General features: G+C 64.2%; 54 protein-coding genes and 1 other RNA gene (2 of these 55 running past the window's edge). 24 read left to right on the plus strand and 31 right to left on the minus strand.

The genetic code is table 11. The annotated features are described in order from the left end of the window. A protein-coding gene (locus METLI_RS01345) for an SLC13 family permease (protein ID WP_004037317.1) crosses the window boundary here: on the minus strand, window positions 1–1,675 show its 5' portion. Its footprint begins 116 nt before the window's first position; the window shows 1,675 of its 1,791 coding nt (coding positions 1–1,675); it begins with the start codon at window positions 1,673–1,675; the stop codon falls past the left edge of the window. Between the two features lie 390 nt (window positions 1,676–2,065). Between METLI_RS01345 and METLI_RS01350 the strand changes: the two genes are divergently transcribed. The 4 genes from METLI_RS01350 to METLI_RS01360 all read left to right on the plus strand — a co-directional run bounded on the left by METLI_RS01350 (window position 2,066) and on the right by METLI_RS01360 (window position 6,722). After that, window positions 2,066–4,342 carry a PKD domain-containing protein gene (locus METLI_RS01350; protein WP_004037319.1) on the plus strand — a complete coding sequence of 759 codons (2,277 nt, stop codon included), beginning with the start codon at window positions 2,066–2,068 and terminating at the stop codon, window positions 4,340–4,342. 67 nt (window positions 4,343–4,409) lie between these two features. Then, window positions 4,410–5,423 carry a hypothetical protein gene (locus METLI_RS01355; RefSeq protein ID WP_004037322.1) on the plus strand — a complete coding sequence of 338 codons (1,014 nt, stop codon included), beginning with the start codon at window positions 4,410–4,412 and terminating at the stop codon, window positions 5,421–5,423. A gap of 12 nt (window positions 5,424–5,435) precedes the next feature. Further along, an RNA gene (gene ffs, locus METLI_RS12625) (signal recognition particle sRNA) lies at window positions 5,436–5,747 on the plus strand. A 12-nt stretch (window positions 5,748–5,759) separates the two neighbouring features. After that, window positions 5,760–6,722 (plus strand): malate dehydrogenase, encoded by a 963-nt coding sequence (locus tag METLI_RS01360; protein WP_004037324.1) that lies wholly within the window; start codon window positions 5,760–5,762, stop codon window positions 6,720–6,722. Here METLI_RS01360 and METLI_RS01365 read toward each other — a convergent pair. Genes METLI_RS01365 through METLI_RS01370 form a run of 3 tightly spaced genes read right to left on the minus strand, consistent with a single transcriptional unit; the run spans window position 6,706 to window position 7,790 of the window. Continuing rightward, window positions 6,706–6,966 carry an elongation factor 1-beta gene (locus tag METLI_RS01365; protein ID WP_004037325.1) on the minus strand — a complete coding sequence of 87 codons (261 nt, stop codon included), beginning with the start codon at window positions 6,964–6,966 and terminating at the stop codon, window positions 6,706–6,708. The two genes, METLI_RS01360 and METLI_RS01365, sit on opposite strands and share 17 nt — an antisense overlap. Window positions 6,967–6,969: 3 nt before the next feature. Beyond that, entirely contained in the window at window positions 6,970–7,155 is a 186-nt protein-coding gene (locus METLI_RS12630; RefSeq protein ID WP_342632904.1) for a zinc finger domain-containing protein, read from the minus strand. 23 nt (window positions 7,156–7,178) lie between these two features. Continuing rightward, on the minus strand, window positions 7,179–7,790 hold the full coding sequence (locus METLI_RS01370; RefSeq protein WP_004037329.1) for an amino acid kinase family protein: 612 nt from the start codon (window positions 7,788–7,790) through the stop codon (window positions 7,179–7,181). 31 nt (window positions 7,791–7,821) lie between these two features. Between METLI_RS01370 and METLI_RS01375 the strand changes: the two genes are divergently transcribed. Further along, window positions 7,822–9,477 (plus strand): phospholipase D-like domain-containing protein, encoded by a 1,656-nt coding sequence (locus tag METLI_RS01375; protein WP_004037331.1) that lies wholly within the window; start codon window positions 7,822–7,824, stop codon window positions 9,475–9,477. Between the two features lie 41 nt (window positions 9,478–9,518). Here METLI_RS01375 and METLI_RS01380 read toward each other — a convergent pair whose 3' ends face one another. Next, window positions 9,519–9,752 carry a winged helix-turn-helix domain-containing protein gene (locus tag METLI_RS01380; RefSeq protein ID WP_004037333.1) on the minus strand — a complete coding sequence of 78 codons (234 nt, stop codon included), beginning with the start codon at window positions 9,750–9,752 and terminating at the stop codon, window positions 9,519–9,521. A gap of 90 nt (window positions 9,753–9,842) precedes the next feature. Here METLI_RS01380 and METLI_RS01385 point away from each other — a divergent pair, with 90 nt between their 5' ends. Next, window positions 9,843–10,181: a hypothetical protein gene (locus METLI_RS01385; protein WP_157203179.1), complete on the plus strand. Its 339-nt coding sequence runs from the start codon at window positions 9,843–9,845 to the stop codon at window positions 10,179–10,181. Here the strand turns inward: METLI_RS01385 and METLI_RS01390 are convergent. Then, on the minus strand, window positions 10,174–11,694 hold the full coding sequence (locus METLI_RS01390) for an SLC13 family permease (protein ID WP_004037337.1): 1,521 nt from the start codon (window positions 11,692–11,694) through the stop codon (window positions 10,174–10,176). The two genes, METLI_RS01385 and METLI_RS01390, sit on opposite strands and share 8 nt — an antisense overlap. A 357-nt stretch (window positions 11,695–12,051) precedes the next feature. On the opposite strand from METLI_RS01390, the gene METLI_RS01395 reads away from it, so the two are divergent. Together METLI_RS01395 and METLI_RS01400 are read left to right on the plus strand one after the other, a co-directional pair. Then, window positions 12,052–12,672: a DUF4118 domain-containing protein gene (locus METLI_RS01395; protein ID WP_004037339.1), complete on the plus strand. Its 621-nt coding sequence runs from the start codon at window positions 12,052–12,054 to the stop codon at window positions 12,670–12,672. A 4-nt stretch (window positions 12,673–12,676) separates the two neighbouring features. Beyond that, the gene (locus METLI_RS01400; RefSeq protein WP_004037341.1) at window positions 12,677–13,237 is read left to right on the plus strand and encodes a DUF7504 family protein; all 561 of its coding nucleotides are present in this window, start codon (window positions 12,677–12,679) and stop codon (window positions 13,235–13,237) included. Between the two features lie 9 nt (window positions 13,238–13,246). On the opposite strand, the gene budA is transcribed toward METLI_RS01400, so the two are convergent. Genes budA through METLI_RS12310 form a run of 3 tightly spaced genes read right to left on the minus strand, consistent with a single transcriptional unit; the run spans window position 13,247 to window position 17,545 of the window. Then, window positions 13,247–14,071, minus strand: coding sequence for an acetolactate decarboxylase (gene budA / locus METLI_RS01405; protein WP_157203180.1), 825 nt, complete (start codon window positions 14,069–14,071; stop codon window positions 13,247–13,249). Beyond that, complete coding sequence (locus METLI_RS01410) at window positions 14,068–15,387, minus strand: small ribosomal subunit Rsm22 family protein (protein ID WP_048103575.1); 1,320 nt, start codon at window positions 15,385–15,387, stop codon at window positions 14,068–14,070. Before METLI_RS01410 ends, budA begins: the two co-directional genes overlap by 4 nt. Before the next feature lie 22 nt (window positions 15,388–15,409). Further along, on the minus strand, window positions 15,410–17,545 hold the full coding sequence (locus METLI_RS12310; RefSeq protein ID WP_004037351.1) for a PAS domain S-box protein: 2,136 nt from the start codon (window positions 17,543–17,545) through the stop codon (window positions 15,410–15,412). A gap of 642 nt (window positions 17,546–18,187) precedes the next feature. Between METLI_RS12310 and METLI_RS01420 the strand changes: the two genes are divergently transcribed. Together METLI_RS01420 and METLI_RS01425 are read left to right on the plus strand one after the other, a co-directional pair. Next, window positions 18,188–20,218 carry a tetratricopeptide repeat protein gene (locus METLI_RS01420; RefSeq protein ID WP_004037353.1) on the plus strand — a complete coding sequence of 677 codons (2,031 nt, stop codon included), beginning with the start codon at window positions 18,188–18,190 and terminating at the stop codon, window positions 20,216–20,218. Further along, on the plus strand, window positions 20,130–20,468 hold the full coding sequence (locus METLI_RS01425; protein WP_157203181.1) for a hypothetical protein: 339 nt from the start codon (window positions 20,130–20,132) through the stop codon (window positions 20,466–20,468). Before METLI_RS01420 ends, METLI_RS01425 begins: the two co-directional genes overlap by 89 nt. On the opposite strand, the gene METLI_RS01430 is transcribed toward METLI_RS01425, so the two are convergent. After that, the gene (locus METLI_RS01430; RefSeq protein ID WP_004037356.1) at window positions 20,436–21,290 is read right to left on the minus strand and encodes a nucleoside 2-deoxyribosyltransferase; all 855 of its coding nucleotides are present in this window, start codon (window positions 21,288–21,290) and stop codon (window positions 20,436–20,438) included. The genes METLI_RS01425 and METLI_RS01430 overlap by 33 nt on opposite strands. Window positions 21,291–21,320: 30 nt before the next feature. Between METLI_RS01430 and METLI_RS01435 the strand changes: the two genes are divergently transcribed. Beyond that, window positions 21,321–21,818 carry a DUF367 family protein gene (locus METLI_RS01435; RefSeq protein WP_004037359.1) on the plus strand — a complete coding sequence of 166 codons (498 nt, stop codon included), beginning with the start codon at window positions 21,321–21,323 and terminating at the stop codon, window positions 21,816–21,818. Between the two features lie 7 nt (window positions 21,819–21,825). On the opposite strand, the gene glgP is transcribed toward METLI_RS01435, so the two are convergent. After that, complete coding sequence (glgP, locus tag METLI_RS01440) at window positions 21,826–24,006, minus strand: alpha-glucan family phosphorylase (RefSeq protein WP_004037361.1); 2,181 nt, start codon at window positions 24,004–24,006, stop codon at window positions 21,826–21,828. A 180-nt stretch (window positions 24,007–24,186) separates the two neighbouring features. Between glgP and METLI_RS13000 the strand changes: the two genes are divergently transcribed. After that, window positions 24,187–24,339: a hypothetical protein gene (locus METLI_RS13000; protein WP_004037363.1), complete on the plus strand. Its 153-nt coding sequence runs from the start codon at window positions 24,187–24,189 to the stop codon at window positions 24,337–24,339. Between the two features lie 61 nt (window positions 24,340–24,400). Here the strand turns inward: METLI_RS13000 and METLI_RS01445 are convergent, their stop codons facing one another. Beyond that, the gene (locus METLI_RS01445) at window positions 24,401–25,135 is read right to left on the minus strand and encodes a winged helix-turn-helix transcriptional regulator (protein ID WP_083838639.1); all 735 of its coding nucleotides are present in this window, start codon (window positions 25,133–25,135) and stop codon (window positions 24,401–24,403) included. Window positions 25,136–25,139: 4 nt separating this feature from the next. After that, window positions 25,140–25,907 carry a hypothetical protein gene (locus METLI_RS12315; RefSeq protein ID WP_004037367.1) on the minus strand — a complete coding sequence of 256 codons (768 nt, stop codon included), beginning with the start codon at window positions 25,905–25,907 and terminating at the stop codon, window positions 25,140–25,142. Between the two features lie 164 nt (window positions 25,908–26,071). On the opposite strand from METLI_RS12315, the gene METLI_RS01455 reads away from it, so the two are divergent. The 3 genes from METLI_RS01455 to METLI_RS01465 are packed head-to-tail and all read left to right on the plus strand — an operon-like array spanning window position 26,072 to window position 29,531. Then, complete coding sequence (locus METLI_RS01455) at window positions 26,072–26,980, plus strand: ABC transporter ATP-binding protein (protein ID WP_004037369.1); 909 nt, start codon at window positions 26,072–26,074, stop codon at window positions 26,978–26,980. Beyond that, entirely contained in the window at window positions 26,977–28,104 is a 1,128-nt protein-coding gene (locus METLI_RS01460; RefSeq protein ID WP_004037372.1) for an ABC transporter permease, read from the plus strand. Before METLI_RS01455 ends, METLI_RS01460 begins: the two co-directional genes overlap by 4 nt. Next, window positions 28,101–29,531 carry an NEW3 domain-containing protein gene (locus METLI_RS01465; RefSeq protein ID WP_004037374.1) on the plus strand — a complete coding sequence of 477 codons (1,431 nt, stop codon included), beginning with the start codon at window positions 28,101–28,103 and terminating at the stop codon, window positions 29,529–29,531. Before METLI_RS01460 ends, METLI_RS01465 begins: the two co-directional genes overlap by 4 nt. Here METLI_RS01465 and METLI_RS12320 read toward each other — a convergent pair. The 4 genes from METLI_RS12320 to METLI_RS01485 form a co-directional block, all read right to left on the minus strand. Beyond that, window positions 29,509–31,134 carry a PAS domain S-box protein gene (locus METLI_RS12320; RefSeq protein ID WP_004037375.1) on the minus strand — a complete coding sequence of 542 codons (1,626 nt, stop codon included), beginning with the start codon at window positions 31,132–31,134 and terminating at the stop codon, window positions 29,509–29,511. The genes METLI_RS01465 and METLI_RS12320 overlap by 23 nt on opposite strands. A 108-nt stretch (window positions 31,135–31,242) precedes the next feature. Further along, entirely contained in the window at window positions 31,243–32,463 is a 1,221-nt protein-coding gene (gene larC / locus METLI_RS01475) for a nickel pincer cofactor biosynthesis protein LarC (RefSeq protein ID WP_004037377.1), read from the minus strand. Further along, window positions 32,460–34,313 (minus strand): hypothetical protein, encoded by a 1,854-nt coding sequence (locus METLI_RS01480; protein ID WP_004037379.1) that lies wholly within the window; start codon window positions 34,311–34,313, stop codon window positions 32,460–32,462. Before METLI_RS01480 ends, larC begins: the two co-directional genes overlap by 4 nt. Window positions 34,314–34,409: 96 nt before the next feature. Next, on the minus strand, window positions 34,410–34,622 hold the full coding sequence (locus tag METLI_RS01485) for a DUF5683 domain-containing protein (RefSeq protein ID WP_004037381.1): 213 nt from the start codon (window positions 34,620–34,622) through the stop codon (window positions 34,410–34,412). 84 nt (window positions 34,623–34,706) lie between these two features. On the opposite strand from METLI_RS01485, the gene METLI_RS01490 reads away from it, so the two are divergent. The 3 genes from METLI_RS01490 to METLI_RS01500 all read left to right on the plus strand — a co-directional run bounded on the left by METLI_RS01490 (window position 34,707) and on the right by METLI_RS01500 (window position 37,112). Next, a complete protein-coding gene (locus METLI_RS01490) occupies window positions 34,707–35,636 on the plus strand; it encodes an ABC transporter ATP-binding protein (protein WP_245529381.1) in 930 nt (309 codons plus the stop codon). Continuing rightward, entirely contained in the window at window positions 35,633–36,406 is a 774-nt protein-coding gene (locus METLI_RS01495; protein ID WP_004037393.1) for an ABC transporter permease, read from the plus strand. Before METLI_RS01490 ends, METLI_RS01495 begins: the two co-directional genes overlap by 4 nt. 64 nt (window positions 36,407–36,470) lie before the next feature. After that, a complete protein-coding gene (locus tag METLI_RS01500) occupies window positions 36,471–37,112 on the plus strand; it encodes a TMEM175 family protein (RefSeq protein WP_004037395.1) in 642 nt (213 codons plus the stop codon). Window positions 37,113–37,127: 15 nt separating this feature from the next. On the opposite strand, the gene METLI_RS01505 is transcribed toward METLI_RS01500, so the two are convergent. Together METLI_RS01505 and METLI_RS01510 are read right to left on the minus strand one after the other, a co-directional pair. After that, a complete protein-coding gene (locus tag METLI_RS01505; RefSeq protein WP_004037404.1) occupies window positions 37,128–37,946 on the minus strand; it encodes a potassium channel family protein in 819 nt (272 codons plus the stop codon). A 12-nt stretch (window positions 37,947–37,958) separates the two neighbouring features. Beyond that, entirely contained in the window at window positions 37,959–38,357 is a 399-nt protein-coding gene (locus tag METLI_RS01510) for a cupin domain-containing protein (protein WP_245529382.1), read from the minus strand. A 168-nt stretch (window positions 38,358–38,525) separates the two neighbouring features. On the opposite strand from METLI_RS01510, the gene METLI_RS01515 reads away from it, so the two are divergent. Then, window positions 38,526–39,608, plus strand: a complete 1,083-nt coding sequence (locus METLI_RS01515; protein WP_004037409.1) for a DMT family transporter — start codon at window positions 38,526–38,528, stop codon at window positions 39,606–39,608. A gap of 55 nt (window positions 39,609–39,663) precedes the next feature. Further along, on the plus strand, window positions 39,664–40,056 hold the full coding sequence (gene eif1A / locus METLI_RS12635; protein WP_004037410.1) for a translation initiation factor eIF-1A: 393 nt from the start codon (window positions 39,664–39,666) through the stop codon (window positions 40,054–40,056). Between the two features lie 21 nt (window positions 40,057–40,077). On the opposite strand, the gene METLI_RS01525 is transcribed toward eif1A, so the two are convergent. Genes METLI_RS01525 through METLI_RS01550 form a run of 6 tightly spaced genes read right to left on the minus strand, consistent with a single transcriptional unit; the run spans window position 40,078 to window position 43,755 of the window. Beyond that, complete coding sequence (locus METLI_RS01525) at window positions 40,078–40,848, minus strand: DUF7289 family protein (protein ID WP_004037411.1); 771 nt, start codon at window positions 40,846–40,848, stop codon at window positions 40,078–40,080. Between the two features lies 1 nt (window position 40,849). Further along, on the minus strand, window positions 40,850–41,290 hold the full coding sequence (locus tag METLI_RS01530; RefSeq protein ID WP_048103576.1) for a hypothetical protein: 441 nt from the start codon (window positions 41,288–41,290) through the stop codon (window positions 40,850–40,852). Continuing rightward, window positions 41,268–41,654 carry a hypothetical protein gene (locus tag METLI_RS01535; RefSeq protein WP_004037413.1) on the minus strand — a complete coding sequence of 129 codons (387 nt, stop codon included), beginning with the start codon at window positions 41,652–41,654 and terminating at the stop codon, window positions 41,268–41,270. Before METLI_RS01535 ends, METLI_RS01530 begins: the two co-directional genes overlap by 23 nt. Further along, the gene (locus METLI_RS01540) at window positions 41,642–42,148 is read right to left on the minus strand and encodes a DUF7288 family protein (RefSeq protein ID WP_004037414.1); all 507 of its coding nucleotides are present in this window, start codon (window positions 42,146–42,148) and stop codon (window positions 41,642–41,644) included. Before METLI_RS01540 ends, METLI_RS01535 begins: the two co-directional genes overlap by 13 nt. Further along, window positions 42,142–43,206, minus strand: a complete 1,065-nt coding sequence (locus tag METLI_RS01545) for a hypothetical protein (protein ID WP_004037419.1) — start codon at window positions 43,204–43,206, stop codon at window positions 42,142–42,144. Before METLI_RS01545 ends, METLI_RS01540 begins: the two co-directional genes overlap by 7 nt. Beyond that, on the minus strand, window positions 43,207–43,755 hold the full coding sequence (locus METLI_RS01550) for a hypothetical protein (RefSeq protein WP_004037421.1): 549 nt from the start codon (window positions 43,753–43,755) through the stop codon (window positions 43,207–43,209). Window positions 43,756–43,969: 214 nt separating this feature from the next. On the opposite strand from METLI_RS01550, the gene METLI_RS01555 reads away from it, so the two are divergent. Beyond that, complete coding sequence (locus tag METLI_RS01555; protein ID WP_004037424.1) at window positions 43,970–44,578, plus strand: FmdE family protein; 609 nt, start codon at window positions 43,970–43,972, stop codon at window positions 44,576–44,578. A gap of 32 nt (window positions 44,579–44,610) precedes the next feature. Here METLI_RS01555 and METLI_RS01560 read toward each other — a convergent pair whose 3' ends face one another. Then, complete coding sequence (locus tag METLI_RS01560; protein WP_004037426.1) at window positions 44,611–45,882, minus strand: DUF1015 domain-containing protein; 1,272 nt, start codon at window positions 45,880–45,882, stop codon at window positions 44,611–44,613. 79 nt (window positions 45,883–45,961) lie between these two features. Here METLI_RS01560 and rimI point away from each other — a divergent pair, with 79 nt between their 5' ends. After that, on the plus strand, window positions 45,962–46,426 hold the full coding sequence (rimI, locus tag METLI_RS01565) for a ribosomal protein S18-alanine N-acetyltransferase (protein ID WP_004037429.1): 465 nt from the start codon (window positions 45,962–45,964) through the stop codon (window positions 46,424–46,426). Here the strand turns inward: rimI and hmgA are convergent. Further along, window positions 46,423–47,631 carry a hydroxymethylglutaryl-CoA reductase (NADPH) gene (gene hmgA / locus METLI_RS01570; RefSeq protein ID WP_004037430.1) on the minus strand — a complete coding sequence of 403 codons (1,209 nt, stop codon included), beginning with the start codon at window positions 47,629–47,631 and terminating at the stop codon, window positions 46,423–46,425. The two genes, rimI and hmgA, sit on opposite strands and share 4 nt — an antisense overlap. 30 nt (window positions 47,632–47,661) lie before the next feature. On the opposite strand from hmgA, the gene METLI_RS01575 reads away from it, so the two are divergent. Both METLI_RS01575 and METLI_RS12325 read left to right on the plus strand, forming a co-directional pair. Then, a complete protein-coding gene (locus METLI_RS01575) occupies window positions 47,662–48,585 on the plus strand; it encodes a class I SAM-dependent methyltransferase (protein WP_004037431.1) in 924 nt (307 codons plus the stop codon). A 9-nt stretch (window positions 48,586–48,594) separates the two neighbouring features. Continuing rightward, the gene (locus METLI_RS12325; protein ID WP_004037433.1) at window positions 48,595–49,500 is read left to right on the plus strand and encodes an alpha/beta hydrolase; all 906 of its coding nucleotides are present in this window, start codon (window positions 48,595–48,597) and stop codon (window positions 49,498–49,500) included. Here METLI_RS12325 and METLI_RS01585 read toward each other — a convergent pair. From METLI_RS01585 to METLI_RS01600, 4 genes are all read right to left on the minus strand, one after another. Further along, window positions 49,476–51,653, minus strand: a complete 2,178-nt coding sequence (locus METLI_RS01585; protein ID WP_004037434.1) for a BMP family ABC transporter substrate-binding protein — start codon at window positions 51,651–51,653, stop codon at window positions 49,476–49,478. The two genes, METLI_RS12325 and METLI_RS01585, sit on opposite strands and share 25 nt — an antisense overlap. 199 nt (window positions 51,654–51,852) lie before the next feature. Further along, on the minus strand, window positions 51,853–52,296 hold the full coding sequence (locus METLI_RS01590) for a hypothetical protein (protein ID WP_004037435.1): 444 nt from the start codon (window positions 52,294–52,296) through the stop codon (window positions 51,853–51,855). A 307-nt stretch (window positions 52,297–52,603) separates the two neighbouring features. Continuing rightward, a complete protein-coding gene (locus METLI_RS01595) occupies window positions 52,604–53,377 on the minus strand; it encodes a hypothetical protein (RefSeq protein ID WP_004037436.1) in 774 nt (257 codons plus the stop codon). 122 nt (window positions 53,378–53,499) lie between these two features. Then, window positions 53,500–54,243: the 3' portion of a deoxyguanosinetriphosphate triphosphohydrolase family protein gene (locus METLI_RS01600; RefSeq protein WP_004037438.1), read on the minus strand. The gene runs 456 nt beyond the window's last position; 744 of the gene's 1,200 nt are visible here — the last part of the coding sequence; its start codon lies off the right edge, out of view; the stop codon is at window positions 53,500–53,502.

A 54,243-nucleotide genomic window follows, 5' to 3' on the forward strand; every position in this document is an offset into this window, starting at 1 on the left:
CGTTCACCTGGTGCGTCGGCAGGAGGAATGAGTTGGAGGCGCAGAGCCCGACGAGCAGGGCGAGGCCGCGGGGGTCGATCCCGGTTTCGGCGCCGATGAGAAGGGCGATCGGGACCAGGATGACCACCGCGCCGAGGTTGGACATGAGCAGGGTGAACAGGGTCGTGAGTGCGCCGATGCCGATGAAGAGCAGAATGGGATGGGTGCCCTCGATGAGCGGGAGCACGGTGCCGGCGATCAGGGCCGCCGTCCCGGTGTTGATCATCGCCGTCCCGAGCGGGATGAGGCCTGCGAGCAGGAAGATCGTCTTCCAGTCGATCGAGCGGTAGGCCTCGTCGATGCTGAGCACGCCCGCGAGGATCATGACGAGCGCCCCGGTGAGAAGCCCCATGGATATCGGGATCCCGGTCAGGGTGAGGGCGATCCCCCCGACAAAACAGAGGAGGGCGACGGGCGCCTTCTCCCTGTGCACCGCGGGCTCCTCGACCCTGGTGGAGAGGACGAAGTTCGGGTCGGTGGCCAGGGCGTGGATGTTCTTCCACGGCCCGAAGACCACGATGACGTCGCCGGCCGAGAGCGGGGTGTCGACGAAGCCCATGCGCATCTCGGCGCCCCGCGAGGAGAACATGATGGGCTCGATGCCGTAGGTCTTCCTGAATGCGATCTCCCGCAGGGTTCTGCCGGCGAACGGGGCGTGCGGTCTGACCACGATCTCTGCGAAACCGGCGTACACGCCACCGACCTCGGCGGAGAGGCGCTCCTGGTAGAGGCTGCGCTGGAGCGAGTAGTCGGATGCGAACCGTTCTGCGTCCTCCTCTCTGCCCAGGAGGGTGAGGTATTGCCCGGCATGCAGGGTGGCGTGCCGCCACGGCGCATAGGAGACGTCATTTTTCTCGGTGATGGCGAGGAGGTGGAGGGAGTAGTCGGCCTTCAGGCGCACATCTTCACGCTCCCTGCCGTCAAGAGGGCTGGTGGCCGGGATGTAGTAGTGGTGCATCCCGGTGGGGAGGTGCCAGGTGTCCACGAGGTCCTCCTGACTTCCGGGCCGGTGAGCCTCAGGGTGGCCGACGGGGAGGACGTATGGCCCCAGAAAGAGGAAATACAGGATTGCCGTGCAGAGGAGGAGAAAGCCAACCGGCGTCACCGCAAAGAACCCGAACGCCTCTTCCCCGCTGGCGACCAGGAGATCGTTCAAGATGATCAGGGCCCCGGAGCCGATCATGGTGAGGGTGCCGCCGGTGATCGCCGCAAACCCCATCGGCATGACGAGACGGGAGGGCGGGATCCTGGTTGTTTTTGCGATCCTCATCAGCGAGGGATGGAAGAGGGCGACCGACCCGATGTTCTGGATAAAGGCGGAAAGGCCGCCGACGACGGCGGAGAATGTTACCAGAAGCCGCCTTTCGTTTTTCCCGGCAATCCCGACGATGAACCGGCTCAGGTGGCCGGTCACCCCGGTGCGTTCGATCCCGCCGCCCAGGATCATCACCGAGATGATGGCGATCACGGCGTTGCTGGCGAACCCGGAGATCGCCTCCTGCGGGGTCACCAGCCCGAACCAGAAGAGCATGAGGAGGACGATGAGGGCGACCAGGTCGACCCTGAGCCGTTCGGTGACGAAGAGGGCGACGGCTGTTGCGATGACGAGGAACATCAGGACGATCTCGGTCTCCACCTCCAGGCCCTCCCGGTTCTATGTGTTCTGGCCCTGACGTATAATTCTTCGGCACCAGGGCCGGGCCCTGCGATCGCATCCCCCTCTGGAAAAATTTGATTTTTTTAGCGCATGATGGTGGGATGAAAAACCTCTGGTGTCGGCATTTGTCATATGTGGCTCTTAATCTCAGCCAAACCTTCTCTAAAATTTGACTGTGCAAATATTATTATATTTTATCGTCATCGTTCTGCCGGGGATCACCGGGATTGCCGTGAAAACAGGGGGGACAATCTTCAACGAACCGCCTGAACGCCCCGTTCGAGGGTCGTTCGTGCTGAGATGACAACACAATCGAGGCCTGCACCGGCCTTCCCGTGATTTCAGCCAGAAATGGGAAGGTGATAAAAAATGTATCGAACAATCACAGCAGGAGCGGTTCTGCTCCTCCTGCTGCTCGTCGCCGCGCCTGCATGGGCGCAGCCCACCGATGAGATCGCGTATATGGGCGGTGCAGCGCCGCCGGACGACCCGGCCGCGGCAGCGATGGCGGCCGCAGCCGATGGGGTGACCGTCATATGGAGCGGCACCGTGGAGATCGATCCCGACGGGACGTTTGCCCTCGTCCCGCTCAACACCGGCATACCGCTCGAAGTCAGCCGCAACACCCCGATAGGGGCGCTCGACGCCGCTTCCGCCCTGGACACCTTCACCTATGGCGTCTGGGATGTGGGCTGGGGCGTCCTGGTCTCCCGCGTCAACGACATCCAGATAGGCCCGGCCGATGACGGCGAGATCCATATCTGGTGGTTCTACGATATCGGAGGACAGTCTATCACCAACAACGCCACCTTCAAATCCCTCTCCGACGGCGAGTGGATCCGGCTCATCTATGCGCCCATGGACGCGCCGGGCAACTGGACCGGGGATCCATTCGACTACATCGTCGGCAATAGCAAATATGTCATCGACATGACGGTCGAATTCGCCGGCGACGGGGTGGACTTCACCGCCGAACCCACACAGGGGCCTGCGCCGCTTACCGTCCTGTTCACCGACACGAGCGGGATCGAGAACATCACCGCCTGGTGGTGGGACTTCGGCGTCGACAACGCCACTTCTGAGGAGCAGAACCCGGTCTACACGTATGAGGAGCCCGGTACCTACACGGTCTCGCTCACGGTCACCGACGATGCCGGCGCGGACGAGACCCTGGTGCGGGAGGACTATATCACCGTCGAGGACAGCATGAGCATCTACGAGACCGCCGCAGCGGACGGCAACTTCACGATGCTCGTCGCCGCCCTTGACACCACCGGCCTCAACGCCACGCTCGACGCCCCCGGCACCTATACCGTCTTCGCACCGACGGACGAGGCGATCGCCACCCTTCCGCCTGAACTCCTCGATCCCATGTTCAACGACACCGCCGCCCTCACCGTGATCCTCCTCTACCATGTCGCCGGGGAGACCTACCGGGCGGCGGACCTGATCCCGCTGGACGAGGTCGAGACGCTGCTCGGGCCGACCGTGGCGATCACCTGGGACGAGGCGAACCAGACCCTCATGGTGAACGATGCAACGGTGATCGTGGCCGATATCGAGTGCTCGAACGGCGTCATCCACGCCATCGATCTGCCCTTGTTCCCGCCGGATGAGCCCGGGGCGGACTTTGAGGCGGACGTCCTCGCCGGCACCGCCCCGCTCACCGTCCAGTTCACCGATCTGAGCGCCGTCGAGAACATCACCGCCTGGTGGTGGGACTTCGGCAACGGCTTCCTGTCCACCCTTGAAGCCCCGCTCTTCACCTACCATACGCCCGGCGACTTCAACGTATCCCTCACCGTCACCGACGACGAGGGATACACCTGGACGGCCGTGAAAGAAGGATACATCACCGTGACGGCGCCGGTCGTGCCTGAGGCGAACTTCACCGCCGATTTCACCGAAGGCTATGTCCCGCTCACCGTCACGTTCACCGACACGAGCGCCGTCGAGAACATCACCGCGTGGGCGTGGGAGTTCGGCGATGGCGGCACCTCCGAGGAGCAGCACCCTGTCTACACCTACGGGACGCCCGGCCTCTACACGGTCAGCCTCACCGTCACCGACGAGACCAATGCCACCTACGCCGTGACCAGACCCGACTATATCGCCGTTCTTGAGGAAGAGGAGGAAGAAAGCGCCGACTTCGAGGCGGACGTCACCGGCGGGACCGCACCTCTCGCCGTCCAGTTCACCGATCTGAGCACCGTCGAGAACATCACCGCATGGGCGTGGGAGTTCGGCGACGGCGGCACCTCCGAAGATCAGCACCCCGCGTACGTCTATGAAACGCCAGGCCTCTACACGGTCGGCCTCACGGTCACCGACGGGACCAACACCACCTACGCCGTGACCAAACCCGATTATATCGCCGTTCTTGAGGAAGAGGAGGAGGAAAGCGCCGACTTCGAGGCGAACGTCACCAGCGGGGCCGCCCCGCTCGCCGTCGCCTTCACCGACAAAAGTACGGTGAAGAACATCACCGCCTGGTTCTGGCAGTTCGGCGACAACAGCACCTCACAGGAGCAGCACCCCATTCACGTCTACACCGAAAACGGCACCTATGACGTCGGGCTCACGGTCTATAAGGGGCTGAGCGCCTCGTACTGGGAGATCAGGTACGACTATATCCTGGTCGGGTGAAAGGGAGAGACCCCCTCCCTCCCGGCAGGCCGCATCTTTTATCCCCCCTCTCTTCTGATCTCTCTTCATGCACTGTCCGGTCTGCGGGAGAGACCATATCGGCGAGGCTGGCCCTCTCCTCGCCTCCCTCCCCGACGTCTTCGCCCCCTGCGACGCCTGTCGCGGGACAAACCTCGACAAGGCCGCCCCCCTGCCGCCGGGCTTTGAGCCCCGCGGGCCCTGCGCCTGCGGGCGGCAGTTCATCGACGACGTCTTCGCCGCCATATACCTGATCCTCCTGGACGAGGGCACCCTGGCCGGCACCGAACCCCTGCGGGCGGCCGGCGTCCCGGTCACGAACCCGGGCTTCGCGATGGCCGCCCCGCCGCATCTCCCCGAAGACTCCCTCGTCCTCCTCAGCCCCCACCCCGACAGGGCCGCCGCAGAGCGGATCGTCGAAGAAGTGCCGGCCGTGCAGGGCGTGGTGCGCACCGTGCCGGCCACCCCGGGCATCGGCCCGGACGGCGGCGCCGCCGCTCACGCCCTCCTTGCCGGATGCGACGTCCAGGCGAATGTCTTCTCAACGTCCTACGGCGATATCGTCGTCTACAAGGAACTCTCCCGGATGCACATCGAGTTCCCCAGGCCGTTCAACCCGAAGATCCGCTCGGTCGAGCGGGAGATCGATCGGCACGCGCCTCGCCTCTTCATCGACGCCTGCTGCGGCGCCGGCACCCTCGGGCTTGCGGCCGCCCTTGCCGGGACGCCGGTCGTCGTCTTCAACGACGCCTACGGCCCGGCGGCCTTCTGGACCGCCTTCAACATCGCCGTAAACCGCGACGCTCTCCTGGTCGCAAGCGTCTCCCTGCCGCCCCGCGACCTCCCGGTATCGCGATCCGACCCCGTCGTCGTCGCCGGGGCCGAAGGCGACCAGCGCCTCATCGTCTGCCAGGGCGACTTCACCCGCCTGCCCCCCCTGGTCCCCGGGATCGACCGGAGCCTTGCGGCACTCGACCTCTTCGGCAAAGAAGACCGGGCGGCCTGCGATGCGGCGCTTGCGCAGTGGCGGAAGAGCGGGGGAGGGAAGGCATTTATCCCGTGAGCCTCATCATATATGGGGACTAGCCCGGGTGGTTCGGCGTCACCTGTAACCCGAAATCGCCGGTATGCGGAGGGCGAAGTCTGAGGAAGGCTCTGGCGATCTGCAGGCGTCTTGTGCGTCCTGACTGAGAAGCCTTGTCCCATGAGGTCGACGTACAGGGATCGATGCCTCGTAGGGGGCGGAGACCTGGCACCGCGGAAACCGGTTCAGGCCCGGAAGGGAGCAGACTTACCGTGGACGTTTGGCGCCCATGGGGGTGCGGGGTGGAGAAGGGATGTCCTGGCAAATGCAGGCACGTGCTGTCGACCGAAGACCCGTCCCCAATGACTGATTTCTATGTCTAAAGTTACGATTATCGGAGCCACGGGAAGACTTGGCTCTTTTGCGTCCCATGCCATCTCCGGCATTCCGCATGTCGATGAAGTGATGCTTGCGGGGCGCCCTGGCCGGGAAAATTCTCTTATGGCTCTCTCCCACGACCTCACCGACTCCTGTGCGGCGCGGGGAACCGGCACGAAGATCACCTGGAGCACCTCGCCGGCCGATTATGCAGGTTCAGATGTGATCGTCGTCACCTCCGGCGTTCCGAGAAAGGAGGGGCAGGACAGAACCGACCTCGCCCTCGAAAATGCCCGGATCATCGCCCCGATCGCAGAACAGATCGGAAAATACGCTCCAGACGCGATCATCCTGATGATCACGAACCCGGTGGACGTCATGACCGCCGTCGCCCTGCGGTATTCCGGGATGGAGCCGCGGCAGGTCTTCGGCCTCGGCACGCACCTCGACTCGATGCGGCTGAAGGTGCTGATCGCCAGATATTTCCAGGTCCACGTGAGCGAAGTGCACACCCGCATCATCGGCGAGCACGGCGAGAGCATGGTCCCCCTCTGGTCTGCGACGACCATCGGCGGGATCAGGATCTCGAACCTCCCGGCGTTTTCAGACCTGCCGATGGACGAGATGGTGGACCGGGTCAAAAACAGCGGGAGCTTCATCATCAAAAACAGCGGGGCGACCGTTTACGGCCCGGGCGATGCGATCGCAACGCTTGTCCAGACGATCATCGGCAACGAGAACCGGATCCTCACGGTCTCCAGCTACGTCAGGAGCGAGGTCCACGATATCGGCGACACCTGTATCGGCGTCCCGGCCAGGATCAACAGGGAAGGCGTCGTTCCGGTGTCTATCAGGATAGAAGACGCAGAACTGGCGGCGTTCGGTGCGTCGGTCGAGAAGATCCGGGCGCTCACCCGGAACATCTTCGAAAAAATGGATGAACTCAGATCATCCGGTTGACGTCGACGATCTGTGCGGTTGCAATGCCGTCGACTGCCTCGAGTCTGGATTCGAGCGCATCGGTGGCGCCTTCCTCGTCCTCGATGACGGCGGCGACCTTCAGTGCCGAGAGCCCGAAACCGATCGGCTCGGCCCTGATCTCATCGATCCCGGAAACGGTTTCCTTTACCCTCTTTTCCAGTTCCTCGATCGGAACGTCTGCAGATTCGGGCATCAGTTTCAGGATGACTGCGACTTTACCCATCTCTTACGGCCCCTGGAACCCGCATTTTCCGCAGATGTACACATTGCTCTGTTCCCGGCACTGGACGCAGCGCTTGATCTCGGCACCGCAGGCCGGGCAGGAGAATTTAGTCGCGCCGCTTTCCGCGAGTGGCGCATTACAGGAAGTGCATTTTTCTATAGCCATGGATAAACCCCGGTTATGAGTCATTAATTATTGATCGTTATCGGCAATTAAGGTCGCGTACCGATACGGGTGCACGGCACATCCTCGCCGGCGAGGAGGGCTGACACCCTCCCGGGAATCCGGCCGTTCACCACGCATGCCCGGATTTTGCGGTCGAAGAGATAGGGCAGAAGGCAGGGATCGACTTCCTCGCAGGAAAAAGGCTCCCTGACGTCGTGCATCCTCTGCCCGTCCCGCCTCAGGGTGTCCACCGACTTGACCAGGACGAGGCGGGCGTCCAGGCGGTCTGCCACCCATGCGGCGATCGTGTCTGAGGTGACGTCCCAGGAGTGCGGGAGGGGATCGGCCGCCCTGAGGGCGGTATAGGGGAGGAGGACCGTCGGGCCTGCCGGGACGGCGACGTCTGCGGTCGCCGGAAGCCCGAAGGAGGAGAGGTACCACCCGTAGGCCTCCATCGCGCAGACGGCCATCCAGTGGGCGGCGGTCGCCGGGGGGTCGAGGGCCCGCACGCCGTCGGCAAACCCGCCGCCGCCCGGGACGATGAGCGCCCGGCGGCCGGAAGCGCGGACCTCCTCCACGACCGACCGGGCGCGGTCGGTCAGGCTCCCCCCGATCTTGATGACCACCGGTCCGTCCATGGTGAGGGTGGACGGGCTCATTATAAAAATCTGGAGGGCGCACCCCTCAGATATGCCCCGCGCCCTCCTCCTCGTCCTCGTCCTCCTCCTCGCCCTCCCCGCGGGGGCGTTCGAGATCGTGGCGTTCTGCCCCGACCCCTACCTCTCCGGCGATCCTGACGAGTATTTCGTGCTGGCGGGTGCCGGCCCCCTCGACGGCGTGACGGTCGCCGACGGCGAGGGAAGCGTGCGGTTCCCGGCCGGCGCCGTCTCGTCGGGCCGGGTGGTGGTGGCGCGGGACGCCGCCGCATATGCCCGTGTCCACGGCCTGCCGCCCGATTACGAGATCGCCGGCAGCGACCCGGCGGTCCCGGACATGACTGCCCTCGGCGACCTGCGGCTGGCAAACGACGGCGACAGCCTGATGCTGATGGCGGGCCGCACTGTCGTCCAGGAGGTGCGCTGGCCTGAGGACGTCCAGACGCGCCAGGGGCAGGTGCATTTCCTGCGGGCCGGCATATGGGACCCGCACCCCAGGATGATCGGGCAGTCGGACTTTGCCCCGGTCACCTATGAGGACGTCGCCGTCACCCTCTTCGTCTCCCCTGACTGTTCGTACGAGGTCTTCGCCGGGGCGATCGGGTCGGCGCGGCAGAGCATCGACGCAAACGTCTACGAGTTCACCCACCCGGGGATCGCCCGGATGCTCGTCGAGGCCGCCGGCCGCGGCGTTGCGGTGGATCTGCTCCTGGAGGGCGGGCCGGTCGGGGGGATCTCCGCGGAAGAAAAGGCGGTCGTCTCCTATCTCACCGAAAACGGGGTTCCTGTCAGGGTGATGACGACGCAGGGCGACGCCCACGCGAGGTACCGTTTCGACCACGCGAAGTACCTGGTGATCGACGGGGCGAGCGTCCTGGTCACCTCGGAGAACTTCAAGGAGAGCGGGGTCCCGGAGACCGGGCTGAAGGGCAACCGCGGCTGGGGCGCCTGGGTGCAGGACGCCGGCGTCGCCGGCTACTTCTTAGAGGTCTATGAAACGGACAGCACCGGCGGCGACATCGGGCCGGCGCCGTCAGGGGGTGCGCCCGCCGAAACCGGGAGGAGCGCATACGATCCGGTCTTCGCACCCCTCACCGTGGAAGGGGCGGCGGTGACGCCGGTGCTCTCCCCCGAGACGAGCGATCTCGTCCTCGCCCTCATCGCCGGTGCAGAGGAGCGCCTCCTCATCGAGCAGGCCTATATCACGAACAGCACCGGCGGGGGGCCGAACCGTTTCCTCGCGGAGGCGATCAACGCATCGCGCCGGGGGGTGGCGGTGCAGGTGGTCCTGGACTCCTCCTGGTTCAATGTCGAGGGAGAGAACGACAACGACGAGCAGGCGGCATGGATCAACGCCCTCGCCCGTTCAGAGTCCCTGCCCCTCGAGGCGCGGTGCATCGACCTCGCCGCCGCCAACCTGGAGAAGGTCCACACGAAAGGGGTGGTCGTGGACAACAGCAGCGTGCTCATCTCGAGCATCAACTGGAACGACAACTCCCCCGACTTCAACAGGGAGGCCGGCGTGATCGTCGTCCACCCGGATGCGGCTCGTTACTTTGCGGCGGCATTCGAAGCCGACTGGAGCGCCGGCGGCGAGGGTGGTAATGGGGCCGATGTGCGTCTCGTCTGCGCCGCTCTGATCGTGCTGGCGTTCGCCCTGCTCTATGCGGTGCGAAAGATCCGGCGGTGACGAAAGGGTTCTGGCCCCGAAAAAGAAAGGCTCCTTCTGGTTCAGGCTGCCTCGACGGCCTGCCCGGGCTTGCACAGATAGATGATCTGGCGTGCATCCTTGAAGTTGAACTTCTCGATGATGAGGTCGTTCTCCTTCAGTTTTTTCAGCGCATACCTGACCGTTCTGGGCGCAAGGCTGGAGGTCCGTACCAGATCCTTGTGCGTCATCGCACCCCCGTCCCCCAGGATCAGCAGGACCTTCCTGGAGGAAGGTGGGAGGGTCATGTGGTGCATGATATACACTTAACGGCGTTAACATATGAATGTATCGCCCATATATAAATGCGGGCTGAATATTATGATATGCTCGATCGCCGGGAAAACATGGCTTTGATCATCCTTATCGGCATTTTCCTTCTTCTCCTCGCTGCACACGGGGCGCTTGCCGCCGCCGGGAGTGCGACCTTCGCCGCCCCATGGGCCCCGGAGGCCGAGGACGGCACCTTCGTGGCCGTGCGCGGGACGGTGGACGACCTCCGCCACCTCACCGGCGGGCACCTCTCGGTGACGGTCGGGGGAGCGACCGTCTTTATCCCTGCACGAGTCTCTGATCGGCTGGACCTCAAGGAAGGGTTGAACGTGAGCGTTGCCGGGACCGTCCAGACCTACCTTGGAGAAAAAGAGATTGTGGTGCAGTTCCCCGGCGACGTCGCCGTCACTTGACCGGCATCGTCGCCCAGTCCGGGAGGGCCGGGGAGAACCCGAGCGCCCACATTACGATGGTGAAGAGGAAGAAGGTCCAGAGACCGACGCCGATGAAGTTCAGCACCCAGCCCGAGCGCATCAGGTCCTTCATGTCGATATACCCGGAGGCATAGGCGACGGCGTTCGGCGGCGTCGCCACCGGGAGCATGAAGGCCAGCGAGGTGCAGACCGCCGCCGTGAGCATGAGCATGTACGGGTTCATGTTCATCGAGACGGCGGTCACCGCCATGATCGGCATCATCAGGGATGCGATGGCGGTGTTCGAGGTCACCTCGGTCAGGAGGGAGATCCCGATCGCCACGAGCAGCACGAGAACGACGATCGGCAGGCCGCCGAACATGGCGATCTGGTCGACGATGAGTTTGGCAAGCCCGCTCTGGATGAAGGCGACCGAGAGGCAGAGACCGCCGCCGAAGAGGATCAGGATGCCCCAGGGTATCTTCACCGCCCATTCCCAGTCCATCGTATAGATCCCCTTTGCCCGGTCCACCGGGAGGAGGAAGAGGAGAAGGGCGCCGGCGATGGCGATCACCGAGTCGTCGATCCCCGGGAAGAACACGTCGAGGCCGGGGATGACGACCCCCTCGATGTTCTTCGTCTTCGCGAAGATCCAGGCGAAGGCGGTGAGCACGAAGATCATCAGGGTCCACCGCTCCCCCCGCGTCATCGGCCCGAGGTTCTCGATCTGGTGGGAGATGATATCCTTTGCATGGGCGATCTTCGCGGGGAGGTGACGGTACGACCCGTAGGTAAGCCATATCCAGGCGAGCAGGAGCAGGATCGCCGCGAGCGGGACGCCGAACTTCATCCACGAGAAAAAGTCGATCGCCGGGGCGGCCGGGAAGAGGGTCTTCATCTGGGCGGCAAAGATCCCGTTCGGCGGCGTGCCGATGAGGGTTGCAATCCCGCCGATGTTCGCCGCATAGGCGATGGAGATGACCAGCGCCTCGGAGAAATCGCGCTGTTCCTGGGTCATATCCTTGAGGAGTGTGCTGGCGTTGGGGATGATGGTGGTGATGATCGCGATCGCAATCGGGATCATCATCATCGCCGTCGCCGTATTGGAGATCCACATCGAGAGGAACGCCGTGGCGATCATGAAGCCCAGGATCAGCCGTTTCGGGCTTGTTCCCACGATATTGATGATATTCAGCGCGATACGCCGGTGAAGCCCCCACCGCTGCATCGACATGGCGATGATAAAACCGCCCATAAAGAGGAAGATGACCTTGTCGGCATAGGGCGCCGTCGCCTCCTTGGCGCTGAGAACGCCAAGGGCGGGAAAGAGCACTACCGGCAGAAGGGCCGTCGCTTCAAGGGGAATTGCCTCGGTGATCCACCATATGATCATCAGGAGCGTGACCGCCGCCACATATCTGGCCGATGTCGGCATCACGCTCTCACTGATGGGGGCGAACACCAGGGCCAAAAATACAAGCGGCCCGAGGACTCTCCCGATATTCTTTTTCATCGAACACAAAGATTGGAATTCGTTATATTTCTACTATTCCCTTCATGCGTGAAATGCCGCCCCGTTCCGGCAATCGCTGACATTTGGAGTGTATTCTCATTTTTGATGGTTCTGCGGCCGCAGCGGCCGTTTCCCTTTCCCGGTGGTTTTCAGGATTCTTCTGGAAAAGGAGGCCTTGCGTGGCCTTAAGATCGGGTGCGAACGAAAACCGGCGCTTACGAGATGGACCTGGTAATGCTGGCGTATTTTCCAGAAATCCGACCGTTTCGATGACTGGAGCGTGACATATCTATTTGGGTAGGTTTATCAGAATAAAGAATGAGATCTTAGCCCTATCCAGCAAGCAGGAGGATGGAGATGAAGACGAAGATGCATGATTTTGCCGGGCGCCACCCGTGGATCAAGCCCGCCGTGGTGATCGGTCTGGTTTCTTTCTGCGTCGCCCTTGAGGTGCTCATCCATGCCTACCTGAATATCGCGGTGGCCTTCACCCACATCTTCTATCTCCCGATCGTCATCGCCGGGATCTGGTACTATAAAAAAGCCGTCGTGATCGCCCTGCTCCTCGGGGCGATGCACATCGCCGTCGAATATTTCACGATGGGTTTTGTCTTCGAGCCGGCGGCCCTCGTTCGGGCGGCGATGTTCGTCGTGGTCGCCTTTGTGATCGGGTCCCTCTCAGAATCAAAAGACCTTTTCGCCGCCGAACGGGAGCGGAAACATAAGGCCCTCGTCGGGTTCATCGCCGAGGTCGGGCTGCGGATCAAGACGCCGATGAGCGTGATCCGCGAGAACCTCGGTGAGATCGGCCGCGGCATCGAGACCGGCGAGATGGAAAAGGAAGAGGTTTTAGCCGCCCTGCAGGTCCAGATCAGCCATGCCGAAAAGATTCTCGCCACGCTGAGGGAGTTGAACCAGGGCGTCGTCGATGAGCAGAAGGACATCCCGGAGTCGTACAGAGATCTCCTGACCCGGTGAGGCCATGACATTCTCCCTCCACGGAACCGATGATAAAAAACTCTATCTGCTGCTTTCCTCGGCGCAGACGATGAAACAGGCGAACCTCTCGATTGTCAGGGAGATCACCGCCTCGGGCAATGCCGCCATCGTCATCACCACGAATCAGCCGTATCTGATCCTGAAAAAGCTCTACGGGCGCGAGGGGATCGATCTCTCGAAGGTCCATTTCGTCGACGCCATCACGCGCTACGCCATCGGGAAGGTGCCCGACGACGCTGCAAACGCCATCTTCGTCAACAGCCCCGAAAACCTCACCGACATGGGCATCGCCATCACCCAGACCCTCAAGGAGATGGAGGGGCAGAACATCTTTGTCGTCTTTGACTCGGTCTCGACGATGCTCATCTATCTCTCGTCGGTGAATATCTCGAAGTTCATCCACTTCGTTTCGAGCCGTTTAAAAATTCTCGACGTTTCAGGCATTTTTCTCGCCGTCGAGAAGGGGCTTGACCCCCTTCTCCTGACCCAGCTCACCACCTTCGTCGACGAGGTGGTCGATCTCGACGAGTCCGCGGAAGGGTGACGGCCGGGCTCAGCCGGTCGTTCTCCCGCGTTCTGCGGCGTTTACCTCGCCCGAGCGGTCGCCCGAGAGGTCGGCCGCGGCAAAACCCCCGCTCTCGGGGAGCGAGAGCCTGAGGTTGGGCGTGATGTCGAGGGCCACCCTGACTCGGTCTGCCGTGCAGTCGAGGAGGTGCCCGCCGCCTGTGCGGTCGTCTGAGAGGTAGTGGAGGTGGAAACCGGCGACGTTGATCCCGGCCATATACTGCGGGAGGTAAAAGCCGACAAGGGTGCCCTCGGTCCGGTCGAAGGTGAAGAGGTGCTGCGAGGCGGTCACCTCGACCAGGGGCGGGTAGGGTCTGGTCTGTGCGTCCACGCTCCGGGTGGTGAGGTTTGTGAACCGGCCTTTCACGATGACGGCGACCGGGTGGTTGGGGGAGGGCAGGGCGTCTTCGATCGCCGCCTCCAGGTCTGCGAGGGAGACGGGGCCGTCGAGGTCGAAGGCGATGTCTTCGTCGAAGACGGTGACCGCCGCAAAGGCCGTCCTGGTGGCGAGGTCGATCCGGCCGACGGCCCCGTCGCCGCGGATCTGCCAGACCTCTCCGTCCAGGATGACGATCTCGCCGTCGAGACCCTCGGGCGTCCCGATGCCGGTGTCGCCGCGCTCGGTGAGTGCGCCGAACTCCTCGACGCCGTCATAGACGCCTTCGAGAAGGGCGCCGATCGTCGAGACCTGGTAGATCGTCTCGGTCGTCTCCTCCCCGTCATCGGCCCACCGCACCGTCGAGGAGACCATGAAGCCGGCCGAGACGATCAGGAGGATCAGGAGGGCGGAAATCCGCCACATATGCGGGATCACGCCCCGCACTCCCGGCCGGCCCTGGCGACGGTCGTCTTCCTGCCGATGATCACCGAGTAGGTGTCTGCCTCCCGGTTGTACCTGACCGTCGCGTTCCTGATGATCAGGATCTCACCGTATGGGCCGCTCAGAAGCGGTTCGTTCCCTTCGTTCCGGGAATATTCGGGCAGGACCGCATAGACCGGCTTTTTCGGGGTCCCGTCGCAGATCTTCACCACGTGCCGCCCGGGTTCGCCGATATCGGCCGACATCCTGGCGGCGCAGAGGTGGATCCGTTTTTCCACATGGTCGGCGAGGGCGCCGAGACGGGCGGCCTTCAGGTTCTTGCCGATGCGGTAGCCTTCCCGGGTGAACCCGTCCTTCCGCAGCACGAGATGGGAGAACTTGATGTCGGTGTTGCGGTAGCGGTAGCCCTCCTCGCCGGCGGCGACCAGGGCCTCCATCAGCCGCGGCGGCCTCACCTCCGGGCCCGTGGTGAAGGTCCAGCACCGGTCAGGACGGCAGGGCTCGCCCCAGAGGTGCGTGCAGGGGGCGTAGACCGAAAGGCCGGCATCGACGAGGGCGCGCTGCACCTCGCGCAGGGCGGTGGAGGCGTCCTTCTCCGCGGGCTCGACGATGAGGATGGTGCCGTCAGGCGCAAGCCTCTCCCCGAACCTGGCGACCATCGCCGCCTTTTCTTCCGGGCCGCGGCCCGGGATCTCGTTGAGGACGTTGGAGAAGACGATCAGGTCGTAGGGCCCCTGCAGGGTTCCTGCCGGCGGGTCGAGGAGGTCGCCTGCCACCGGGCGCCCGACGGTGACGAGCCCCTTCTTCTCCGCGGCCGGAGGCACCAGCGCCATATACGCCTCGATGTTCTCCTCGGAAATATCGATGGCGTCGATCCGGGCCGTTGCGCCCTTCACCCTCCCCAGATAATCGGCGATCGCAAGCGAGACGACGCCGGGGCCGCACCCGGCGTCCAGCACCCGCATGGTTCTGGGGATGAGTCCGTCGGCGACGAGGCCGTGGAGGAGGAGTTCCGACTGGACGAGATAGACCGGGAACTGGTAGGCAAGGTAGGCGAGGACGTCGTAGCCCTTCGCATAGGAGATCTTTCTCCGGCGCCCTCTCGCCCAGTAGCCCCATTTCTGGGCGACGACCGCCGAGCGGATCCGCTCGAGAACGACCGGGTCGTTCCAGGTCTTCCCGGTCTTCTTTTCGATATACTCCTCGATCAGCCGTTCGAGCCGCCGCGGGACTCTGGGCGAGGCGAAAAACTCGTTCTGCTTCATCTCTTCGCCGGGCGACAGATGGAGGGGGGCGTCAGGTCGCGTCATGGTGAGAAGAGTCACCGGCCCCTTAATAAACATCTTCCGCCGGCGGCCCTGAGATGAGGCCCGAGGTGACGAGGCCGGTGATCCGGCCGTCATTGTCACGCACGATGGTGTTGCGCCAGAGCACGCCGATCTCGCCGCCGTCCCGTGCAAGGAGGGAGCCTTTCTCCTCCCCGGGCGGGGGGGACGCCCCCTCCATCAGCCGCCTGAAGTTCGCCTCAAGGCGCGGCCTGAGGCGGGTTGGGACGAGTGTTTTGAACCAGTTTTTCCCGACGAGATCGGTCTCGGCGTAGCCGAGGGCGAGGCACCCGGTCCGGTTCATCCGTTCGATGGTGCCGTCCGTCCTGATACCGGCGATCATCACCCCGGCGACGTCGAGGTAGCGTTCGGCCCGGTCCCGCTCGATCCTGACGGTCTCCTGGGCGAGGATGCGCCCGGCCACGTTTGCCGCCTGGGCGGCGATCGTCTCGAGGGCCTGGACGCCGGCCGCGGGTATCAGGCCGGTGAGGCGGGACCCGGCGACGAGCACCGCGACCGGCATCCCCCCATGGACGATGGTGAACGTGACGGTGCCGCGCAGGTCCTCGTCGCCGGGGAAGGCGGCGGTTCTGCCCCCGATGAGCACCGCGGCTTCTTCTCCGTCGATCCGCTCTGCCCGGGCTGCGGCTTCTGCGGAGAGCCCGAATGCCGCCACGCGCTCGAGGCGCCCCTCCTCCCTGACGGCGTAGACGGCGGCGGCGTCCACGCCTGCGGCCTGCATCGCCGCATCAAGGCAGATGGAGAGGGCCTCCCTGAGGTCTGAGGCTGAACCGAGGGCCTCTGCAAGGTCGCGCTGGTCCGCGAGGAGGGCGTCGGCGCGGACATGGTCGGTGATGTCGCGCACGATGGTGAGGACGTATTTCATCTCGCCCCCCTCGCCGGCGATCGGGATCTTTTTCGTCTGCAGGTGGTGCGTCTCCCCGTTCTGGAAGACGACGGGCATTGCAGGGCATTCCACCGGGCTTTGCCTCTGGAGCATCTCCGCCTCGCCGCAGGAGATGAGGGGGACGAGATCGGGCCCGAAGATCGCGCTCTCCTCTTTTCCGGCGAGACTCTCGGGTGCCCCCCCGACGAACGCCTCTGCCGCACGGTTGAAAAAGACGTACTTCCCGCCCGCGATCTCCCTGACGAAGACCATGTCCGGGATGTTCTGGACGATGCAGTGGAGAAACGATTTCCAGCCCCGCACCCGGCGCTCAGCCTGGTGCCGTTCGGTGACGTCCCTCGAGACCATGCGATAGCCCCCGAAATCCCCGATCTCGTCGAAGTCCGGGGTCCCGCTCGCTTCAAAAACGAGGCTCTTCCCGCTCCGGTGAAGCAGGGGGATGTGGAGGAGGGAGAATGGCCGGTCAAGGAGTCCGGCGAGGCGTTCCGCGACCCGCTCCTGTTCGGGCGCCGGGACGAAATCGAGGAGAGAACGCCCGACCATCTCGTCAGGGGCGTAGCCCAGAAGATCGAAACTCTTCGGGCTCACATAGGAGAAGGTCCAGTCGTCGCCGACATTCCAGATGATGTCGTTGATGTCCTCGACGAGCGCCCTGAACTTTGCCTCCTCTGTGCGCAGCGCCTCCTCTGCGAGTTTCTGACTGGTGATGTCCTCGAGGATGATGGTGATCCCGGGGCTGCCGTCGTTGAAGGCGGTGGGCAGGATCTTCATTCTGAAGTAGAGTTCGCCCCCGGTCCTGAGGAACCTCACCTCCTCGACCACGTCGTCGCCCCCGAGGGCGTCCTCGATCCGCGCCCTGATCAGGGGGTGATCGAAAGCCGAGAGGCGCGATTCCCCGATCGGTTTTCCGATGACGTCGTCCCGTCCGGCGCGGACGATCTCGAGGATGCGGTCGTTTGCCTGGACGATGGTGAGGGTGCGGTCCAGGATCGCCACGCCGTCTGAGGAGAAGTTGATCATGGCCGAGAGGGGCACCCGCTGCGAGGGGTAGAAGACCTTTGCCTTGCCGTAGGTCCGCATCTCCACCTCGCCGGAGATGAGGAGCATGTCGAGGTAGCGCGAGGCCGTATTCCTGTTGATCGCGAGGTCTCTGGAGAGATCGGTGACCGACATCCCGCGGGGATTCGCCTTTAATCGGGCGAGAATTTTAGTGATCTCCTCAGGATAGGGCCTCATATCAGATCAGAGTGATACTGGCCAGTACTTATCGGTTTCGGACATGGCAGGCATCATGCCCCGCATTGATGATAGCGTCAATGCCATGCAATACATGATATATTTATATATTTGAACATTCAACATATGATCGCCGACGTCCCATCCGAAGTGGGGAAATCTCGGACGGGGCGCAATCGACAGGAACACCAGCAGGCACCCGCAGATCACCTAACTCAAGCGGCACACACCAGCACGCGTGGGTGCCTGGATATTTCACCTCTCAAAAGGCGTCAACATTCATTCTTCCGGCGGGAGGCCGGCATCCTCCCATCCTGTGCACATTCACGTACACCTCACTCAGAAGAGGTTCCGGGGGCGCGGGGCACATGCCCCCTGGAAAGGTTTCACCCTTTGTACATTTTTTTTGTTCTTTGCTCTTTCACGCGGGGAACGCCCTGCCCGATCCCATCCCGCAGGTCCGCCCCTGATGGCGACCGGTCGTCCGGGATAACCCTGATGAGCCCGGGGAGGCCGGGCGAAGGCGTCGCGGCCGCCCACGCACGGGAATGAAGAGCCCTTTTTCCTTCCTGTATGGCGACCGGATCAACAGGAGTATCACGCCGCAGGTATCATCTTCTTAGCCGGGAGAGGTACGACGAGATGGATACAACCGTTGCACTGAATTTTTTCTGGGAATCATTCTGGATCGACCGGTGGATGCGCCGCGACGCCGCCCCCCGGGACGCCGCCCTCCTGCATCTCTTTCTGATACGAAGGGCGAGGGACCCCGGTTTTGCGGCCTATTCCGCAGCCGCAGGTTTTTCTGACGACCGGGCGAAGGATGCGGTCAGGACGGCGCTTGCCGGCGCCCTTGCCGAAGACTGTGCTGATCTTTTCGGCGCCGGGAGGGACGCATATCTCTGGCGGCGGTACCTCGGCCTCCTGGATGCGGGCGATCTCCGTGGAGCGCGGCTCGTTGAGACGATGCTGTGCACGCCGGCGGAAGACGGCTATCTTGCCCCGCCGATCGCCGCCGGCGAGGGGCCGTCACGCTCGTCCTGGGAGCGGATGGAGAAGAGGGTGGTGATGTCGGAGATCCGGTATCCCGACCTCTACTTTGAGGCGCCCTATCTCAGGGACCTTTCGGGTGCGCAGATCAGCCCGGCCGACCTCGAGATCACCTCCTTCGCCGTCGAGAGCCTCAAAAACCTCCTCGGCGGAGCGATCCCGCCCGGAGACGCCGGAACCTTCGAGCGTTTCATCAACGATGCAGGAATGATCATCGCCTTCTCCTGGTTCGCCGAAAAAACGTACGACGAACAGACGGCGATCCTGAATGCGGTCTATCCGTTCAGCCTCGACGAGGAGACGCTGGACCGGTTCGTGGCGATCTTCGACGACTACGAGACCCTCCTCGAGGAGGCGGCCGGGCTTGTAAAACGCGGGTTTATCGAGGAGGCAAAGACCGTCTATGCCTATACGATCCTGCACGCGGGCGAGGCGGCCCTCCACCACGCCTGCTATGAGAACCTCGCCGTCCTCTTCAGGGAGGAGGGTGACTACGCCCGTGCCGGCGACTGCGCCGAACGCGCCCTCGCGATCAGAAAGGCCATGCCGGGCGCCGATCCCTACCTCGTCGCCCTCGGGGAGAAGAGCCTCTCGGAAGCGCTTTATTTGCAGGGCAAATCCGGTCGTGCGGCCGACCTGGTCGCCTCGGCGGTGGCGGCGGCCGACCGCCTCTCCCCCGAGAAGGCCAGGTCGCTCTTCTGGGCGATCGCCTCTTCGTTTCGGAGGACCGGGAGGTTTGAGGAGGAATACGCCCTGCTCACCCGCATCCTCGAAGGAGAGGGTGAAGGGGAGGCGATGGACGCTGCAATGGCGCGCCTCTTCTCGATGGACCAGTACGCCAGGGCCGACGGCTCCTTCGATATGGCCGGGCTTGCCGCCGTCGAGGAGCGGCGGCGCTACCTGGACTTTTTCGGCAAGGGTGCGGCCCTGCTCCAGGCCTTCCAGTTCGACCGCGCCATCGCCTGCTTCGGGGACGCCCTCGCGATCAGCCGTGACCTCGATCTCCTCAGGAACATCGCCATCGCCCACCGGCTGTACGGCTCGGCCGATGCGGCCAGGGAGTACTTCGGCATGGTGCGTGCCGAACGGCCCGCGGATGTCTTCTCCCTCATCCACCTCGGCCTGCTCGCCGGCGGGGAGGAGGGCGCCCGGCTGATCGGGCGGGGCATCGCCGCCGCCCTCGAGGGGCGGATGGACCTCGCCCTCGTCCTCTACCCGATTGTCCGCGACGCCGTTGCCGACGGCGCGGTCCTCGATGCGATCGACCGTTCAGGCGATCTCCCGGCGCAGGGCGGGGGCCGGGCGCTCTACTATCTCGGGGCCGGGACGATCCTCGCCGATCTCGGCTTTTCCGGGGAGGCCGAAACCTGTTACCGCCGGGCCCTCAAGGCGACCCCGCCGTCCCCGGTGCGGGCGCGGGTGCTCAGGAATATGGGTGTGCTCGCCGCCGACGCCGGCAGTCCAGAACGCGGCGCCTCCCTGCCTCGACGGGGTCGTCAGGTACGTCGCCTGCTACCCGGCGGTGTGGCACGGCGTGGACGGGGTGCAGGAGGTCCTCAGGGATCCCGTCGGTGCGGCGGCGGCGGCGCGGGAAGCGGTGCGCCTCGCCCCGGCAGAGCCTGAATACGGGCGCGAGCGCGACCTGCGGGCGGCAGAAGAGGAGACCGCGCCCCCCGGGGTCGACGACCCGGTCGCCGCCGAACTCATCGCCGCAGGCGAGCGCCTGATCGAGCGGGAGGCGTGTGCGAAGCGTGCGCTCTTTGCCTATAGCGAGGCATTGCAGAGGGTCAGAGGCCGGGAAGAGATCGCTCTTACCGGGGGCTCCTATGCGGTGGCGCTCTCAGAGCGTGCCAGGATCTTCTCCCTGTTTTGAGGAGAGGGCGGCGGCGACCGCCCCCGGCAGGTCGGCAGGACGCGCAACCACGGTCGAGGAGGCTTCGAGCATCAGGTTGACCGCCTCCGCCTCCCCGACCCGGCGGAAATCGGTCCGCAGGGCGACGACCGGGATGCCGCGGGCGTACGCGTACCCCATCTCCCACGCCGTCCCCGAATCGGCGTCGGCCCCGTCGATGACGGCGACGACGATATCGACCCCCTTCAGGTCTTCGAGATTGTGCTCGAAGATCGCCCGCCCGTCCCCGGCGCTGCGTGCGGCGTCGTTGTCCCCGACCTCCTGCGGGAGATAGACCTCGTAGAGCGCCGCCTCCAGCAGATCGCGCACCTCCCGGTTGAAGGCGCGTTCGGCCCGGGAGAAGAGCGGGGCGGCGAGGTACACCCGGTACCGGGCGAACTCGCAGACGTCGACCGCCCTGATCTCCGGGAACCGGGCGAGAAAAGCCCCCCGCCCAGGCACCCGCTCGTCCAGCCATGTGCGGTTCACCCCGCAGGCCGGCGAGGAATCGACGCCGATGATGCAGAGCGGCGGGCCGCGCTCGTGGATCATCGCCCTCACCTCTTTTTCCATCCGGTCGAGGAGGGCGCGGAAGGCCGGGGTGTCCAGGCGCTCGACAAAGGTCGCGGGCGGGCGCGGCCGGCCGAGATAGGCGGTCTCAGGGCAGGGGAGGGGGACGACTTCGATCGAGAAGCGCCGGCACCGCTCCAGGGCCCGCTCGAACGCCGCACGGTCGGACGGTTTTGTGATCCCCTCGGCCCGCAGGGAGGGGTCGAGGATGCAGGGGGAGACCAGGACATACATTCAATAGGTGTCTGTGTCAAACCGGCATAGATGATACGCCTCTTCGCCTTCAGGGACAACTCCTGCGATCCCAGGAAGTGCACGGTGAAGCGGATGGAGAAATGGGGGCAGGTGAAAGTCGTCGACACCCTCACCCGGATCCCGCGCTCGTCGCTCATCCTGGACCCGACGGCCGAGCGCGCCCTCTCCCCGGCCGACCGGGGCGTGCCCTCGATCACCGCCCTGGACTGCTCCTGGGAGGTGCTCGACTCGGTGACGGTGCGGCGCTGGCCGACCCGCCGCGCCCTCCCCTACCTCGTCGCCGCCAACCCGGTGAACTTCGGCCGCCCCCTCCGCCTCACCTCGGTGGAGGCCTTTGCGGCGGCGCTCGTGATCCTGGGCGAGGACGAGCAGGCTCGGGAGGTCCTCTCGAAGTTCAACTGGGGGATGCACTTCCTGGAGTTGAACGCCGACCCCCTCGCCGAGTACGCGGCGGCGAAGGACTCCACCGAGGTCGTGGCGATCCAGGCGCTGTATATGGGGGAGTGAGGGCCGATCACTCCCCCCCGCCGAGGCCGGGAAACGGCGTGCCGGCGGCGGCGAGCATCTTCGGGTAGTAATGGGTGACGTACTCCTTGACCATCCTCCGTGCGCAGAACCGCGGGGCATTGCTCTTGATCGACTCCTTCATCGCCCGCACCCACCCGTGCGGCACCCCGTGCATGTCGGTGTCGTAATAGAGCGGGACGACCTCTTTTTCGAGGAGTTCGTAGATCGCGTTCGCATCTGCCGCCGTCCGGTCGCCGACGGTGTACTCGCCGCCGAAGGCCCAGCCGTTTCTGCCGTTGTAGCCCTCGATCCACCAGCCGTCCAGGATGGAGAGGTTGAGCACGCCGTTGATCGCCGCCTTCATCCCCGAGGTGCCGCTCGCCTCCATCGGGGGCAGGGGGTTGTTGAGCCAGAGATCGACGCCGTGGACGAGGTACTGGGCGACCTGCTCGCCGTAGTCCTCAACGAAGGCGATCTTCCCGCCGAAATCCGGCGACCGGGCAAAGGCGTAGATCCGCTGGAGGACCTGCTGCCCCTCGACGTCTGCCGGGTGCGCCTTGCCTGCAAAGACGATCTGCACCGGTCGCCAGCGGTTGTTGACGATCCTCTTCAGCCGTTCGAGATCGTAAAAAATGAGGTCTGCCCGTTTGTAGGTCGAAAAGCGCCGTGCGAACCCGATGGTGAGCATGGTCGGGTTCAGGAGCACCCCCTCTGCGACGATGTTCTCGGGCATTTCCCTGTGTTCGGCCCACTTGCGCCGTTTTCTCTCCCTGATCCTGTTGATCAGTTTTGCCTTCAGCCAGATGTGGAGGTCCCAGAGTTCTTCGTCCGGGATCTCGTCGACGAGATCCCAGATCACCGGGCAGTCGTGCTCCATCTGCCAGCAGGGACAGACGGCCCCGATGTAGCGATCGAGGAGGAGTTCCATCCTGGAGTTGAGCCAGGTCGGGAGGTGGACGCCGTTGGTGATCGCATCGATCGGCACCCGCTCCGGGGGGAGTCCGGGCCAGATCCCCTGCCACATCGCCCTTGTCACCTCGCCGTGGCGCTGTGAGACGGCGTTGTGATGGGCCGACATCCGCATCGCAAAGACGGTCATGTTGAAATTGCCGCCCTGATCGCCGGGAGCGGCTCCGAGGGCGAGGAACCGCTCCCTCTCGATGCCGAGACAGCGGTAGTAGGTGCTGAAGTAGCGGTCGATCATCTCTGCCGGAAAGATGTCGGTGCCGGCCGGGACCGGGGTGTGGGTGGTGAAGACCGTGGTCCCCCGCACCTGCGCGAGGGCGTCCTCAAAGGACTGCCCCTCTCCGACCCGTTCCCTGACCCGTTCGACCAGCGCGAAGGCTGGATGGCCCTCGTTGATGTGCACACCCGCATAGTGGACGCCGAGGTACGAGAGCACCTTTCTGCCCCCGATCCCGAGGACGATCTCCTGGAGGAGGCGCTGCTCCTTATTCCCTGAATAGAGGCGGTGGGAGATGGAACGGTGTTCGGGGGCGTTCTCCGGGATGTCGGTGTCGAGGAGGTAGAGGGGGATGCGGCCGACCTGCACCTTCCAGACGGCGACGCTGATGGGCAGGTTGATGTGGGGGACGGCCAGGACGATCTGTTTGCCCGAGGGGTCGAGGACGCGGGTGATCGGGGCGGCGTCGCGGTTGAGGTGCTCCTCGATGTTCATCTGCGAACCGTCAGGGCCGATGTGCTGGTGGAGGTAGCCTGAGGAGTACATGAACCCGACGGCGACGAGGGGGACGCCCAGGTCGGAGCACTCCTTGAGATGGTCGCCGGCGAGAAACCCGAGCCCGCCGGCGTAGAACGGCAGAGAGTGGTGGAGGCCGTATTCTGCCGAAAAATATGCGACGGTGAACGGGCGGGAGGAGGCATATTCCTCGGTAAACCAGGAGTTTTTTCTGGCCATGTACTCCTGGTAGCGCTCCATGATGATGTCGTAGCGGCGGAGGTACTCCCTGTTCTGCGCCGCCCGTCTGAGGTAGTCCTCAGGGATCTCCTGGAGCATCTGCACCGGGTTGTGCCGGCTCTCCTTCCAGGCATGGGCGTTCACCTGCTTGAAGAGCATCCTGGCCGACGGGTGCCAGCTCCACCAGAGGTTGAAGGCAAGGTCGACGAGCCCCTCGATACGCTCCGGGACATGATCGAAACGGCTCCGGTCCATGGCGTCGGCGGTCATCGTGATCGAGGAATAGGTAGAGATGGTTATTTAACTTACGGGGGAAAGGGGGCGGCTCTCTCGGGAAACGATAAATGGCGGCCTGATTGTGAATTAATCTATTATTTTTTTTGTAAATTGTGTTTTTCGATCCTGAAGCCTTGGATATGTATAAATAGTATTGTGTTCTGTATTGATCCGATGGAGAAACCGGTACAGGACCGCCTGTTCCTTGACGTAATGAGGGTGGACGCGGAGCAGCGGATCCTGATCCTGATCGTCGCCCTGATCGCCCTGATGTCGCTCGGCATCGGGATGATGCTGCCGATGACCTTCCCCGGCCTGTTTTCCTGAGTGCTTCCGGTCATGCGCCCGGAGCGGCCGCTCGCTCTTTTTTACCCCTGCCCCGTGCCTCTCAGGTGTGCGAGAGGATCCGGCGGTCTTCCGCCTCCCTTATCCCGGAGGCGAGGTCCACGGCGGCGTCCTCGCTGATCCGGTACCTGACCGCCCGCCCGTCGCGTTCCTGCCTGATGATCCGGTCCTCGGTCAGCTTCTTCATGTGCCAGGTGACGGCCGGCCCCGAGATCCCGACCGTGTCGGCAACCTCCTGCCGCGACGCCCCCGGGTGCTCCAGGATCCCGATGAGGATCTCCCGTGTGGTCGTGTTCCTCAGGTGCTTGAGCACTCGCTGCTGGGCAGCGGTGTAGGTCCCGCTGTTCTCGTAGAAGCGGAGGTAGCCGTCCTCGTCGAGCGAGGTGATCTTGTGATGCTCCTGCAGGACGGCAAGATGATACCTGAGGGTGCTCATCGAGATCGCCGCGCGCTCAGAGAGCGCCCTGAGATGGATGCCGGGCGCCGCCCTGATCATCGTGTAGATCTCGGCTCTGGCCGCGCTCTCCAGGACGTTCTCGCGGCCCACCCTGCGGCACCCCAGAGAGAGGCAGGTCTTCGTCGCCCAGAGAAGTTCGAGCGGGACGATGCAGACCTCCAGAAGGATCACCCAGAGCGGAAGTTCCCAGAAGGCGACCTCGGACGGGACGAAGGGATCCTCTGAAGGGGGGTACAGGCTCCCCGGGCTGACGACGTAGGCTGCGGAGGCGATCTGTGCGAGGGCGACTGCAAGAAATACGGCGATCATCCATCCTCTCATCCCCTCACCCCATGTATGTCAGGAACGTGTAGTTCCTCGACGTGAACGATTTCGACCCGCTGATCTTCAGGAACCAGTTCCCCTCTGCGATCCCCTCTTCGTTCGAGACCCTGAGATAGATCCTGCCGTCCTCGTTGCCGTCGCTCATGTCGTCATAGGTGCCGAGCACGCCGCCCGGATAATAGATGGTGAGATCGAGCGGCCGATCAGGGTCTTTCCAGACGAGATCGACCCAGAAACAGGTCATGTTCGGGGTGATCTCCAGCATATAGTAGCGGTTCCTCCCGCCGAATCCCGGCAGGACGGGGAGCGTGTTCGAGGATAGGAGCGGGGCCTCTGCCTCGCCTCCTCCGGAGAGAAGAGTGTCTTCTTTCGCCAGGGCGCCCCCGCCCTCTGCCTCTTTTTCAGGAGCACGGTAGATGACGGCAGATGTGGCAGCCTCATCGCCGCTCTTCACCGTGTACACCGATACGCTGAGGGCGGAAGTCCGGGCATCCCTCTCCGCCGAAGCGGCGGGGAGGAGGGGGCCGTTCAGGATGGCGATATAGCCCGGGACCTCGACAAACCCGGACGATTCGATGGTGTTGACCGTGATCACGCCCCCGGTGCTGGAGGCCGCACCCCGGGCATTGACGACCGTGACCGTGATCACCGACGGCAGGTCTGGATCGGCCTGGCTCATGCTGCCACCGCCCGAGACCGAAAAGACCGACGCGGAAGAGGCGACGACCAGCAGCAGCACCAGCGCGCACCCCGCGACCCACCAACGCATGGGTATGATCTGGTACCTATCCCCTCTTAAATCATCTGGCACATCTGTTTACATGTTGCAGGTCTCAAACGGGCTATCAGAACGTGTAAACGATTGCGTCAGAAGTCTATTATAAAATGTGACCAATACCTGACTGTCTGTCCAATCAGAGGAATGTAAATCCCATGATACGATGTGAACACCTTACCAAGGTCTATAACGGGGTGGCGGCGGTCGACGACCTCAACCTGGCGATCCCGGCCGGCGAGATTTTCGGGCTCCTCGGCCCGAACGGCGCCGGCAAGAGTACCACGATCCTGATGCTGATCGGGCTCATCGAACCGACATCAGGGGCGTGCTTTATCGACGGCATCGAGGTGGCGAAAAACCCGATCGAGGTGAAACACCGGATCGGCTACATGCCCGAGGACGTCGGGTTCTACGCCACCCTCACGGCCGAAGAGAACCTCGACTACTCGGCGAAACTCTACGGCATGGACGCCGCCGTGCGGCGGAAGCGGATCCCCGACCTCCTCTCCCTCGTCGGCCTCGACGGGGTCGAGAAGGTCGTCGGCGGCTACTCGAAGGGGATGCGCCAGCGCCTCGGGCTTGCGAAGGCCCTGATCAACGAGCCGAAGGTGATCATCCTGGACGAACCGACGGCAAACCTCGACCCGCAGGGCGTCGCCGATTACCGCCGGATCCTCGGGGAGACGGCGGAAAACGGGACGACGGTGCTCGTTTCCTCCCACATCCTCTCCGAGGTGAACCGGGTCTGCACCTCGGCCGCCATCCTCGCCCACGGGAAATATGTCGCCGGCGGCACCTGGGACGACCTCGCCCGCACCCGGGAGAAGGGAGAGTGCGTCATCCGCCTCGAGACGAGGTCTCCGATGCCCGAGATCGTCCACCCGGCCCTCCTCTCGGCCGAGTATGCCGACGGCCATAGGTCGGCGCGCCTCGTCGCCGGCGCCGACATCAGGGACGAGATCGCCGCCGTCGCCGGTCCCGCCGGGATCAGGCGGCTGGAGGTAGAAGCCCCCGACCTCGAGGACGTCTTTCTCTCGTACTACCACGAGGAGGCGGCCTCATGAGGTCGGCCGGGCTCAGGGTGATCGCCGCCAAGGAGTTCAACGACCACCTGCGGAGCAGGAAGTTCCACCTGATCTTCGGGATATTCCTGGTGATCGCCGTCATCGGGCTCATCGGCGGCATGGTCACCTACCAGGAGCAGCTGGAGGACTACAACCGGGCGCAGTCGGCGGTCCAGGACACCGACGAGTTCATGGAGAAATCGTATTACTCCTGGAAACCCTCGATGCTCTCGGCCTTCAACGAGATGTCCTCGTTGATGACGACGATCGGCGTGATCCTGGGCATCGCCATGGGCTTTGACCTCGTTACGCGGGAGAAGGAGAGCAAATCCCTGAAGATCCTCCTCTCGCACCCGGTCTACCGGGACGAGGTGATCAACGGGAAGGCGCTCGGCGGTATCGCGGCGATCGCCCTCGCGATGGGGGTCGTGCTCGTCATCTCCCTTGCGGTGATGCTCCTCTTCGGGATCGTCCCGAATTTCGAGGAAACGGTGCGGATGTTCCTCTTCGGCGCCCTCTCGTTCCTGCTCGTCTTCTCGTTCTTCGCGATCGCCCTGTTCATGTCGACGGTCGCAAAGGACAGCGGGAGCGCGATCATCTACACGCTCATCGTGATGATCGTCCTCTCCTCCCTCCTCCCGATCTTCACCTACGGCTCGGTGTACACCGCAGCCTTCGGCCAGCCCCCTGACCCCCCGGAATCCACCATGGTGAGGTACGGCGGCTACGGCGGGACGTACGTCTCGTCGGCCGTCTCCGTCTCGGTCAGCGGCGAGGAGAAGGTGGACCCCATGGTCGACGAGGCCTGGCAGAAGTACGAGGAGGAATCCCGGGCCTACTGGGAGCGGCGGCAGGCAGTCAGCGACGCCGTATCTCTCCTCTCGCCGACGAGCAACTACCAGATGCTCGCCTATGCCGTGACCAACCCCGACATGGCGAGGATGATGCTCTCCAGCTCCCTTTTCTCGGTCGTGGAGATGGACGACGAGATCCCGCAGGAAGGGTTCTCTGCCCTCTTCGCCCTCCTTGGCGAGATGGCGAAGAACATCGCCGCCCTCGTCATCACGCCCGCCCTCTTCTTCGGGCTTGCATGGGTGCGGTTCATGCGGGAGGACGTGCGATGACGAAGGCGCCCGCCCTCCTCCTCGCCCTCCTGGTGCTCACCGCCGCCCTGCCCCTGCCGGCGGCGGCCGCCGCCTCGGCAACCGGCTCGGTCTCGATCCACTGCGATTTCCCCGGCCAGGTGGTCGAGGCCGGAGAGACGGCGACCTTCACCCTCGTCGCGGCGAACGACGGGAGCGCCGACCAGATCAAGATGTGGGCGGAGAACTTCGCCGGGAGCCGGGACTGGGAGATGCGGTTTGTCGACGGCACGACCGAGGTGAACCGGGTCTCCATCCCGAAGGGCGGGTCGAAGACCGTCACCCTTGAGGTCGAGACGGCGGCCGACACCCCGATCGGCGATTATCCCCTGAAGATGCATGTCGGCGACGGTGCGATCTGGCTTTACGTGACGATCTCGAAGACGCACACCGGCGAACTCGGCACCCTCCAGGTCCTGGTGACCGACAAGGACGGCGAGAAGGTGAAGGGGGCGACCGTCGATATCTACCGCGGGAGCGAGAGCGAGCCCTTCGACCGGGTGATGACGACCGCCGACGGCCGGATCAGCACCGGCCTCCCGCAGGACGTCTACCACCTCGTCATCACGAAGCCGGGCTACCGCTCTGCCGAGAAGAAGGACGTGAAGGTGAAGTGCGGGATCACCACCGACGCCGGCACGGTGATGCTCGAGAAGTCCTCGTACGCCGCCGAGGTGACGGTGAAGTCGGCCCTGATCACGACGCCTGCCGGGAAGAACCCGACCTTCGAGCTGACCCTGCGCAACGTCGGCAAGGCCGACGACACCTACCGGCTCTCGACTGCGGGGCTCCCTGAGGGCTGGTACGCCCGGTACAAGGAGGGCGCCGCCGAGACGAGCGACATCTCGGAGATCTTCGTCCCTGCCGGCGGCGAGCGGAGCCTCTTCCTTGAGGCGATCCCGCCGTACGGCGTGACGGTCGGGGACTACTTCCTCACGGCCACAATCGAGTCGTCCTCGGACGCCTATACCGAGGATATGACGGCGAAGATCAGCGGGAGCTATGAGATGGGGCTCTCTGCGGACCGCTACCGCTACGAGGCGTCGATGGGCGAGACCGTCGAGTTCGATGTCTCGGTGAGGAACCTCGGCAATGCCGGCGCCCTGACCGGGATCAGGTTCGAGGTGAGCGCACCGCAGGGCTGGAAGGCCACGGTGACGCCGACGAATATTACGAGCCTCCAGCCAGGCGAGTCGAAGAAGGTGAGCGTGAAGGTGGTGCCGCCGTCGAGCATCGTCGCCTCCGAGTACAAGGTCACGCTGAAGGCGGTCTCCGACCAGGGCGAAGAGAGCGACGAGTTCAGGATCGTCGTGAAGGAGCAGTCGTTCGCGGCGATCGCCGGGCTTCTCCTCCTGGGTGCGATCGCCGGCGGGGTCTGGTACTACTTCAGGAAGTACCAGCGCCGGTGAGAGCGTCGTCGGGCGCTTCGCCCTCCCCCGGCTCCCCGGCCGGGACCGGGGCGAGCTGCTCGACGACCAGGCACACCTCCCCGTCCCGGTCGATGATCGGGACGCTCGTGCATCGCAGGTGCTGGTCCAGTTCGGGGACGTATTTCTCGATCGTCTCTGGTTTTCTGCTTTTGAGGGCCATCTCGGTGGCGCAGGCCTCGCAGGGGCGGGCCCTGCCGATGAGGGAGTAGCAGGGTTTTCCCGCCACCTCCTCCGGCGTCATCCCGAGGGCCTCGTAGCCGGCCCGGTTGTAGCGGATGACCCGGCGGTCGGGGCGCATGATCCCGACGATCTCGGGGAGGGCGTCGATCGTCCATTCGAGGAGGGCATTCGCCTCGTGCAGCGTCCGTTCTCCGGCGCGGATCTCGGTGATGTCGCGGAGCGACTCGATAGCGCCGACGGTCTCCCCGTCCGGCCCCCGCAGGGGCGTCGCCCGCCCCTGGAGCACACGCTCCTCGCCGTCGCCGGTGATGACGGTGATCTCCCCGGTGAGGCTCCCGTCCTCCCACCTGGCGGCGGTGTGGCGGCTTCTGGTCTCCCCTGACGCCCGCCCGAGGACGATCTCGGCGAGCACCGGGCGGACCTGGCCCCTGATCTGGGGGTCGCAGTCAGACCGCCCGATCACGCCGGCGGCCGCCACCCCGGTCAGCCGCTCCATCTGGCGGTTCCAGAGCGTCACCCGCCCCTCCCTATCGATCGCGAAGGTCGGGTCGGGGAGCGACTCGATCACGCCTTTGAGGCGCTGTTCTGATGCGAGGATCGCTGCTTCCGCATTTTTATAGTCGGTGATGTCCCTGCCGACCGACTGGATCCTGATCAGGTTCCCCGCGGGGTCGAATGAGGCGCGGTCGGTCCAGCCGTGCCAGCGCACCTCGCCCGAGGGCATGACGACCTGGTGGTCGATGTGGGCGGCCGGATGGTCGGGGGTGAGGGAGGCGAAGTGGCGGCGGAGACGCCCCTGCTCGTGGACCGGAATTTTTGGGGTGAAGCGGCGCCCCACCATCTCCTTCCCCGGCACCCCGAAGTGCCTGCAGAATGCCTCGTTTGCAAACAGGATCACGCCTTCTGGATCGAACCAGCAGATCATCTCGGTCTGGTCCTCGACGACGGTGCGATACCGCTCCTCGCTCTCCTCCAGGGCCCGGGCGATCCGTCTCTTCTCGACCGCCTGGATGATGCTGTTTTCCAGTTCGGCAAATTGCGGCTTCGGCGCCCCGCCCTTCTGGAGGTAATAGTCCACCCCGGCGTTCAGCGCCTCGATCACCGCCTCCTCGCGCCCTTTTCCGGTGAAGATGATGAAAGGGAGGGGGCCGTAGCGTCTCCTTACCTCCCGCAGGAGTTCGATCCCGTCCATGCCCGGCATCTGCAGGTCAGAGACCACACCGTCGATGGCCCCGCCGGCCAGCAGCGGGAGCGCCTCCTCTGCGGAGGTGGCCGGGGTCACGGCGATCTTTCCTCCCCGTTCAAGGAATAATTTTCCAATTTCGACGAGTGCGGGTTCGTCGTCAATATAAAGAACAGATATTTTTTGTTTATTGGAATAATGGGGCTCCGGGAAATCCATTGTGGTTCATAATGCGGCCATACTATATTTGTATATCGATATTTCACATAGTTTAAAATACGGCCGATTTGATGTTTTTCGCGAATCTGCGGGGCCGGCCGGTGCGTTTCACTCCTGGTCGCCCCCTCCTCCGGGAGCGGGGAGGCACCGCTCCACCTCCCGCGCCACCTCGCGGAGGGTGATCCCGCGTTCGCGGGCGATCTGCCGCATGTCCTCGTACTCGGGCTTGACGGCGATCACCCGCCCGCAGGCCCGCGAGGTCTTCACCCGCACGGGAAAGGTGCGTCCCCCGACAACGACCTCCACCGTCTCCCGCCGCCGGTCGGCGACCAGCCGCGGCTCCTCGCGCACCCGCACCCCGAGGGTGCCGGTCTCCTCCATCAGGACGGTCAGGAGGCGTGCATAGCGCTCCCGGTCGGTGATCACCGAGATGACCTGGACCGGGCGGTTCTTCTTCCCGATCGCCGGGGTGACGAAGACATCGATCGCCCCCTCCTCGAGGAGGCGGCCGAGGGCGTGGGCGACCACTTCGCCGCTGATATCGTCCAGGTTCGTCTCCAGCAGGACGATCCGCTCCTCGACGAGGTCGCTCGTCTCGCACTCCACGACCCTGAGGATGTTGGCGCCGGCGCCGTTCGGGCGGGTCCCGGCCCCGTAGCCGGTGCGGATGGGCGTCATCGCCGGGAAACGGTCGGCCACGACGGCGAGGTTCGCCAGGAGGGCGGCGCCGGTCGGCGTCGTCAGCTCCATCGAGAGGGAACTTTCGGCGACCGGGATCCGGTGCGCCGCACAGATCTCCAGGGCCGCAGGCGCCGGGCCGCCGACCGTCCCGCCGCCGGTCGGGATCAGCCCGCCCCCGAGGGCCGGCGGGGTGGCGTGGACCTGACACCCGGCAAGCCCGGCCTCCTCGATCAGGAGGAGGGGGGCGAGGATGTCGAAGATCGTGTCGGCCGAGGCGACGGCGTGCCGCGAAAAACCCGTGGGGTGGAGGCGCCGCTCGGCGGCGAGAAGATCGCCGAGGACCCTCTCCGCCCGCTCCCGCCCCCATGCGGAGAGCCCGACCGAAGCGGCCACCTGGGCCAGGGCGGCGGCGAGGTCCCCGTCCGATCCCGCGGGCTTCTCGCGCACCTTAAAGGCGAGCCGCCTGGCCCTGACACCGCCGTCGGCCTCCTCCAGCCTCACCGAGAACTCCGCACACCCGGGAAGGGCGGCGATCGCTGCGCCAAGCCGTTCGAGGGGCTCGGCCGATCCCGTCAGGTCGGCCAGGGCGGCGGCGAGCATGTCCCCGGATATCCCGCCGGTGCGAGGATCGATGAGCAGTGCCCTCATGCTGCAGGCGGGAAGGGCTCGTTGATCTTCGCGTACACCCGCTGCGCCAGTTTCGCCACCTCGAAGGCCTTCTCGCCGGCGCCCGGGATGGCGCGGGTCAGGAAGGCGCCGTCCTCCGCGCTGAATGCGGCGTCCTTCGCATCCATTCCGACGAGGGCCGCCACCGCCGCCGGGACCGTGATGTTGATGATCGTGTGCCCGATGTACTGGAGCTCCTGCGTCAGCACCGCTCCGCAGAAGAGAGCCGTCGCCCAGTTCGGGTCGTCACGGTTCTTTCCCTCGAGGGCGAAGGCCGGCACCTCCTTCCCGCCCAGGTTCTCCACGTGATAGGGCTTGCCGTCGATGGAGACGTCGTAGGAGACGTTGGAGTCAAAGCCCCAGTAACGTGCGGTGAACTTGTCGGTCCGGCGGCCGTGCGCCTTGATCGAGGTGTACTTGAAGCTGATCTGCTTTCCCGTGAAGCCCGAGAGGACCGCCGAGCCCCGGCGCTCCACATAGGCCTGCCGCTCGGCGTCCAGGGTCTGCGTCGCTTCGGCCACCGTCTTTCCGGCCTTCATCAGGTCGTAGGTGTGGGCGGCCCGCCGGTAGATCGCCCGGTCCCGCACCCCTTCCGATGCGAGGATGCAGGCCTTCGTGATCTTGCCGCGGCTCACCTGCTCGGCCTTGCGGGCGATCGTGTTCAGGCCGCAGAGGGCCATCTCGGGATCGATGAAGGCGTTCATCTTGTAGTCCCGGATCGCCTCGGCAACGGCGAAGACGTCGCCGTTGTGCTTCACGAGCAGCCGCATCGCCGGGACGCAGTCGCCCTCCAGGTGGCCGAGGGGCGGGTTCACCGGGCCGCCGGAGAACCCGGCCCCGATCATCGCCGCCTCCTCGAAGGCGGCGAAGATCTCGGAGAGGGCCATCGAGCCGATGACCGATGGGCCGCCGATATCCTTGAGGATCAGCCCGAAGTCGCCGATCACCCTGGCGGTGTCGTACTCCTCGTGCGTGCCGCGGATATGGATCTTCTCCGGCAGGCCGGCGGCGTCGCGGGCGCCTTTCCCGGCGAGATAGGCCGAGTCCACCCGCCCGAACTTCCCGAACTCCTCGCCCAGGAGGGCGTCCGGGTGCACGAGTTCCATCGTCACCGCCGCACCGATCAGGGCCGGCCAGAGGGCGTAGGGCGTGATCCCCGCACCCTCCATGCTCCGCATCATCGCCTCGGTCCCGACCTTTGCGGCGTTGTAGGCGAGTTCAGGGATGTTGTAGTCCTCGCCGAGTGCGGAATGGCCGTAGATCGCCCCGCCTGCGATGAAGGGCGGGAGGATGGCGCCGTCCACCCGCGTCAGTTTCTTCCCCATCAGCCCCTCGTAGATCGCGAGGTAGGCCGGGAAGGCCTGGATGCGGTGGGTGAACTTCCCGGTGACCAGGGCGATGGCGCTCGTCCGGGCGGCGCCGGCGTGCATCCGGGCGATCGCCCCGAGCTTGCGGTTGCCGAGCGGCACGCCAGACCTGGCGCAGGAGCCCGAGAAGTAGGCGAGCGACGCCACGATCAGGGCGGCGTTTGCCGGTTCAGCCCCGGCGTTCATCGCCGCCCGCACGGCCTTCTCGATCACCATGTCGAGCGGGAGCTCGGGGGCGGAGGCGTCCACCACGGTCATCCGTCCCATCAGGCTCATCTCCTCGGCCCCGATCGGGCAGAAGATATCGCCGGCAAGGGAGTTTGCCGCCGCAAACACCGGGATCACCATGGAGCCGTGCCCCTTCGTCGCCGCCTCGAGTTTGTCGTTGGTCATCGAGTCCGGCTCAAAGGTCGCCGCCATCGTGGCGGCAAAGATGACTTTGTCCTTTTCGTGTGCATCAGCCATTTCTTATCCCTCCATTTCCGATGATCCAGACTGAGGGCCTTCCGGTAAATATAGGTTGGCGTCGGGGAGGGAGACGAAAAGAGAAGAGTTCAGGGTCTATGCGCTCTCTTTTGCCGCGGTGTAGGCGTCGTACATGGAGTAGAGCCAGACCAGCAGGTAGAACGGGATGCCGATCATGATCGTCGAAAGGCCGCCGAAGACGACCGCAAGCACGAAGAGGACGATGGCCTTCACCATCTGCCCGGTATAGAACTGGCCGAGGCCCGGGATGAAGAACGAGAGGACGACAGCGACAAGGGGGGATGCCATATCCATCTCTCGGTCGTCGTGCGCAAAATAGATTCCCCCCCCGGCGGCATTGCCCGCAGGCGGAACCCTGAATTACCCGGAGGGATGTATCACTCCCCCATGGAGGAGCGCGCCGCCATCTCTGCACGGGGCCTGACCAAACGGTTCGGCGATGCCGAGGCTGTGAGGGGGATCGACTTTACCGTCCTCGAAGGCGAGGCATTCGGCTTTCTCGGGCCGAACGGCGCCGGAAAGACCACGACGATGCGGATGATCCAGTGCGCCTCGCCCAGGAGCGGCGGCGACCTCCGCGTCCTGGGGATGGACCCGGATATGCACCCGCGGGAGATCAAGGCCCTCCTCGGGATCGTGCCCCAGGAGAACAACCTCGACCCGGACCTCACCGGCCGCGAGAACCTCGTCTCCTATGCCAGATACTTCGGCATTCCCCGTGCCGCGGCAGAAGAGCGCGTGGAAGACCTCCTCGGATTCGTGCAGGTGCGGGAGAAGGCGGACGTCGTCATCGAGAGCCTCTCCGGCGGGATGCGGCGGCGTCTGATCCTGGCCCGCGCCCTGGTCAACGATCCTGCGATCCTGATCCTGGACGAACCCACCACCGGCCTCGACCCGCAGGCCCGGCACCAGATCTGGGAGAAACTCAGGGCGCTCCAGCGGGAAGGGCGGACGATCGCCCTCACCAGCCACTATATGGAGGAGGCCGAACGCCTCTGCGACCGGCTGGTGATCATGGACGAAGGACGGATCCTCACCCGGGGCGCTCCGGCCGACCTGGTCAGATCGCGGATCGGCCGGTACGTGATCGAGACCGAACCGACCGACCCGGTCCGCGCCTGCCTGGGGCGGCACGGGATCAGGTACGAGGAGGGGGGCGGGAGCATCCAGGTCCCGGTCGAGGACCCGGCGGCGGTCTCGAAGGCCCTCCTGGACGAGTGCGGGGCGATCCGCCTCTCGACCCGGCCCGCCACCCTGGAAGACGTCTTTCTCACCCTCACGGGAAGGAGGCTGCGGGAATGATGCCGGAGAACCTGAGCCGCCTTGCCTGGGCCGTCTGGCGCCGCAACCTCGACGTCTATCTCAAATCCTGGCGGGTGAACCTGCTCACCCCGGCGTTTGAGCCCGTCCTCTACCTCCTCGCCCTCGGTTTCGGAGTCGGGTCGTACATCAGCGAGATCGACGGCGTCCCGTACGTCAGGTTCATCGCCCCGGCCCTCGTCGCCATCTCGGTGATGAACGCCTCCTTCTTCGAGTGCACCTACGGGAGTTACGTGCGGATGTACTACCAGAAGACCTTCGACGCCATCGTCGCCACCCCGGTCTCGATCGAGGAGGTGATCGCCGGCGAGATCCTCTGGGGGGCGACCCGGAGCCTCATCTCCGCCTCCCTGATGCTCCCGGTGCTGGTCCTCTTCGGCGTCGTCGCCCTCCCGTCGTCCCTCTTCCTCATCCCCTTCGCCTTTGCGGCCGGCCTGCTCTTCGCCTCCATCGCGATGTGCTTCACCTCGATCATCCCGAACATCGAGTCGATCAACTACCCGGCCTTCCTCTTCATCACCCCGATGTTCCTCTTCTCCGGGACCTTCTTCCCTCTCGACCTCCTGCCCGCCCCGCTGCAGGCCCTCGCCCTTGCGGCCCTGCCCCTGGCGCACGTCGTCAACGTCTGCCGCGCCCTCACCCTGATGGCGGGGTGGGAACTCCTCGCCCTCGGGCTTGCCTGGATCGCCGTCGTCACCCCCCCGCTCTTTCTCCTGGCCCTGCGGCTGATGCGCCGGCGGCTTGTCGTCTGAGGGGAGGGCGCCGGGAACAATTCAGAGCCGTTATCACCGCCCAGGCACCAGATAGGATCGAGGAATGATGGAAGGAAACGATCGCCCCGAGAGCATCGGGTTCTCGAAGTCCAGGTTTGAGGCGCTGACCGACGGCATATTCGCGATCGCCATGACCCTTCTCGTCCTCGGGCTTGCGGTCCCTGCCGCGGGGACGATCCGGACGTCGACGGGCCTCATCGAGGCCCTTATGGGGCTTTTCCCGGACTTTGTCCACTACGTGATCGCCTTCTTCATCCTCCACGGCATGTGGGTCTCCCACCACGTCCTCTCCAGGCGGATGGCTTTTATCGACCGCCGGTTTCTGGAGATCAACCTCTGGCTGCTGATGGCCATCTGCCTCATTCCCTTCACCACCTCGTTTTCAGGGGATTTCGAGGATATTTCTCTCGCCGCCGTTGTCCTGGAGGCAAACCTCCTCGTCGTCGGCATCCTCCTCCTCCTCCAGTGGCAGTATGTCGCCCGCACCCCGCACCTCCTCTCCCCTGAGTTCACGCCGTCCGGTCTCGCCGTCGGGATGCAGAAGACCGCCGTCACCCCGGCGGTCTCCGTCCTCGGCATCGCGCTCGCTCTCCTCGGGGTCACCTGGAGCACGGCGGTGTACCTCCTGATCCCGGTGATCTTCTGGGCGATGAAGACTCCGCGCCTGCGGAGGGAGGCAAAATGAGAGGGATGAACCGGCCTACTCGACGATCGCCGACGCTTCGGGGTTGAACGGGTTCGTCCGCGCCGCAAGGGAGAAGAGGTACGGATAGGTCGCCTGCAGGTGCTCCATATAGCCGAGCCATCCATGCATCATTGCACGGTATGCCCGCCCGAGGTCGCCGCTGAGGTGGGCGAGGTCGGTCTCCGGGAGGGCGGCGAGGTCGTCGCGGTACGAGAGTTCGTCTGCAAGGTGGAAGACGGCATGGAGCACCCCGGTGAAACCCTCGTCCTCCAGGAGGAGGGGGTTCTCCATCAGCCTCAGGAGGAAGTCCTTTTTCTCATCGAGGAAGGTGCGGATCTCTTTGAGGTCGAGATCAGACGCAGCAGGGCCGGACGCATGTGTCAGCACCACCTTTTTCATCCGTGCGAAGTCTTTTGCGCTCCAGTCCGCCGTCACCATCAACCCTTCCCTGATCGTCCCGATCAGGGGGTCGGACCGGGCGAACGTCCTCAGGAGCGTCGTTCCTGTCGTGGAGAAGAAGATCCCGACGAGCATGTTCACCTTTCTCTTCCGCTCCTGCCGCTCCCTTCGCTCCATCCAGGTCTCGAAGAGGTTTGCGATCACCCCGACGAAGGTGCCGACCCCGGCGACGATCACCAGGATTGCAAGCACCTTCCCGGCCGCGGTCACCGGGTGGATCTCGCCGTAGCCGACGGTGGCGACGGTGACGATGCAGAAGTACACGGCGTCGAGGGGGGAGAGCCCCTCGGTGAAGACAAAACCGGCGGTGCCGATGACGACGACGGCGGCGAGGATGGCGAGGTTGATTCTCAGACGGGTGGTGGTCGCGGCCATGGCTTCCTCAGTTCAGAGGATCTCCTCGTCCCCTTCGCTCCACATCGGATCGACGATCGCAAGGATGACGAGGTCGCCCTCGCCGGTGTTCTCGATCCACTGGGTGGCGCCTGCCGGGATAGAGACGACCTGCCCCTCCCGCACCGGCGCGGATTCGTCGCCGATGTGCATCTGCCCCTCCCCCGCGAGGATATAATAGGTCTCGGACGAGGTCTTCAGCCGGTGCGGCAGGGTCGCCTCGCCGTGGGGGACGACGGCGTGGGCGAGGCTGTAGCGGTTTGTGCACTCCCGTTCGTGTGCCGGGTGGAGGAGTTCGCAGAGGACCGAGCGGTCTTTTGCCCGGGCGTATGATCCGTTTCTGATGTCCCTGATCAGCATGCTCGATCCTATTCTCTGCCCTGACGGGTGCATATACCCACCGGCCCGAGAGCCCTCAATATCCCGGACGATCGCGAGGGGCCTCTATAGTGATGCCCGGGAGCCATACATAACCCCTTTGTTTCCACTGGAGATCTGCATGTCCCTCCCCTTCCCAACCTATATCTCTGTCGAAGGCCAACCTTTCTGGAATCCTGCCCCATGGCCGCCCGCACCTCTCTGCCCTACGTCTATGCCATCGCCGCCGCCGCGCTCTTCGGGAGCGGGGCCCCGTTTGCGAAGGTGCTCCTCGGGGGGATCGGCCCGGCCACCCTTGCCGGCCTCCTCTATATGGGCAGCGGCCTCGGGATGGCGGCCTATCTTGCTCTCGTGCGCCTCGGCGGAAACGACCGGGAGGTCGCCGAGGCCTCTCTCTGCCGCAGCGATCTCCCCTGGATCGCAGGGGTCGTGATCTTCGGGGGCTTTCTGGCCCCTCTCACCCTGATGCTCAGTCTGCAGGCGACCCCGGCGGCGACGGCCGCCCTCCTCCTGAACTTCGAGGCGGTGGCGACCGCCGGCATCGCCGCACTCCTTTTTGCCGAGGCGGTCGGGCGGCGCACCTGGGCGGCGCTCGGCCTGATCACGGCATCGTGCCTGATCCTCTCCCTCGCCGAGGAAGGGCCCGGCGGTTTTTCCCTCGCCGCTTTCGGGATCCTCCTGGCCTGCACCTTCTGGGGGCTGGACAACAATTTCAGCAGGAACGTCTCGGCAAAGGACCCGCTGGCCACGGTGATGATCAAGGGGATCGGCGCCGGCGTCCTCTCCCTTCTGCTCGCCCATCTCCTTGCCGAGCCCTTCCCGGCGCCGGGCCCGGCCCTGATCGCGATGGCCGTCGGCCTCCTGAGTTATGGCGGTCTGACCAGCGTCCTCTTCCTCCTCTCGCTCCGCAGGGTCGGGTCGGCGCGGACCGGGTCGCTCCTTGCGATCTCGCCGTTTTTCGGGATCGTCGTCTCGTTCGCCCTCTTCGCCGCCCCGCCAGACGGCCCCTTCTACCTCGCCCTCCCGGTGATGGCCCTCGGGGCGTGCCTCCTGGTCACCGAGCGCCACTCCCACCCCCACGAGCACCCGCCGGTAGTCCACGAGCACCGGCACCGGCACGACGATCTCCACCACGAGCACCACCACCTGCCCTGCACGCCTCTGCCGGACCGGAACGGCGAGCACTCCCACTCACATGCCCACGAGGGGATCAGGCACGAGCACCCGCACGTGCCTGATATCCACCACCGCCACCGGCATGATTGAGTTATAATACCTCTTAAAAATCAAATATCTCTATTCGGGGCGCATTTCTCCCTCTATGCACATGATGCATACCCTTATATGCTCTCAGCAGAAAAGGGTGCAGAAGAATGTACAATATAGTGGAGTTGATTACCTGACAAATCCTGGAAGAAAAAACGATAAAGGACCTGAAGAAGAGATCGTACGGGTGCGTTTGCCGAACAAGCGCAACAGAGAGATGTTTGCGAGTGCCGATCTGATGCTCGGCGCAAACCATATCAGGGTTCGCTGCTTTGACGGAGAGACCCGCGTCGGCAGGATCAAGGGGAAGATTAAAAAGCGCGTCTGGATCCGGGAAGGCGACGTCCTGATCGTGGTCCCGTGGGACTTCCAGGCCGATAAGTGCGATATTATCTACCGTTATACCCGCCCGCAGGTGGACTGGCTCCGCGGCCACGGTTATCTCTAAAAAAATACTTTTTTTCGGCGCTCAGACAGAGAGCACCAGGATATCGTATTTTTTGACGATCAGACGATCTGCACTGATTGTGTAGGTGTCAGGGGCCGTTTTGGACATCCCGAGGCTCCCGGTGAGATAGTTCTCCCAGGCCTTCGAGAAGTTGCTGGCGGGATCCGGGGTGTAGACAACCTGCACGGTTCCCCCTGCGGTGGTGTTATCCATCAGGGTCTCTGTTTTGTCGAGTTTCAATCTGACCCCGCCCATTCCGCTCCTGGCCATCGTGCCGGTGGCGTTCAGGGCGATGAGGTTGATCACCAGGGTGTCGCTCGCGTCGTCGAAGTACCACCGCGGTTCGGCGAGCATCGACGATCCGCCGGCCTGCGCCCGGATCACCGCCCCGCTTTCCAGGGCGATGGCGGCGTCCTGGTTGTCCGAGTCATAAAGGAGCATGCCCGGAGAGAACGATCTGGTGGTCTCGGCCCCGCCCGGACTCTCTTTCCAGGTGATATTGAATCTCTGGTCCGTCTCGCTGGTGTTCACCACCGCCAGCGACCCGCCGCTCACCTGCATCGAGGTCTCCTTGTACGGGACGTTCTTGTAGCAGAGGCTCTTGATATCGTTCTGGAGCACGACCGTCGTCTGCTCCATGTTCCGCACGTCGGCGTTGCTCTGCTGCTGCATGAGCATCGGGTAGCCGTACAGGGTGATCAGGGCGATCCCGGTCAGCACCAGCCCGAAGATGATGATGAACCCGATCGCCTCGGAGACCGCTTCTTCGTTGTTTCCTGCTGAAATTTTCATCTTAAACCCCGCTCGAGTTGTAGACGATCCGGTTGATCCCGCCCCCGGTCGTGCTGCCGGTCACGCCCATCGTCGCCCCGATCCCGGCGATGGCGATCCGGCTCCTGATATCGCCCCGGGAGATCATCACCACCTGGTCCCCCCCGCTCCCGTCCAGGTCGACGGCATAGTCCTGGCCGGCCACGTCGTCAGGGATATCGAACTCGGTAGCGATCGTCCCGTTGTCCGGGGCGATCATGTAGACGTCCACGACCCTGGTGGAAAGGCCGTTGCCGATGTCCACGAAGGAGTGGTAGGCGAGTTTGTTCGCCGGGCCCTCCATGAAGACGGCGTTCACGGCGAACATCGTGATCACCAGGAGCACCACCAGGATGCCGGTGATGGTGACGTATTCGATCATGCTTGTCGCGCCGTCTTCGTCAGTAATGGATCGTTGCGTCATACTCTGTCACCCCGTTGTTGAAGTGCAATTTCGTTAGGTTATATTTTATTCCGGTTCCTGACGTGGTGATCTTATTGACCGAATAATTCACGATGGTGTTTTTTCTGGTCTCTTCGAGGACGAGGATGTCCTGATGGAGGGACGCGTTGATCGCACCGTCGTACACGTCTCCGGTATCGATGAGGGTGAAGACCTCGCTCTGGAGGTCCCTGATCTCGCTCTTCGGGAATTCGAGCACGCCCTCCGCGGTCGTCTGCCCGACCAGGGTCGCCTGGTTGATGACCAGCGCCAGGAAGAAGATGGAGACCGCCACGATAAAGCCCATCATCACGATCCACTGCCCCTCGTCGTCTAATTTCTCCATATGAGCACCTCCAGCATCACGACTCGATCTCTGTCAATAAAGTCTGTGGGCGTGCCTGTCGGTTTGCCCGGGATTGTTGCGAGTCTCGTCACCCGCACCGCCTGCTCGTAACCGGTCCTTCCGCCGTCGAATCCGAATGGTGTTGTGTTGATCTTGCTGTCGGCCTTCCTGTACAAGACCCCGGCGGCGAACTGGAGGGTGTCGTTGGCCCCTGTGGTTCTGTTGTTCAACAGTGAACCGAACTCGCTTCTGAAATCGGGGGTGTTCCATGTCCTGAGGTAGCGCGTGAGGTTGCTCTCCTCACCCTCCTCTGCGGGCGTGTCCATCACCAGGAGGACGTCGTTTCCCAGCACCTCCAGCTGCATGTCGGTGATATGGGAGTCGCCGGGCGTGTAGATGCTCGTCGTGCCTGCCACGAGGTACACGGTGGCCAGGATCACGAAGGCGGCGGCGATCCCCTCCATCGTGTAGAGCTGGGCCGAGTCGTCTACCATACTGCCACCTCCAGCACGGCGGGTTTCAGGAGCGGCTTCGTGACGTTGCGCAGGTCGGTCGGGGTGTAGGGGAAGGTGCCGGTGATGTTAGTGTTCTGGTTTTCAGTGTTTTCGAACTCGAAAACTACATCTATTCTATCTCTGTATGGTATTTCGTAAAGGAGCCCTGGTTTAATGAGCAAGGAGATATTGCTACTCACGTTTATTGGGCTGTCACCGTCTTCTATTGGAGGTTTTTTAATCTCTCCATCGACACGGAAGAGGATAAACCGGGTCGACTGTGTTTCAGTGATAGGTATTTTGCTGTCATGCTTGAGCGTCACCTTCGTAAGGCTGGCATTAACTGCTGTTTCATTCTGGGTTTTGTCCAGGTTGTCAAGGGTGATCGCTATCTCCTCTCCTAAAGGATCGACCCGGTACGCCGGCGACGGCGCCAGCAGATCGGTGAAGTTCAGGCTGACGCTGAAGGTCGAGGTCGCCCCCGGCGCCGTCGCCGGATCAGCAGCATAATCTTTCAGCACACTCTCATTGGAGAAGTCCAGCCTCGCCGAACTGGCGTTCTTCACCAGCACCACCCTCCTGATAGAGCCGTACTCCCCGTCCGGAGTTTCGTCGCCGAGGTGGTACTCGAATGACTCGTCCTTCGCCTTCAGGGTGATGTTAAAGGAGTATGGGATATCTGAAAAGAATACTCTGCTCCGGTAGAACGCGGGGTCTTCTCTGTACTTCGTCTGGTTTAAAAACCGCGCGACCTTTGCAATCGAAAGAATATTTGGCGTTTCCTTCGAGACTGCAAGCCCCATCCGCTGTATTTCATCGTCCCGTTTGATCTCCCACCGGGATCCCACCCCTCCATTCACATCCTCAAACCACCCCGGGTCCTCGGCGAGGATCACCGAGGTGCGGTAGGCGACGCCGTCGTAGTCGATCGTGGCGCTCTGGAGCCCTGCGAGCATCCCGGGCACCATCCCGGCCGCGACGATGAGGGAGAGGAGAAAGATCGTGAACCCCGCGAGGAAATCTATGGACATGAGGGCGTCGTCGTTTATCCGGGCCATTCAGATCGCCTCGCCGGTGCGTGCATCGAAGGTGGCGGCGTCGGGGCGGTCGCTGTGCGACCGTATGGTATAGGTGCCGTCCTCCAGCAGCAGGTCGGTCTGCTTTCCGGGAATGCCGATCGTCGCCGCGTGCAGGCGGTAGAGGTCGCCGGGCATCACGATCTCGTCGAGGTGGAGGGGTTCGTCGGGCAGGGCCCCGCTCCATGCAAACCTCGACCACGTGCCGCGAGAATAGACGAGGAGAGAGGTGGCGTTCTCCTGGCGCACGCCGAGCACCCAGGTGCCCGCGCTCGCCGTTTCGGTGACGGCGGTGCCGCTCACCATGACGACCTGCATGCCGGTGACGTTCTCCAGCCCTTCCCCTGCGAGCATATCGAGTTCTTCGAGCGCCGTTTCGAGATCCGTCTTCGTTTCCAGAACCGGGCGGGTGATGTCCTGGATCCCGGCACCCTCACCTGACGGCTGAGAGGGCGCCGAGGTGCACCCGCAGACGACGGAGAACGCGAAGATGCAGCAGATCGCCAGAATGAGCGGGGGGATAGGCTTCATATCTGTGATCCTCTTTAGGGTGGTTACTATATATATCGATCGAATCTCTATTATCGGTTTCAGATAGTTAGAATTCTGTTTTACGTCATTATGTCTCTCTTTGTCCGGCTGTGCCCCTTCCCGGTCCACGGATCGATCTGCGGGGGTGTGCCGGGCCGCAGGCGCCGGAGATCGTATGGTAATACTTTTTTCATATCAGGTATTACCCTATCGTATGCAATCACCAACATACGAGGATGTGATCCGCTTCCACGGTCACACCTGCCCGGGCGTCACCTTCGGCTACCGTGCTGCCGGGATCGCCATGGAGCGGACCGGTTCGGTGCGGGCGCCCGACGAAGAGCTCGTCGTCATCGTCGAGAACGACGCCTGCGGCGTGGACGCCTTCCAGGTCATCACCGGCTGCACCGTCGGGAAGGGAAACCTTCTCCTCCGCGACCTCGGCAAGAACGCCTGGACCCTCATCAACCGCACCACCGGCAAAGCCGTGCGGATCGCGACCCGCCCCTCTTTCTCGATCGAGGCGATCGACCCCGAGTTCCTGCCCCTGCGGGCGCGGGCATGGGGTGCCGGTGCAACCCCTGAAGAGAAACAGGCCTATGAAGAGCACTTAATGGCGATCTGCGATGCGATCCTGACGCGGCCGGCCGAGGAGATCTTCACGATCCAGGAGATCGAGCCCGAGATCCCGGAACGGGCGCGGATCTTCAGGTCGTACATCTGCGCCGTCTGCGGCGAGTCGGTCGCCGAGTCCAGGGTGCGCATGCGGGACGGCAAGACGGTCTGCATCCCCTGCGCCGGCGAATATACGCGGGGCTGGTGAGCGGCCCCTCCGCACATTTTTCTAAAAAAAAGTTATTCTTTCTTCCCCTCGCCCAGGGTGTGGATCACAAGCCCGGAGAGGAGTTTAGGCTCGAACCAGGTCGACTTCGGGGGCATGACCTTGCCGTCGTCGGCGATCGCCATCACCGTCTCCACGTCGACGGGCTGCATCGAGAAGGCGACGGCGAACTCCCCTGAGTCCACCCGCTCCTCCAGGTCGGCCAGGGGCCGCGCCCCGCCGAGGTACTGGAGGCGGGCGTCGCCGCGGGGGTCGGTGATCCCGAGCATCCCTTCGAGCACCGTCCGCTGGAGGTACGAGACGTCGAGAGAGCCGATGACGTCCTCCGGGTTTTTCACCGGCGTGGAGAGTTCGTACCATATCCCGCCGAGGTACATGTGGACGACGTGGAGGTTCGCCGCCTCTTTCAGGGGGGGCACGCGGAAGACCGTGTCGTCGATCTCGCCGTACGGCCTGACGTCGAAGCGCTCCTTCAGGGCCGCGAGGAACGACGCCGGGGTGTACTGCCCGAGGTCGGTGACCAGGCGGGAATACCCGTGGATCTTCACCCGCTTGTGGGCGAAGAGGATCGCCATGAACCGCCCGTCCTCTGGCCCGTAGGTCCCGGCCTTCCGGCGCTCCTGTGCGATCGTGACCGCCGACTTCGCACGGTGGTGGCCGTCGGCGATATATGCCGCCGGCACCCTGGCGAAGAGGTCCTCGATATGGGCGAGGCGGACGCGGTCGGTGATCCTGAAGAGTTCGTGGACATTGCCCTGCTCGGTCTTGACCACGGCGTCGGGTTCGCCCTCAGGGAGGATCGATTCGATGTAGCCGAAGACGTCGCCCTCGTCCGGGTAGAGGACGACCACCAGCCCGGTGTTGGCGTTCGTGGCGTCGATGTGCCTGGTCCGGTCCCGCTCCTTGTCGTAGCGGGTGTGCTCGTGCTTCTTGATCACGTCGTCGATGTAGTCGTCCACGTCCAGGCAGGCGACCAGGCCGAGATAGAGGCTGCCGCCCTGCTTCACCCGGTAGAGGTAGACCGAGGGGGCGTCGTCGCGCTGGAGCATCCCCTTCTCCTGCAGCTCCTGGAAGTTCTCCCTGGCCTGCACGTAGATCTGCTCGTCATCCGCCGGGATGTCAGGGAGGAGGGCGTCGGTACGGCTCACATGCAAAAACGAGAGCGGGTTTTTTCTGATGATCTCTGCCGCTTCATCGGCCGTCACGACGTCGTACGGCACCGAGGCTATCTGCGCGGCATATGCGCGTTGTGGCCTGAGCCCTGTAAACCGGTATACCTTCACCATGAGGATCACGCACCTGATAAGCTGGTAGTAGTTTTGTCGGCGTCAATATATTATCTCCCGCGGGAATAGATGAGAAGAGATGGAAGGGCCAGGATTTTTTCTTCGAAGGGCGAAAGCAGAGGACATCCCGGCGATTGTCGCCATCGAGAAGGAGTCCTTCGTCGACCCCTGGAACGAGGAGACGTTTCAGCAGTCACTGGAGTACTGGGCCGACTCGTTCTTTGTTGCGGTTGTCGGCGGTCATGTCGCCGGTTTCATCGTCGGCGGGCTTGAAGATACGGGCGAGGCGATCTACGGGCATATCTGCAACTTCGCGGTCGCCGAACGCTTCCGGGGGTGCGGCATCGGGCGGGTGCTCGTCCGCCGGGCCGAGCAGCAGTTCGCCCTCCGCCTCGCCGAAGGGGTGCAGCTGGAGGTGCGGGTCTCCAACACCCCCGCGCAGGCGTTCTACCAGAAGCTGGGGTATGAACCGGTCTTCACCGTCGGGGGCTACTACTCGAATGGCGAGGACGCCCTGGTGATGATGAAGTGGTTCAGGTTTTAGCCGCGGCCGAGTTCTTTGTGGGCCCGGGCGAGGTGGTTTGCGGCGAGGGCGCCCAGGAGGGAGAGTTCGCCGGCGAGCACCCCTGCAGCGATGATCTCGGCGAAGGCCTTTGCGTTCGCTCCTTCGGGCTCGCCGCCGCCGGCGACGCCGAGGAGGGAGAGGCAGGCCGCCTGGGTGTCGATCCCGGTCCCGCCGCCGACGGTGCCGACCTGGACGGCCGGGAGGGTGACGGCGACATATGCGCCGTCGTCGGTCGCCTCGGCCGTGGTGATGCAGCTGCTCCCCTCGACGACGTGGGCGGCGTCCTGGCCGCAGGCGAGGTAGAGGGCGGCAATGATGTTTGCGGCGTGGGCATTGAAGCCGAGGGCGCCGGCCCGCACCGATCCGATGAGGTTTTTGCGGTAGTTGACCTCGGCGAGGGTCTTCGCGTCGGTCTTTAAGACCGTCTCGATCAGGTCGTTGCTCAGGTGCACGCCGGCGACGACGCTCTTGCCCCGCCCCTCGATCATGTTGATGGCAGAGGGCTTTTTGTCGGTGCACATGTTGCCGGAGAGGGCGATGAGCCGCGCTCCCGTGGCCGCCTCCACACGGTCGGCGATCTCGGCGGTGGCGATCGTCACCATGTTCATGCCCATGGCGTCCTTGGTGTCATAGGCGCAGCGGAGGAAGACGTTGGTCCCGACGATATAGGGCGTGATCGAGAGGAGTTTTCCGCGTGCCGTGGTCTGTTCGGCCGCCGCGGCGAGGTCGGCGGTGTGGGCGGCGGCCCAGTCGGCGATCTCCCTGGCGTGGACGATGTCCCGTGCGGCAAAGACCGGGGCGCGGGTCATGCCGTCCTTGATGATCCTGACGTCGGCCCCGCCGGCCTTCGTGATCGCCGAGCAGCCGCGGTTCGCCGAGGCGACGAGCGCCCCCTCGGTCGTGGCGAGCGGGAGCCAGTAGGTCCCGTTCGCGTACTCGCCCATCACCTTCAATGGACCGGCGACGCCGACCGGCACCTGGACGGCGCCGATCATGTTCTCGATGTTCCGCTTCACCACGCGGTCGATCCCGATCGAGAAGGTGCCGAGGGCCGCGAGGTCGGCGCCGGTTTCATCCTCGATATAGGCACGCCTGACCCTGACCGCCTCCTTTGGGGGCAGTTCCTTCTCCAGGGCGTAGAGTTTGAGGGTTCCATTTTTTAGTTTTGCGAGAGGATCATCCATGAGAATAGTGTTGGGAGATCCGGGATAAAGATGCATGCCGAAGGCGACGAACTCTGGGGCCTCAGGGTGGATAAGAGGCGGGCCGAGGAGATGCGGCAGGACCTGATCGGCCGCGGCCTGCTGGAGCGGGGCTATCGGCCGAGATCCGAGGGGGAGAGCCTGCTCCTGCCGCTGACCGGGGAAGTGCCGGGCGCCGAGCGGGCGGTCTTCACGCCCTTCCCGCCCAGGGAAGACCTGGCGCGCCACGAGCTCGTGGGCGGGATCGCGATCCTGCAGGAGGAGGACCGGGCCGCCGCAGAGCGGATCCTCGCCTCCCGCCCGTCCCTCCACACGGTCGTCGTCCCGACCGGCCCGGTCTCCGGGGAATTTCGGACGCGTGCGCTCAAGGTCCTCGCGGGAGAGCCGACCACCCGGACGGTCGTCACCGAGCACGGCCGCCGCTTCGCCGTCGACCTCGCCCACGCCTATTTCTCGGCCCGCCTCTCGACCGAGCGGCAGCGGGTGCACGGCCTGATGGCCGAGGGCGAGGAGGTCTGCGATATGTTCGCCGGGGTCGGACCGTTTGCGATCGCCCTTTCGGACCGCGCTTCCTTCGTCGTCGCCGCCGACTTAAACCCGGCGGCGGTCTCCCTCCTCTGCGAGAACGTCAGGATGAACCGGTGCAGGAACGTCCTGCCGGTCCTCGCCGACGCCGCCCACCTGCCCGGGGTCTTCCCCCGCACCTTCGACCGGGTGATCATGAACCTCCCGATGGAGTCGGCGCAGTTCCTGCCGGCGGCCTTCGCCCTCTGCCGTCCCGGCGGGACGATCCACTATTATGCCCTCCAGGAGGAGGAGGGGGCGTACCTCGACCGCATCCGCGCCTTCCCGGTTGCGTCGGTCGCCGAGCGGCGGGTGCGGAGCTATTCGCCGGGCGAGTGGCACGCGGTGTACGATATCGTGGTCGGGGAGTGAGGTGTTCCCGTGCACCTCACCCGCTCCTTCACGCGGCGTATCCTGATCGCAGTGGCGGCTCTCCTTCTGCTGGTCTATATCGCGCTCCCGGTGTTGTTCGGCGTCTTTGTCGTCATCCCGGCCGGCGCCGGGGTCGGCGCCCCGCCTTCCGGTTTTGAGGAGGTGACGCTCGTGGCCGAGGACGGCGTGCCGCTTGCCGCCTGGTACGCCCCGCCGTCAGGCACTGCGGCGATCATCCTGATCCACGGGGCCGGGGGTTCGCGTGAAGATCTGCGCCCTTACGCCGCCATGCTCAAAAAGCACGGTTACGGTGTCCTCGCCATCGACATGCGGGGGCACGGGATGAGCGGGGGCGCCACCAACCAGTTTGGCTGGGAGAGCGGCCGCGACGTGGGCGCCGCCGTCGCCTTTCTGGAGGGGCGCGAGGAGGTCGCCGCCATCGGCGGTATGGGGCTCTCCCTCGGCGGCGAGGTGCTCATGGGTGCGGCGTCTGAATATCCTGAAGTCCGGGCGATCGTCGCTGACGGCGCCACGCACCGCTCCCCTGACGATCTTCTGGCGCTGGAGTCCGAGCGTCCTCTCTACCGGAGTTTCACGGCGCTGCTGATGTACGCCGCCGTGGGGGTGCTGAGCGGCGACCAGACGCCCGAACCGATACGGGACTCGATCGGTGATGCGGGGTCCACCGAATTTCTGCTGATCGTGGGGGGCGAAAAACCGATGGAGGAAGCATTCGGCCGCATGTACGCCCTGAGCGGGGACGGGCGGGCTTCCCTCTGGATCGCTCCCGGTGCCGGTCATACCGAAGCGTTCGCTCTTCTGCCTGACGAATACGAGGGGCGGGTCGTCGCCTTTTTCGACGAATATCTGCCGGTCGGCGCCCCGCTCCTCTACAGCGCCGCCGTCTTCAGGTAATCTTTTTCGGCAGCGATCGCCCGCTCCTGCCACCCGGCGGCAAGCCCTGCATACTCCTCGAAGCGCGGGGAGACAAAAAGCCCGGTGCCGCCGTTCTGGAGCGTCCAGACCTCCCTTCCCGGCGTGAACCGCCCGTGCATCTCGTTCTCCACGGCATGATAAACGATGGCGTCGATCTGCTTCACCACCGATGCGGCGACGAGGGTGGGGGCGAGGTACGACTGGTCGGTGTCCTCGCCGATCAGGTAGACGCCCCGGCTCTCCCGGGCGGCGTCCACGATCCCGGTGTTCGAGGATCCCGCGATCATCAGGATCACATCGACGCTTTCTGCCCGGAGTTCCTGCGTCAGCGCACCCGCACGCCCGGGCATGCCGAACCCCTCGAAACTCTCGCCGACGTAGCGGACCGTGACGTTCACCGCGGGGTCATAGGCCCCTGCCCCGGCCCGAAACCCCTCGACGAACGGGTCGATGACGGCGACGGGCGCCCCGGCGATCGCGCCGATCCTGCCGGTCGCCGTCATATTCGCCGCCATCACGCCCGCAAGGTAGGAGGCCCCGTACGGGACCATCAGGACGTCGCAGGCATTCGGGAGGCCGAAGTCCGCCTGCTCGAGGGTGAAGAACCTGATGTCGGGGTTCGCCTCAGCCCAGGTACGGGAGGCGGGGGTGAACTCGAACCCCTCGGTGATCACCAGGTCGGGTTTCTCGGTGAAGTTCTGTGCAGAGAAGACGGCGTCGAGGAGGGCGAGATCGTCGTACGAACACTCCCGCTTGTCGAAGGAGAACGATTCCTGCGCACGGAACAGGCCCCGGTACGCCGTGTCGGCGAACGAGCGGTCGCCCTTTGCGAGGGGGTAGACCATCCAGACCACCGGCCTCTCTCCGGCGGTGCCGGGGGACGGGTCATAGGAGAGGGCGGGCAGGCGCACGGAGAGATCCGAGGACGCGACCGGTTCACCCTCGCAGAACTCCCCGCCCTCGACCGTCCAGTGGGTGTAGTAGCCGGCGAGGGGGCCTGATGAGGGCTCTTCGGCGAACCTGAGGGGGCCTGAGGCGCCGGTGATCGCCGGGTGCCCGCCGGCCAGGATCATCGCCGCCGCCTCGGTCGCCTCCTGCGGGTCCCAGCCTTTCGTGATGCCGTCGCCGGAGACGACCCACCGCAGGGAGGCGGCGAGCGACTCGTCAGGCGCTGTCTCCTGCCTTGCTGCGGTATAGACGGCGAGGAGGAGGGCGTCGTAGGTCTGTGCGGCATACGGCGGCGGGGCCTTGCCGAAGGTCTCCTCGTAGGCGATCGCATATCCGGTCGAGGGGTCGGGGGAGAGCGAGGTGCCCTGGATGCCCTCCGCCCGCTCGCCCAGGCTCTCCAGCAGGTAGGGCGAGCGCCCGGCATCGGTCAGGAAGAGGCCGGCGGGCGATCCCGCCGCGGCGAGCGCCTCCGCAAGCCTGACCGCCTCTTCGGGGTACACGGCGGCGACGACCATCCCGGGTTCCTCGTCGCCGATTTGTGCAGCGATCTTCGCGAAGTCGTCGGATGCGTCGACCGATGCCGCCCCGGCGATCCCGACCCCCATCGCCGCGGCCGCATCAGGGGCGAGGCGTGCAAAGGTCTCGCCGTAGGGGGTGTCTGCGGTGACGAGGGAGACGTTCCGGACGCCGGTCTCCCGGAGGATACGGAAGATCGCCTCTGTCTGCCGCCCGTCGGTGGGGCAGGTCCGCCAGACGAGATCGCTCTCTGTGACGGACTCGGCCGTGACGCTCGGGGTGATGAGGAGTTTGCCCCGCTTCGTGACGAGAGGGGCGATCTGCGTCAGTTCCGCGCCTGTCGCCGGGCCGACGACGATCTCGATATCGTCGCGCCCGGCCAGTTCCTCCGCGTATGCGGATATATTGCCGGCGCTCGTGTCGCGGTACACGACCTCGATCATGCGGCCGCCGACACCGCCCTGCCTGTTCATCGCCTCCGCCGCCCAGGCGAGCCCTTCGGGGGAGTGCATGGCGAGGGGGCCGCTCGCGGGGAGAAGGACGCCGATACTGATGGGATCGGTCTCCGATCCGGCGGTGCACCCTGCGGCGCAAGCCCCTATCGTGACGATGCAGATGAGCGCGATGAGCCAGACGTGGCCTCCTGTGAACCGTGGTCGTAGAGTCATGATAATCGTCGTCCGGGTGCCCGGATTGGTTGCCTTTAATTCTACTCGGCGGCGCTTCAATATGCTTTTTTGTGACGGTGGATCGATCCCTTTCCGGGGAGAGGGGCAGATCGGAATCGGCCGGGGACTCTTCTGGAACGGCCGCCACGGGATATGGAGTGACCCGAACAGCCGCAAAAAAGAAAAATCGGGGAGTTTCTCAGCTCCGCTTCAGCGAATCGATTGCGATGCTGAAGGGCTCGGCCCCATTGGCGTAGATGAACTCGATCTCTTCGGGGGCGATGATGGAGCCGGAAGAGTAGCCTCCTCCCTCCTCGACCAGGGTCAGCGCCCTGCCGTCACGGCCGATCACGCCGGCGCAGGGGGTGGCCTCCCGGGTGGCATAGCCGCTGCTGTTCGTGAAGGTGATCTCGCCTGAGAAGATCCGGCCGTTCTGTTCGGCGACCCGGAGGGTCATGGTCGAACCGGCATAGTCGGTGTAGCCCTTTCCATGTTCGTAGCCTGTCATCTGGCCGGTCCAGTTCCCGAGAAGGTCTGGGGTTTCGGCAGGAGCGGCGGTGCTCTCCCCGGGTGAGGTCGTGCACCCGCAGATCAGGACGGCGAGGAGGAGGACGGTCGCACACAGGGCGGCTTTTTGTTTCATGGTGTTTGCATGACGCCGGGAAGGGGATAAATGAGATCTTTTGGTCTTGCCGGGCTGTGCAGCCCCCTTACGGCTCTTTTCGCAGAAAAATGCGAGATGTGATGCGGTGCACGTTCGCTTTCTCTCCTGTCGGATCGATCTGTCGTGGGGAGTTTTAGGGGTGAAATAGGTTTTGCTGGGGTGGATGGAACCCCGAGCGGGGAGAGTGTAGCGAATCTTCCGGTATAGGTATCATTCCGGGTCTTCTCTCCGGCGGTACAGAGTACCTGATCATTCTCTTGAACCCGACCCGCTCGGATTCTCCGGTTCAGGCCGTCTGCGTTTCGTTCTCCGGGATCTCCGGGCCCGGCCCCATGGCGGGCAGGGTGGGGGCGGGGAGGATGGACGCCGCCCAGGTGGACGGGTTCTCCCTGGCGATGACGCTCAGGATGTAGTCGCCGGACTCGGGGACGGTGATGAACTTGAACGTCTCCGTGGAGATTTCGCCGAAGCCGGGCTGGACATAGGAGTTGTTTGCGTCCATGAGCGGGCTTGCGTTCACGTAACTCAGGAGGTACAGCGGCGAGGAGAGGCCGGTCTGCTGCCGCTCGAAGATGTACTGCCCCTTCTCCAGGTACAGCGTCGGCGCCACCCCGGTGCCGTTGCCGGTGAGGTTCTGCGGCACCTTCTGGCTTTCGCCGGGCACGTAGCGCGAGGCCTCCGCGGTCCATGCGCCGGTCCCTGAGATGTTCAGCCAGTATTCATCTTTCTGCGGGATCTCGAAGATGAGCGTTCCGTCATACGGGCCGGCGATGGGGATCTCGTTGCTCGCCATGTATTCGTTCGATACGCTCGCGAAGGTGACCGTCATCTTCTGCGCCCCGTCGGCGTGGAACGAGAGGAGGAGGACGCCGGCGTCCAGGGAGAGCGAGGCGTTGGGGCTGGACGAGGAGAGCTCTGCCGGGAGAGACCCCGCGGGTGCGGCCGTTTCCACAGGGGTCGGCGTCGCGATCGTTGTTTCGGGTGCGGTGCTCTGCTGCGTGCAGCCGCAGACGAGCATGAAGGCTGCAAGAAGAAGTGCGATCCAGAATATCTGTTTCATGTGCAGATTTCTTGCTGTTTGCCTGCAATATAGTTTTCTTTTTCATCATTGCTCGAATTGAAGGCATTGAATCGCCGGGTGGATATGGAATGCGCCTGCCGGCCGGGAGCGTGACCTCTCCCCTATTCTCTCCTGTAGGTGCCTTTCACCCGTTCGGGCAGGGTGATCGCCTGAAATGTCTCGAAAAAGTAGCGGTCGGTCATCCCGGCGATGAAGTCCCTCACCTTATCGCCCTCGCCCGCCGTGTCCAGATAGTCCCCGGAGACCCACGTGGAATCGAGGTAGTCGGTGTAGATGAGCGAACCGGTCTTCCCCTCTTCCAGGTCCGCGGAGAAATGGTCGAAGAGGGTGGAGAACATCCGTTCGATCTTCTCCTGCTGGGAGGTGAGTCTCGGGTTGTTGTAGATGCGGTCGATGCTGAATTGCTGCATCTTTTTCACGCCTTCCGCGGCCGCCTCCGAGAAGGCGATCTCCCCCTTTCCGAAACTCTCGTTGACGAGGTCCTTGATGAGGGTGTCGATGACTGTCCAGTTGATCGCCCGCTCGTCGTCGGTCCCGAGGGTCTTCCGGCAGATCGCGGCGAGGTCTTCGTCGTCCCGGTCGATCAGCCCGACCTCGATGGCGTCCTGGAGGTCGCGGCCGAGGTAGCCGATCACGTCCGCGGCCCTGACGACGCACCCCTCCATCGTGGAGGGGAGGACGGGCTCTTCGGCGCCGCTCCCGATCCTCTCGCATTTGGCGGCGAAGGCCGGCGCCGTGATCGGTTCGGCCGGGGCGAGGCGCCTGACGAAGCGTTCGCCGTCATGGCAGAGGATGCCGTCGAGGGTCTGGAGGGTGAGGTCCAGGTCTTCGATGACGTCGAGGAA

Source organism: Methanofollis liminatans DSM 4140, from assembly GCF_000275865.1.
In the GTDB taxonomy this organism is placed as follows: domain Archaea; phylum Halobacteriota; class Methanomicrobia; order Methanomicrobiales; family Methanofollaceae; genus Methanofollis; species Methanofollis liminatans.

Coding starts and splice junctions, on each gene's coding strand:
- METLI_RS01370 (WP_004037329.1), bottom strand. CDS start 7,790: ATGAGCCCGTCCACCCTCACCATGGACGGACCGGTGGTCATCAAGATC.
- METLI_RS01350 (WP_004037319.1), top strand. CDS start 2,066: ATGTATCGAACAATCACAGCAGGAGCGGTTCTGCTCCTCCTGCTGCTC.
- METLI_RS01590 (WP_004037435.1), bottom strand. CDS start 52,296: ATGAAACAAAAAGCCGCCCTGTGTGCGACCGTCCTCCTCCTCGCCGTC.
- METLI_RS01535 (WP_004037413.1), bottom strand. CDS start 41,654: ATGGAGAAATTAGACGACGAGGGGCAGTGGATCGTGATGATGGGCTTT.
- METLI_RS01365 (WP_004037325.1), bottom strand. CDS start 6,966: ATGGGTAAAGTCGCAGTCATCCTGAAACTGATGCCCGAATCTGCAGAC.
- METLI_RS01550 (WP_004037421.1), bottom strand. CDS start 43,755: ATGAAGCCTATCCCCCCGCTCATTCTGGCGATCTGCTGCATCTTCGCG.
- METLI_RS01395 (WP_004037339.1), top strand. CDS start 12,052: ATGAAGACGAAGATGCATGATTTTGCCGGGCGCCACCCGTGGATCAAG.
- eif1A (WP_004037410.1), top strand. CDS start 39,664: ATGCACATGATGCATACCCTTATATGCTCTCAGCAGAAAAGGGTGCAG.
- METLI_RS01355 (WP_004037322.1), top strand. CDS start 4,410: ATGCACTGTCCGGTCTGCGGGAGAGACCATATCGGCGAGGCTGGCCCT.
- METLI_RS01485 (WP_004037381.1), bottom strand. CDS start 34,622: ATGGCATCCCCCCTTGTCGCTGTCGTCCTCTCGTTCTTCATCCCGGGC.
- METLI_RS01465 (WP_004037374.1), top strand. CDS start 28,101: ATGACGAAGGCGCCCGCCCTCCTCCTCGCCCTCCTGGTGCTCACCGCC.
- larC (WP_004037377.1), bottom strand. CDS start 32,463: ATGAGGGCACTGCTCATCGATCCTCGCACCGGCGGGATATCCGGGGAC.
- METLI_RS01510 (WP_245529382.1), bottom strand. CDS start 38,357: ATGCACCCGTCAGGGCAGAGAATAGGATCGAGCATGCTGATCAGGGAC.
- METLI_RS01435 (WP_004037359.1), top strand. CDS start 21,321: ATGATACGCCTCTTCGCCTTCAGGGACAACTCCTGCGATCCCAGGAAG.
- METLI_RS01385 (WP_157203179.1), top strand. CDS start 9,843: ATGGCTTTGATCATCCTTATCGGCATTTTCCTTCTTCTCCTCGCTGCA.
- METLI_RS01495 (WP_004037393.1), top strand. CDS start 35,633: ATGATGCCGGAGAACCTGAGCCGCCTTGCCTGGGCCGTCTGGCGCCGC.
- METLI_RS01500 (WP_004037395.1), top strand. CDS start 36,471: ATGATGGAAGGAAACGATCGCCCCGAGAGCATCGGGTTCTCGAAGTCC.
- METLI_RS12315 (WP_004037367.1), bottom strand. CDS start 25,907: ATGCGTTGGTGGGTCGCGGGGTGCGCGCTGGTGCTGCTGCTGGTCGTC.
- METLI_RS01375 (WP_004037331.1), top strand. CDS start 7,822: ATGCCCCGCGCCCTCCTCCTCGTCCTCGTCCTCCTCCTCGCCCTCCCC.
- METLI_RS01595 (WP_004037436.1), bottom strand. CDS start 53,377: ATGAAACAGATATTCTGGATCGCACTTCTTCTTGCAGCCTTCATGCTC.
- METLI_RS01410 (WP_048103575.1), bottom strand. CDS start 15,387: ATGACGCGACCTGACGCCCCCCTCCATCTGTCGCCCGGCGAAGAGATG.
- METLI_RS01515 (WP_004037409.1), top strand. CDS start 38,526: ATGGCCGCCCGCACCTCTCTGCCCTACGTCTATGCCATCGCCGCCGCC.
- METLI_RS01530 (WP_048103576.1), bottom strand. CDS start 41,290: ATGACGCAACGATCCATTACTGACGAAGACGGCGCGACAAGCATGATC.
- METLI_RS01525 (WP_004037411.1), bottom strand. CDS start 40,848: ATGAAAATTTCAGCAGGAAACAACGAAGAAGCGGTCTCCGAGGCGATC.
- METLI_RS12320 (WP_004037375.1), bottom strand. CDS start 31,134: ATGGATTTCCCGGAGCCCCATTATTCCAATAAACAAAAAATATCTGTT.
- METLI_RS12630 (WP_342632904.1), bottom strand. CDS start 7,155: ATGACTCATAACCGGGGTTTATCCATGGCTATAGAAAAATGCACTTCC.
- METLI_RS01540 (WP_004037414.1), bottom strand. CDS start 42,148: ATGGTAGACGACTCGGCCCAGCTCTACACGATGGAGGGGATCGCCGCC.
- METLI_RS01560 (WP_004037426.1), bottom strand. CDS start 45,882: ATGGTGAAGGTATACCGGTTTACAGGGCTCAGGCCACAACGCGCATAT.
- METLI_RS01400 (WP_004037341.1), top strand. CDS start 12,677: ATGACATTCTCCCTCCACGGAACCGATGATAAAAAACTCTATCTGCTG.
- METLI_RS01490 (WP_245529381.1), top strand. CDS start 34,707: ATGTATCACTCCCCCATGGAGGAGCGCGCCGCCATCTCTGCACGGGGC.
- METLI_RS01455 (WP_004037369.1), top strand. CDS start 26,072: ATGATACGATGTGAACACCTTACCAAGGTCTATAACGGGGTGGCGGCG.
- METLI_RS01480 (WP_004037379.1), bottom strand. CDS start 34,313: ATGGCTGATGCACACGAAAAGGACAAAGTCATCTTTGCCGCCACGATG.
- METLI_RS01555 (WP_004037424.1), top strand. CDS start 43,970: ATGCAATCACCAACATACGAGGATGTGATCCGCTTCCACGGTCACACC.
- METLI_RS01585 (WP_004037434.1), bottom strand. CDS start 51,653: ATGACTCTACGACCACGGTTCACAGGAGGCCACGTCTGGCTCATCGCG.
- METLI_RS12310 (WP_004037351.1), bottom strand. CDS start 17,545: ATGAGGCCCTATCCTGAGGAGATCACTAAAATTCTCGCCCGATTAAAG.
- METLI_RS01505 (WP_004037404.1), bottom strand. CDS start 37,946: ATGGCCGCGACCACCACCCGTCTGAGAATCAACCTCGCCATCCTCGCC.
- hmgA (WP_004037430.1), bottom strand. CDS start 47,631: ATGGATGATCCTCTCGCAAAACTAAAAAATGGAACCCTCAAACTCTAC.
- METLI_RS01460 (WP_004037372.1), top strand. CDS start 26,977: ATGAGGTCGGCCGGGCTCAGGGTGATCGCCGCCAAGGAGTTCAACGAC.
- METLI_RS01380 (WP_004037333.1), bottom strand. CDS start 9,752: ATGCACCACATGACCCTCCCACCTTCCTCCAGGAAGGTCCTGCTGATC.
- METLI_RS01430 (WP_004037356.1), bottom strand. CDS start 21,290: ATGTATGTCCTGGTCTCCCCCTGCATCCTCGACCCCTCCCTGCGGGCC.
- METLI_RS01445 (WP_083838639.1), bottom strand. CDS start 25,135: ATGAGAGGATGGATGATCGCCGTATTTCTTGCAGTCGCCCTCGCACAG.
- METLI_RS01420 (WP_004037353.1), top strand. CDS start 18,188: ATGGATACAACCGTTGCACTGAATTTTTTCTGGGAATCATTCTGGATC.
- METLI_RS13000 (WP_004037363.1), top strand. CDS start 24,187: ATGGAGAAACCGGTACAGGACCGCCTGTTCCTTGACGTAATGAGGGTG.
- glgP (WP_004037361.1), bottom strand. CDS start 24,006: ATGACCGCCGACGCCATGGACCGGAGCCGTTTCGATCATGTCCCGGAG.
- METLI_RS01545 (WP_004037419.1), bottom strand. CDS start 43,206: ATGGCCCGGATAAACGACGACGCCCTCATGTCCATAGATTTCCTCGCG.
- rimI (WP_004037429.1), top strand. CDS start 45,962: ATGGAAGGGCCAGGATTTTTTCTTCGAAGGGCGAAAGCAGAGGACATC.
- METLI_RS01575 (WP_004037431.1), top strand. CDS start 47,662: ATGCATGCCGAAGGCGACGAACTCTGGGGCCTCAGGGTGGATAAGAGG.
- METLI_RS01390 (WP_004037337.1), bottom strand. CDS start 11,694: ATGAAAAAGAATATCGGGAGAGTCCTCGGGCCGCTTGTATTTTTGGCC.
- METLI_RS01360 (WP_004037324.1), top strand. CDS start 5,760: ATGTCTAAAGTTACGATTATCGGAGCCACGGGAAGACTTGGCTCTTTT.